The sequence below is a fragment of the Pseudoalteromonas sp. KS88 genome, assembly GCF_004766475.1.
Taxonomy (GTDB): Bacteria; Pseudomonadota; Gammaproteobacteria; order Enterobacterales; family Alteromonadaceae; genus Pseudoalteromonas.
Genome location: NZ_PYHV01000012.1, coordinates 1 through 57,671 on the forward strand (window position 1 = coordinate 1; position 57,671 = coordinate 57,671).

The window sequence follows — 57,671 nt, forward strand, 5'->3', positions numbered from 1 at the left end:
CCGCTAAAAAGCGGCATTTTTATCTAACAATATATATTAGAATTTGAAGTTTGCACCTAGTACAAATCGACGACCATTTTGGTATATTGACAATACACGGTCTTTACTAGTGTTGTACTCAACAACTTTTTCATCAGTTAAGTTAATACCTTCAAATACAACTGAAATATTTTCAGTAATATTTACGTTGGCACTAAAATCAAGCTGACCGTAGTCATCATTCCAAAGCTCTGCACCAGATGAATGTAAACCTTTATACCAAGAAGTACGGTAGTTATACATTGCACGAACTGAGAACAAGTCTTCTTCATAGAATGCTGATGCATTAAACATATTCTCTGAAGCACCCATCACCAAACCTGAGCCAGGTTTCATTACGTCACGCTCAGCATCATTGTTTGCATCAGTGTAAGTGTAGTTAGCAGATAAACCAAAACCATCACCTAAGTCATACTGTAATGATGCTTCAAGACCAGTAGTTGTTCCACCAGGACCATTATCAGGGCGCGTAACCGTAGCTGATACCCAAGTTTCAGTTTCTTGGTCATAGAAATCTTGGCTATATGTACCAGATGTTTCATAGCTTTCTATATCTTTATAGAACAATGTAACTGCAAACAAAGATGCATCATCAAAGTAGAATTCCCAAGCAGCATCGAACTGATTTGCTAACTGCGGGTCTAAGTTAGGGTTACCTGCTTGAGCTGTAGGGTTGTCTTCACCTAAGTCACCAGGTGCTGTAATTGGTGAGATGTCAAAGAAGTTTGGACGAGCCATTGTACGTGCAGCAGATAAACGAACAATTTGATCTTCCGCTAGGTCATATGACAAGTTAAAGTTTGGTAAAATCTCAGTGTAAGTGCGTGATTCAGTTTTCCACTCTAATGTGCTTGGTACTAAATCTGGGTTTAAGCCTGGGTTATCAACTGTTAGTAGGCCCCAAGAATCTGGAGAATACAAGTAACCAGAAGAGTCTTGATCGGTTTGTGCAACACGTACACCTAAGTTACCGCGATAGTCATCACCTGAAAAGTCACCTTGAATGTAGTAAGATGTTTTCTTTTCAACAACTTCAAATATTTCAGCTAAGTTTTTATGAGCTGCGTAAGATGCGTTAGGACCTAAACCTAGCTCAAGCATTTTCGCACTGTTGTGAGTTAACTGCTGAGTAATATCGCCATTAACAACATCAGCACCAACGCTATCTGTGCCTACTGATAGGTCACACTGTGCTAATGTAGGGCAATCGGCCGCTAGAATCTGGTTCATGTAGTTAGCACTTTCACCGTCATTTGCATAACCCCAATGCCAGCTGTATGCTTCTCTATCTTGAGTACGCTTTTGGTCGCGATATTTAACACCTACTTTAATCGCTGTAAATGCACCCATTTCAACTGGGATATCAAAATCAACTTGTGCGTAAGACTCTTCATCAGTCGTTGGTTTATTACCACCCCAAATCCAACCACCGTTGAATTTAGATGGGTCAGTACCGTCAATACCTGCATTTACAGTTGGAGTACTTCCAGTTAAATCAAAGTTATAGTTGCCTTGGCCGCCATATTCCCATGAAGTTTCGTTAAGCGTGCCACCTTCTGCTTCAGTACTACCTAGTTCAACATTCATAGTGAATGAATCAGTAGCAAAATCAATATCTAAATGGATAGAGTTTGTATCAGTACTTGAAATACGGTTAATGTGGTTCCAGCGTACATCTGTACCGGCTGAACCTTTAACAGCATTTGCACCTTCATAGCTAAGTGTAGAGCTACTTGCCGGATTCATAAGAAGGAAGTTAGAGTTTGTATTATTAACATCCATATTTGAGTCTAGAATGTTAAGTGTTGCGCTAAAATCATCAGATGGTGCAAACTGGATTGCACTGAAGAATGTTGTTCTCTCACGGTCTTGGCGGAAAACCGGCACACCCATTGTACGCGGTGTATATGTACCGTCACTGTGTGCATCCCAACCTAGTACTTCAAAACCTTCACGGCGAACAGTACGCTCTGACTTAGAGCCTGAAACCAAGATACCAAATTTTTCGTCTTCATTTTTCCATGAAAACAGACCTTCGATTAATGGATCATGTTTTTCTGATGCTTCTGAATATTGGCTTTGTAGCGTGATGTTGGTCGTACCAGAATCCAAATCTAGAGGCTTACGAGTGTGAAGAATAACGGTACCACCGATTGAGCCTTCATCTAAACGCGCTTCTGGTGATTTATAAACTTCAAGGTTACTTACCAATGATGAAGGTAACATTGTGAAGTTAAAGCTACGTGACGGATTATCAAGAATAAACCAATCCGCTGTACCTACATTTTGACCATTTAGCAAAGTACGGTTTTTAGTAGGATCTGAACCACGAACCGTGATTTTTTCACCTTCACCAAATTCACGGCTAACACCTACACCAGTGATACGTGATAGTGACTCAGCAACGTTTTTATCTGGAAACTTACCGATGTCTTCGGCAGTGATTGAGTCAACAACTGCATTTGCGAAACGCTTGTTGTTAATATCCGCTTTAGCTGATGCGCGAATACCACGAACTTCAATTACTTCAACATCTTCTTGAACTTTATTTTCTTCAGCCGCGAATGCAGCACCAGTGAATCCGGCACTCATTACAAGACCGATATTTACTGCTAATAAGCTTTTTTTAAAATTTTTAGCTAACACAGGATTCCCCTTGAATCATTTTGTTGGTTTTATTTATCACTTCTGCCCAGTGATGATGACAGCGTTGTCATCTAGTAACAAACCATACACCCTAAATTACATTTGTGCTACATTTTTTAGCTAATTTCTGTACGAAAAAAGCTCAAAAAAAAGCAAGCTATTGATTTAAGGTGAAATTAAAAATGTAAATGAATAGTTTGTTACATTTTAACGGCGCAAATATACCATGATTTAATATCAAATGAGAAAAAAGAAATACCTAATAAAGGTAAAAACGGCGGTTCAATCGCAATACTATGTAAACTTATCGCTCCACTTAAGCTTTTTAATGAGCAAAATCTCTGTAAAATCAACATTAGCTGTTTATAAAGATAATGATTTGTTATTGGGCAAATCAAACAAACCAAGGGGAAGTAAATAGTTATCAATATCAATGACAGCGTTGTCATTTTGAATTATAAAGGCCTCATCATCACATGTCTATCTTTATTTAATGTTCATAACAACTCTTCAATTAAAAGGCTAACGTCTAAACAAAAGCTATATGTCCATCTACCCCATAATACAGAACTCAGAATTTTAAAAGGGTTTACTATCAAGACGTTACTTTGCAACAGTGGCAATCCCTTTTAAAAAGTAACAATGATGAGAGTAAGTAACCTGAAACCTGGATAATAAATCTATCTCCAGCGGCTACTTTCAACGCTAACTACGTTGAATTTACTTGCAGTAGACCAGCTATTGACGCAAAGATTCGCCTTGTTATCGCTAAAAGTTGCCGGCTGGAGACTTATAAATGTATTTTTGATTTAATAACAATATATTAGTACATCTCTTAAGCAGAGTTCAGGTTAAGTAACAGCTAAACGCCCAACAACGCTCAGATCTTGAGATGATATGGGTATATGCAAATCTGACAGCATCAATATTCAACATGCTAGTGAGGAGAGGTTCTAAAAAGTAAAGACATTGCCTGACGTTTTAAAGAAAGCGGTTTTTATATTTAATATGAAAATTAGTCGATGTATTAACTAAAGATAAAATTAAATAAACAAGTGTAGAAATGAAAATGCAGACTAAATGTCTGCATTTCTAATACTTGAGACTATGGTGTTAAGGAGCCCAGTAAACTTCTATATTTATCGTTGGGTGATTAAGAACTGCTCGAAGTGGCATATCGTCAACGTCTCCGCCTGCTTTTGCAGCTTTGTAAACAGCTAACTTTTCTTCACCGCTGATAAGTAACTTAACAACTTTAGACTGCGCAATAGCAGACAAGGTTAAAGTCATTCGTTCAGTAATAGTTCCTGTTACATCACTTTCAATCGCATTAATTGCACAAACCAATTGCGAAGTTGTTAAGCCCTGCTCAAGGCCTTGTGCGTGTGGAAACAATGACGCAGTATGACCATCTGGCCCCATGCCTAAAATTGTCACATCAAAAGCTTGCTTTAATTGCTGATAAGCCTTTTCGCACTCTTTACTGCCCTGCTCTGCCGTTTCTGCTGCGTTTTTCATAGTGATAAAGTTTGCAGCCGCACCATGGTTTTGTAACAACGTGCCTTTGATAAACGCTTCGTTACTTTTCTCGTGCTCAACATCTACCCAGCGCTCATCAACCATAGCCACATCGATGTTGTCCCAGTCAAGTTCAAGGTTTGATAGATGCTTATATGCAGGTGCTGGCGATGAACCACCAGATACCATTAATACAGCACGTCCGTCATTCTTGATACCCGAAACCAAGCTTTGCTCAAGACTAGCTGATAGTTCAGCAGTAAGCGCTTCTTTAGAATCAAAAAACTTCTCAGTAATATGTGCCATGCTTATCCCTTTTCGCCAGTGTTAAACCATACATGATTTTTTTCAGCAAGAAGATCATCCGCATCTTCCGGGCCCCAGCTACCAGCACGATACAATGCAGGTTTACCTTTTTCTTGCCAGCGCTCAATGATTGGATCAATCCATTTCCATGCTTGCCTTACTTCATCACGATGTATAAATAGTGACGGATTATTTGCAGCAGCATCAAGCATCAAACGCTTGTATGCGTCAGAATGAAAGCCATTACTATAAGCCTCTGATAACTCAATATTCATAGTGACGGGTTCTAATTGCATTTCAAGATTATCAAGACGTTTTGACATCAAAGTAAGCTGGATAGTTTCTTCCGGTTGCAAACGGATCACAAGGCGATTTGGCTCTATTTTACCTACATTATCACCGTAAACATTGTGCGATACTTTTTTGTACTCAACAACAATCTCAGCACAGCGTTTGGCCATGCGCTTACCGGTACGTAAATAAAATGGAACACCCGCCCAGCGCCAGTTATCAATGTGCGCACGAATAGCGACAAATGTCTCTGTTTTGCTGGCGCCTTCGTTCAACTCTTCTAAGTATCCTGGGACAATTTTACCGTCTAAATCACCTGGTACATATTGACCACGAATAATATTGTCATCAACATCGCCATCGACCAATGGACGTAAAGATTCCAACACTTTTAATTTTTCAGTGCGAATACTATTGGCATTTAACTTATTAGGCGACTCCATTGCAACAAGGCAAAGTAGTTGCAATAGATGGTTTTGTACCATGTCACGTAATGCACCGGCTTTATCGTAAAACCCTGCACGACTCTCCAGACCAACCGTTTCTGATAAACTAATTTGAATGTTATCAATCGATTTAGCATCCCACATATTTTCAAACAATGAGTTTGAAAAACGCAGTGCCATTAAATTTTGAACTGTTTCTTTACCTAAATAATGGTCGATACGGAATATTTGATCTTCTGTAAAGTACTCAGCAATTTTTGCATTGATTTCTTCTGCTGACTGGCCACAGTAACCAATAGGTTTTTCAACCACTACACGAGATGTCGGGGTGATCAGACCTTTGACAGATAATATTTCACAGCAACTACCGTAAACAGCAGGTGGTAATGACAAGTAGAAAACACGTGATTTTTCTGATGAATCTCGATCGAGAATATCTTTTAATGTATCCCAGTCGCTATCCGCTTCGGTTACATTGGTAACAACCGGAACTAAAAAAGCAGAAAATGCTTTCCAATCTTTGCTGTTAAACTCACCTTTACTAAGAAACTGTTTTAACGCTTCATGCGCGGTTTCGATGTATTCTGCACGTTTACTTTCTTCTCGAACGGTCGGCAATATACGCGAACCTTCTGGTAGATTCCCTTCTTGATATGCGCGATACATTGCTGGAAGTAATTTGCGTAAAGCAAGATCACCACCGCCCCCAAAAATAACAATATCAAAAGGATTTAGCATAATTAACTCTCTACGTTAGCATTGCCCAGTTGTCGACTGCTTTTATTGCAGTTCAGGCATACGTTTGTTGTTTAAAGTGATGTCAGCTTTTCGCATCGAGAAAAAGCCTGTTGAATTCGATTTATACGGCTGATTAAATGAGCCTTAGGGGCTCTGCATATCCTCTCACAAATATACAGGCCCTAAGAACTCCAGCGCTACCCGTTCAAAGGTATTTGGTTTGCTATAAGCATTTAATAATGCCAATCGCTAAATTTGTTAAGCGCGGTGCGCTTTGTAGTAGTTCATTAAGCCTTGAGTTGAACTATCGTGGGTATGTTTAACTGTTTCATCAAGTAATTCAGCTTCTATTTTAGACGCTAACCCTTTACCTAACTCAACTCCCCATTGGTCAAAAGAGCATATTTCTAAAATAATACCTTGGCAAAATATTTTATGCTCGTACAGTGCAATTAAACGCCCGACTGCTTTTGCATCAACTACATCCAAAAGAATAGAAGTAGTCGGTCTGTTACCTTTGTGTATTTTATGATTTAACAGTGTTTCAATTTCACTCTCAGATTTACCTTTAGCCGTTAAATCTGCACGTACTTGGTTTTCATCAACACCCATCATCATTGCTTCTGTTTGAGCAAAAAAGTTGGATAGTAATATATCGTGGTGTTGTCCAACACTTACCTGCGGCTTAACTGAGGCTATAAAATCGGCAGGCACAATCACATTACCTTGATGCAAACATTGGTAAAAAGCATGTTGGCCGTTAATGCCCGTCATTCCCCAAATAATAGGAACCGTCGTATAATTAACAGTTTCACCAGCAAAATTGACGTGTTTACCATTACTTTCCATTTCACCTTGCTGTAAATAAGCCGGTAACATGTGCAATGCTTGATCATATGGCAATATAGCTTGCGCATCATAACCAAGAAAACTCGTATTCCACACGCTCAATAGTGCCATCAATAGCGGGATATTTTTATCATTGGGCGCTGATTTAAAATGCTCATCTACTTCAAACGCACCTGCAAGTATATCTTCAAATGCTTCAAACCCTAGGTAAAGCGCTATAGGTAATCCTATCGCACTCCATAATGAAAAACGACCGCCTACCCAATCCCACATTGTGAATACGTTTTCATTTGCAATACCAAAAGCTGCCGTTTTTTCTAAATTGGTGCTCACAGCCACAAAATGTTTGGCGATTGATTTTTCATCATGAGCTGAATTCAAAAACCAATCAACAGCGGTTTTAGCATTCGTCATTGTTTCTGATGTAGTAAATGTTTTAGAAGAAATAACAAACAATGTTGTTTCAGGATCAATTTGTTTTAACACCGATGATATTTGAACACCGTCAGCATTCGATACATAGTGAACATTAAGCGTATCGTCTGCATAACTTTTAAGTGCTTCAGTAGCCATTTGTGGCCCTAGGTTTGAACCACCTACTCCAATACTTACTACAGACTTTACAGGTTTACCTGTATAGCCTAGCCATTCACCTGAACGTACTTTCGCTACAAACTCTTTAATCTTTTCAAGTTCGGCGTTCACAACATTACTAACATTTTCACCATCAACATCTAGGTCGCTGGAATGTCTATTGCGCAAAGCAGTATGCAGTACAGCTCTGTTTTCTGTGAAATTAATTTTTTCACCTGAAAACATTTTATCGCGCCAAGCAGCAACATCACAATCGTCGGCAAGCTTTAGTAATTGGTTTAGTACTTTTTCATCAATAAGTTGCTTAGAGTAATCAAATAATATGCCTGGGGTTTGAGTCGAGAAAAGCTCGAATCGACTGCTATTATTGGCAAATAGATCTTTAAGGTGAACTTCTTTCATCTTATCAGCACTAATGTTCAGTGCTTGCCAACTAGCCAGTTGTGAACGACAACTCATTTTTAAAATCCCCTAATAAACTTGCAACAAACTGATTTATAACTATCTTTATAGAAATATAGTTAAGCGATAGTCTAATAACCTACAAACAAAGTTAACGATAAGTTAAAATGACAACGCTGTCAATGTTCTAATTTTATATTTTACATTCGGGATAATAGCTTAATTTTACTCGTTTGACACCGGTATCATAAAAATTTTATCAATTATTTTACTGCTAATTTTACTTTACATTAGCTACACTAGTCGGCTTGATGAAGATTTTAAAAATTCATCGGTTCGATTTATAACAAATATCGACGCTTGATAAACGTATAAACAACTCGATAATAACAACCTAATAAGTAACTGTATGAAAGTAACCATAAATGATGTAGCTAAGCTTGCTGGCGTTTCAATGAAAACGGTTTCGCGAGTGATAAACAAAGAGCCTTCCGTACGTAAAAAAACCTTTGATGTGGTTATGGAAGCAGTAAACGAACTAAATTATCAACCGAACCTTGCTGCTCGTAATCTAGCTGGAACGTCTTCATTCACTATTGGATTAGTCTATGATAATCCCAATGCTTATTATGTAATCGATATGCAAAACGGTGTGCTCTCGCGTTGCAAAGATGAAGGCTATGAACTCGTTATTCATCCATGCAGTTATTCTGAAGCGAATATGGAGCATGATTTTAAAACAATGATCAAGCGCTCTAGGCTTGCAGGTTTAGTGTTAACCCCTCCTCTATCCGAGCAAAGCAGCATTACTAATTTATTAGATGAATTAAACATCCATTATGTTCGTGTTTTATCTGGTCGCCCAAATGAAGAGGACCAAGATACCTGTATTTATGTTAACGATTTTAAAGCCGCCTATGAGATAACAACCCACCTGCTAAAGCATGGCCACAAAAACATTGGATTTATCTGCGGTGATAAAGAACATAAATCGACAAGTGAACGATTAGAAGGTTATAAAGCCGCGCTGGCAGATCATAATACTCAAACGAACGATGCGTTTATTTATGATGGTAAATATTCATTCGAATCAGGTGTTGAAGGTGCACAAGCGTTACTAGCTGATGACAATAAATTAGCTATCACTGCTATTTTAGGCGGTAACGATGAAATGGCCGCGGGTGCGCTTTTCGCCTCGCGTTTAATGGGAATAAAAATACCCGAACAGCTCTCAATCACTGGTTTCGAAAATTCTCCTTTCTCACGCCAAACATGGCCTAAACTGACAACTGCACATCAAGAAAACGATGTAATCTCTCAACATGCTGCACGTTTGTTATTTACCAAAACAAGAGGGGCTAGAAATCAAGATAAAGATATTATCACTTCATTTACTCCTTCAATTGTCGTAAGAGATAGTTCAGGACCAAAATTGTAAGCAAAGCAAGAAGGCGCTCATGTTAGCGCCTTTTTATTGGGTAACCTCAAAGACGGCTAAAGTAATGCCAACCCACCTTTCAGATTGTAAACACATTCAAAACCAATATGTACTAGGTTATTAGCTGCTTGTTTGGAGCGATTACCACTGCGGCATAATAAAATGTAACGCTGTGTCTTCTCTAACTTCCCAGAAACTAAAGCATATGCCATTCGACTTAGTGGTATATTAATCACCTGGTCTTTCTTCAAATTAAATACTTTATTTAAATCATATGCATCATGTTCGTATGGTTCTCTGGTGTCTATCAAGCATGTATTACTTTCTATCAGCATCGATTTTGCCTCAGTTACATCAACCTGCATTAAGGCAGGTTCGTCAAACGTTGCAGCAAATCCACATAAGCTCGCCGACTGAGTAATTGTGCAAGCGTCATTCTCTTGTTTAGTTTTAACAAATTCAGCATCCGACATTGCACCCGACAATAATTCACTTAGCAATGGGGTTTGTTGAATTTGTGCATGCCAATTAATAGCAAAACACTGTTGGTAATCGTGGCCGGAGCAAATCATCGTGTCATTTTGCACGATTTGATTTAGCTGACGCAACGAGTCGACCATTTCATCTGCATCTCCCCCTGCTAATAAGGTATTTCCAAGCCCCGCAGGCAGAAGTAAATCTCCACAGAAGCAGTATAAAACTCGGCCTGACTTTTTGCTTCTTATTAGATAACTCATACTATCTTTACTATGGCCAGGGGTTTTTATGCGCTCCAGATTAATATGCATCAAATCAAGTATATCTTCGTGTTCAGGCCAGCCTAATTCATCCGTTTTAATATCACTTAAAGCAGTGGAGAAAGCACTATCATAAAGTGGTCTTGCAGAAATACGGTCTTGGTGATCATGAGTATCCAAAATAGCCATTATCTTTAATGATTGCGTGTTAACTATTTTTTCAAGTCGAGGAAGCATTTCAGCAATGGGATCGATAAGAATGGCCTCTTTATTTTCACTTACATAAAGCCAACTACAGGCACCTTGATGCCTATATTGAGTTAACCCTAAAGCACATGTTTCTTGTTGAGGCGACAATGCATCAGATACAACTAAACAGTTGGCTTGTAAAATAGGCTTTAATGCGCGAATTCGCTCACATGCCAAATCAACTTCTAAAGCTGACATAGCAGGGCCAAATGATAAACGTAAAGCATTTTCACTTTGCCAATCTGATGCCCCCATAGCATCAAGTACAAAGCTTCTATTTGCGCCAGAACTACACGCTGAGCCTCCACTTATACGTATACCTGCCGCATCGAATAAATCCATCACCTCTTTGCTACTTAACTCATCCACAGAAAAGTTCAGCGTTGTCGGCACACTGTTGTCAAACCGATGATTAAACGTGATTTTGCCAAATGTATGTGTCAAGGCAGCATATAATTTATCGCGGTACTCGTTCAGTACGCTTATAGGTTTGAACGTCGTATCCGTTTCATCCAGCAACAAACTAAACAGTTTATTTAATCCCGCTATTCCGGGTAAGTTTTCTGTCCCTGAGCGCATACCACTTTCTTGCCCACCTCCTGCAATAAATGGAGTGTATTCACGTCCTTGACGAATATAAAGCATGCCAATCCCTTTTGGTGCATACAGTTTATGACCTGAAAATGGCGCATAATCAATCGTTGTTTGGCTCAAAGCAAGGTGTGTCTTTCCAAGCGCTTGTACGCAGTCAACCATCCAAACTACATCATTATTATTCGCTCGAATAGCCTTTTCAATAGCAGCTAAATCTTGATAAACACCGGTTTCATTATTAACGGCCATAGTACAAATCATTAAGGCGTTTTCGCTATGCTGTGAAATAAAGCCTAAATCAAGGGTTCCGTCATTTAACACTGGGATTGCCAACACATCTGCATGAATACCCAGAACTTTGTTCCAATGTATTAATGTGTTGGGTACTGCTTTGTGCTCGGTTGCACCGTATAGCAATACCGGCTTTTTAATTGAGTGGTCTTTAGCCGCAATTAGTGTTGACACTACAGCTGTTTGGATACCTTCTGTGGCTCCAGATGTAAATAATATATCACCGCATTGCGCCCCGATCACTGTTCGCGCTTGTGCCCGTGTTTGTTCTAATAAGTGTTTTGCCTGAATACCGGTTATGTGTGAAGAAGACGGATTACCAAAACAAGTTTGCATGGTGTGCAAAACAACATCAGCAATACAGGGTAAAACGGGAGTAGTTGCATTTGCATCGAGATAAATTTGTGCGGTTAGATCTGCACAAGGGACATGTTCGGACATTAAAAACGCACCATATTACTAAAAGATATATCTTATAACACATTCTACATAAATTTTATGGTCGGTGTAATAATCAATTCATCTCTATGGTGCGTTATCTATTCTATTTAAGACTAAAGGCTGCTCACCCCTGCGGCTCGGCTAGCTGCTCTTCTTGCTTAGTTGACCACGCATTAATAAGTGCTTTGACCAAAGAAGCTAGCGGAATGGCGAAAAACACCCCCCAAAACCCCCAAAGCCCACCAAAAAACAACACAGCAACAATGATGAAAACGGGGTTTAAATCTACCGCTTCTGAAAACAATAAAGGCACCAAAACATTCCCATCAAGCGCTTGAATAATGCCGTAAACGATCAGTATCGTCCAAAATTGCGTTTCTACACCAAACTGAAACAGTGCAACAGCAGCAACTGGAATAGTCACCAACGCAGCACCAACAAATGGAATTAGCACAGAAAAGCCAACTAATACCCCTAATAATGCAGCGTAACGTAAGTCTAAAATAGTAAAAGCAATAAAGGATACTGAACCCACTATCAAAATCTCAAACACTTTACCGCGAATATAGTTCATGATTTGCTGATTCATTTCATGCCAAACTTGTAAAATTAAACGCCGTTGCTTAGGCACTAACTTCGCAACACTTTGCGTTAGTTCAAGCTTATCTTTTAGCATAAAAAAAACTAATAAAGGCACAAGGATCAAGTAGATCAACCACGCTGCGACATCTTTAAGCGACGTCAAAGATGCAGATAAAGCAATTTGACCAAACTCAATGACTTTACTTTCTACACTCATTACCACCGACTGCACTTGCTCAGCCGTTATCAAACTAGGGTATTGATCCGGTAAATGTAATAAAAAGTACTTCCCCTTTTCAATCATATGAGGTGATTCTTGAAGCAAGTTACTGGCTTGCTGCCAAAGCACTGGGCCCATTCCCACAATTAAAGTAAGCATTAACCCTGTAAAGGCTAACATAACAAAAATAGTTGCCGTGAATCGCCTTAATCCAAGCCGCTCTAAATGTGCAACCGGCCAATCAAGTAGATAAGCAATGACTAAAGCAACCAAAACAGGAACAATCAATGAACCAAAGAAGTAAAATAGCGCCATTAATGCGACTAATAAAAATAACAAAGTAACCGAGTGAGGGTCTGAAAATTTTCTTTCGTACCATGCTTTTACATATTCAAACACGATGTGGCTCCACCATTAACAGCCCGAGCTGTTTTTGTAATTGGTAATGATAATTATGCTTTTGCAAAAAACGTTCAATATCCGATGTTGATTGCTCAAGCGTTAACGTAAACTTAATCGGCTGTTGATTAAAGTTTGCCTGTTTTAAACCCAACTTGAAACGAATAAACTGTTGTGGGCATTTATATACGCGCAAATCTTGTTCTAACATAACTTCTCACTGGACAAAAATAAGCTCAGAATGCGATTATCTCTCACTTACTTCATTGTATTTTAAATCAACTGCAACTTTTTCTTAAAACCCTCTGCACAATGGTTTATCCTTAATAAATATATTGTAGTAAGGAAAGCCCCATGCCAGGCACGAATAATAAAGCGCTACTACCAAGTAATCCAACATTAAAAGATATCAATTGGTATAAAAAACAAATAAATTGGGGAGAGCTGCCGCCTTTTTATCATTTAGTAGCCTCTTCCGTGAGTGAGTCTGAGGGCATATTAGAACATGGTTTTGATAATGCCGTTAAACGTTTAATCGATAAGCGTAACTGGAACCTCGATTTACTCGGCGGCCATGAAGATTCATTGGGGGAAATTCACTGCGAAAATAAACCCCGCATTGCACTGCACCAAATCTTCACAGACAGAGGTTTTGAGTTATGGGCGCTACCTTATGCCAAAGATGTTACGATTGACCAATATATTAAAGATAATCGTTTCATGGAATTTAAAGTATGGGACCCTGTTACCATGCGTAACTTAATTCGCATAAACCAGCTACATAAATTCATTGGCTTTTATTTTGAGCGCGGAGACACTGCCGACAAAGCCTTAATTCTTCATGCACACAAGACCGTGCATAAAATTGTCAATTTTTTACAAAGAGAATTGAACGTTGTAAAGCTTGATGGAGTCACAATAAAAGATTTTTACCAATTATGTGAAAAAGACAGCCGTGCTTGCAGTGACGAAATTGACATAGCAAGAATTATGCTCGGCGATACAACCAGCAAGGAATAAAATGCGAATAAAATCAGCCTTTATCACTTTGGCTCTCGCGCTTATCACCTCAAGCGTTTTGAGCAGTGGGCCATTAAAGGCACAAACTAACTTTAAACTCCCTGATTTAGGCACCTCAGCATTACAAGCTTTACCACTTGAAAAAGAACAAGCAATTGGTGAAGTTATGATGATGCAAATTCGTGGCTCATCACCTGTTGTTAGTGATCCGGTGCTTGATGAATATTTATCGACCTTAGGAAGGAAGTTAGTAGCAAATGCAAGCGATGTCAGATTCCCGTTTTCATTTTTTTGGATTAACAACCCAGAAATAAATGCATTTGCTTTTTATGGTGGTCATGTCGGTGTGCATACCGGCCTGATGGCACAATCGGATAACGAAAGCCAATTTGCATCAGTATTAGGCCATGAAATTGCTCACGTCACGCAGCGCCACTTAGCACGTCGTATTCAGCAGCAACAAGATAACAGTGCCATGACTATTGCTGGCATGGTTGCGGGTATTTTAGCAACGATTGTCGCACCTGATGCTGGTATTGCTATCCTTTCGGCCAGTCAAACTCAAGCTGCATTTAGTCAATTAACCCATAGCCGCTCGGCGGAACAAGAAGCGGACAGAATTGGTATGCAAACCCTCAATAACGCGGGGTTTGACCCTTATGCCTCAAGTGAGTTTTTAACAAAGCTTGCAGCACAAATTCGTTATAAATATAAACCACCGGCATTTTTACTTACTCACCCATTACCAGAGTCAAGAGTATCTGATGTGCGCCTGCGTGCGCAACAATTCGAAAAGCGCCAATACCCACAGAGCCTCGAATTTAACCTCGCTAAAAGCCGTGTTATAGCGCGCTATCACCATAAACCTGTTGATGCAGAAAACCTATTTAGAAAACTGATTAAAGAAAATACCTTCTATAATAGCACCGCACTTAAATACGGCTTAGGTATTAGTTTGTTAGACCAAAAAAAGTATGCAGAAGCGGCCACCATACTTGATGAACTAATGGCTGCTGATCCTAAAAACTTATTTTATATAGATACCCACACTGACTTATTAATAGGCCAGGGGAAAGCTAAAGATGCCGTTAACTTTTTAGAAAGCCTGCATGACAACCGACCTAATAATCAAGTTATTACCTTAAATTATGCTAATGCAGCACTGGAGGCTAAGCAATATGCTTTAGCTGAGCGTTTGCTAAAATCATTTTTACTTGAAAAACCAGAGCATAATTTAGCAAAGCAATTAATTACCGACGTTTATAAAAAGCAAGAAAACCTTGCTGCCTACCATGAAGCAAACGCTGACGTGCTTGCACAATATGGTGCTTACCTAAAAGCGGCAGATGAAGTACAAAAGGCACTAAACTTTGTTGAACCTCAAGAAGTAATAAAACAACAACGTCTTAAGGCTTTGTTAACGCAATATAGGCAAATGCAAAAAGAACTCGCGAGACTTTAAGTCTCGCGCCTCTTACCTTAAAATACCACCACTTTAAATTTTTGGATTTTTACTATGGCTGTTACTATTTATCATAACCCACGCTGCTCTAAATCTCGTGAAACCCTTGCTTTGCTAGAAAAAAATTCTATTGAACCCGAAATAATTGAATATCTAAAAAACCCACTCAACACTGAGCAAATTTCCACACTAGTCAAGTTACTTGAGCTTGATTCTGCACGCGACATGATGCGTACTAAAGAAGATCTCTACAAAACCTTAGCACTTAAAGCGCAGACCAATGAAGAAGAATTAATAAAAGCAATGGCTGAAAACCCTAAGCTTATTGAGCGTCCCATAGTTATTAATGGAAATAAAGCAGCGATCGGTCGCCCACCTGAAAACGTATTAAGTGTACTGTAATGCAGCCAAACATCGTTGTACTTTATCACTCCAGCCATGGCTCTGTTGCAGCCATGGCTCATGAAATTGCTGATGCTATAGAATCACAAGGTGGTGAAGCCCTATTAAGAACATTTGTAGCTAAAAACCCTGAAGATATTGTCATTGATAAAGATGAACTGATTCAGTGCGACGGTTTAGCTTTTGGCACTCCAACTCGTTTTGGCATGATGGCTTCTCAAGCAAAAGCGTTCTGGGAAACCACCAGCGATATATGGCTAAAGGGTCAATTAATAGATAAGCCAGCGTGTGTGTTTTCATCATCCAGTAGTATGCATGGGGGCAATGAAGCGACTTTGTTAAATTTATCACTGCCATTGCTGCATCACGGTATGATGCTTTTAGGTGTTCCATATGAGGTGCCTGAGCTTTTAGCAACACAATCGGGGGGGACTCCTTATGGAGCCTCCCATGTTGCTGGAGCTAGTAATAGTAACCAATTAAGTAAAGACGAAATCAAAATATGCCAAAGTGTTGGCCATAGATTAGTTAAAATTACGAGTAAACTAAAATGACAACAGAAACCGAACACCCTGTCAGCCCAGAAAAGAAAGCGATAACACTGCGCTTTCAGCGGATCGCTTTATTTGGCTACTTTGGACTTTTGATACTTATGCCTATCTGGCTTTACCTAATCGCACCGCGAGAAGGCCACAGCAATGGGTTTATTTTTGTTGTGTACATAGTGCCATTGTTATTGCCATTAAAAGGTATATTACAAGATAAGCCTTATACCTATGCGTGGGCCAACTTTATTGTCATGTTCTATTTTATCCATGGTTTTACTTTAATATGGGTTGCTCAAGAACAAATGATATGGGTGCTGCTAGAGCTATTATTCGCAAGTGCCATGTTTGTCGGCTGTACCTATTACGCCCGCTATCGTGGACAGGAATTGGGACTTAAAATACGTAAACTCAAAGATGATTTAGCTGACGAGAAAGCATCTCACGAGCAAAATCGCTAAAGTGTTTTATGAGTTAAATAAAAACCCGCTATTCAGCGGGTTTTTTGATGAGTTAGTTAAACTAAGTCACTAAGGGTTGTTAAGGCGACAATACTTGCCAAACCTAATTGTGCTATCAAGCTTATAAATGAGAAAAACCGTAATATAAATAACCCCCAAGGGTGCTTCACTGCAGGGTACAATGCACAGCGCTTAAGGCTCAGCGCAAAGAAAAAGCACACAACAGATAACATGGTTAAACCCAGTGTAAGTTCACTTTTAATAGCAAGAGATTCATCAAAAAAGAAAAATAATTGCAATGGCAAAAGAATTGTCACGAGCGCATGCAAACCATGTACTTTTTTAATGCGATCAAACTGCCCTTCAGGCGAAAGTTCTTTAATACCAAAATCTCGCTCTAGGCATTTAACCAGCGAGGTAGCTTTAATGCTTACGGCTAAACGGTAGCAACTTAATCCATCTTTGTTACGTACACGAAAATCAAAACCCGATTTTAGTAAAAGCACCATTAACGGTTCATTCTTTGCTAAAACTGCATAGTGCAATGCGGTGTTACCTAATTCATCACTCAGTTTTTTATCTTGTTTATCGATTAACAGTTGAACTAAATTTACATACCCTTTCTCAACAGCCCACATAAATGCCGTTTTCTGACTTTGATCGCTCAAAGTTCCCGTTGCCCCTTGCTCGATAAAGCGCATCGCCATTGTTTGTTTAGCGCTGCTAGAGCTCAAATGAGCCAGTAATGCTTGCTCGAGTAAGTAAGCAGAATCAACATCAGGCGATACTTGGGTTAATAAGGTAAAGTAATCCTTACCGCTGGCCACTTTTTCGGCCGATAACTCACTTAATAACTCACTATCACTTACTGAAGCTGGAATGAATTGACTAAAACGTTCTCTAAAGTCGACTTCTTTCCAAATTGCTAACGCATCCTCTGCACTAACTTTGCTACCCGCATTGAGCACATGCTCAATAACTGTAAAATAACGCTTTGAAAATAAATGACTCAGTAAAGTCAGAGGCGTATCAACCTGTGCTTGTACTGCAACACTGGCATATTGCTCTAAGCGTTGACACATAAGCAAAACAAGACTCTCAGCCGTGTATTCATTTTCTAGGTAATGGTTCTTTGCTGCTGTGATGTAAACCTGGGCCTGCTCATCGTACTCGCTAATATGTTGAAAAAAGCACTCTTCAAACGGTTCAAGTGGTGAAAACCAAGTAAGGTAATAAATAGGAGGTAATACTGTGGTGCAAACGCCATCATTTTCTTCTGTTGAGCGACATGAAGGCCACGCTTCTAGAGCGTCCAGAATAAATGCCCCGTTTTGCTCAATAAGTCCTTTGACTAACAACGGGTATTCTTTAGGCCAAATGAGTACATTTTCCATTAAATCAACACAACTCCAGTGTTTAAAATGCAGGGTAAAAAAGTGAGTGCATAGTTATAACAAGCGAAAACTGACACTGCGCTTAATATCAATTTTATACTTAAGCATTTATTAAAAGTCAGCTTAAATACGAAGGCTTATTCTATCATACCTTGATCACCGCGCTAGACTAAAGAGTGTGAATTTAAAAGAATATACCCAAACCACCTCAAGGTGCTAGTTTCAGTTGGAATTAAAAACGATTTAGGCAAGGCATTGATTGCAAGTAATAGTGGTTCTATTGTTAAAATCAAAAACGCAGTATAAATCGTTTTTAAACCAACCCTTTGGGCGTTTCACAGGCACTTACTCTCATCGTTGTTCCTTCTTAAAGGGGACTGCCATTGTTGCAAAGCAACGCCTTGATATTAAGCCCTGTGAAACGCTGAATTCTGCACCTTGAGGTGGCTTGGGTATAATAACGACAAGCCACTTTCATCGCTTGTCGTTTTAGGTTGGAGGCTGGTTGTATTTACTTATCACTTAACTCTGTTGTTACTTGTGCAAGTCCCACTTCAGAAATACGCTGAATAACTTCTTTTTGCTTAGCACTTAACAATGATATTCCCTCTGCAACTATGTCATAGACCTTCCAGCTACCATCTTTGGCATGGCGTAATTTAAAATGAAGGTCAATTGTTGGCGCGTTTGGGTCAATTATTTGCGTTTTTACGGTAGCAAAGTCGCCATATGTTGATTTACTGTCATCTTCGAATTTAATTTCTTGCCCTGTATACTTCATCAAGGCACCTGCATATGTGGCGCTCAAATAATGTTCAACAGAATCTATGAACGCTACCGCTTGAGTGCGATCAATATTTTTTATGTGCTTGCCTAACAATTTATAAGAAACAAACTTTACATCCATGTGCGGCATTAAGTGCTTATTTACAACTGCTTTCATCTCAGCTTGGCTTGCTGTGCCTTGGTTATTGACTTTACTTATTTCACTAAATAATTGATCACCTACCTCAGTCAATAACTGAACAGGAGAATGCGTTGATTTAGCTAAAAGCGAACCACTAAATAAGATTAGTATTAATAAAAAATAACGACCAAATGAAATCATTGTAAGTACCCTCAAGATTAACTGAGTGTAATTTACTCGCTTTACATGCCTTAAAAAAGAAACAAAATAGCACATTATTAATGGCGTTTTAGCACCAATGAAATTAATTATTCATAATCAACTAGTTATAACAGTTCTTTAATAAGCCGCAAAATATGCGTGCCTTGTGCAGGTTGAATTCAACCAAGCCATGCCCCTACTTTGTAAATACCTTTACAAAAAGAGATACTGTTCATGTTTTACCGACTAGTTCAACTTTTTATTTTATCTATTATGTTTAGTCCAACCAGTTACGCATCATCTGCTCTTGGATACGCTGTTGACTATATTCAAGGAGAAGGAGACGTAAAGGGTTTGAAAGTGGCATACCAGTTTCATCTTCCATCAGCAGAGTCTCCTTTAGCAAACACGCATATCTACCTTGAGTCGAGCATAAATATTTGGCAATACGGTTCAAAAAAACGCCATCAGACAAACTTTGTGTTTGCGCTATCACCAGTGCTTCAATACCCTGTCGGGTATATTAAAAATGTACCGCTATTTATAGAAGCTGGAATTGGTTTTTCATTAATTAATGACACTTCATTTGCAGGTAAAAAATATGAGTACGCACTATCAGTTTGAAGACAGGCTAGGTGTAGTTGCTAAAGCCAGTGATTTCAGTATCGGCTTGCGTTATTTACATTACTCTAATGCAGGTTTTAAACGTCCTAACCCTAGTCTTGATTTTATATCCCTATCTTTTGCTAAACGCTTTTAACTTTTAAAATTTTTGTTAGACTAACATCATTGTTAGATAAGATAAGTTAATACAATGGAACTTTGGCAAATCCTTATTATATTAATGGTGTTAGCTGTAATTATTGGCAATTTATTGTTACTAAAGCACTCAGCTAAAACAGGCTTTAAAGTGCCCAAAAAAGAGACTGGCAACGAGCATAAAAAGACTAATAATGACTTTTAACTCCCCCTCACTTTGCCCTGCGCAATACTTTTCTCACATTGCAATTTATTGTTGGGAACTGAATAAAATTGATTTACCTGAAAGCAGCGCATGTCTCAACGGCGTTCGCTTAATTTAACCACGCTATCTGCTTGTGCATGACCAAGTAGCTTTTATTACACTTATACTTTTAAAATAAGAGTATTAATTAAAACAGCAGCTTGTATCCTACACATAAAAAAGATAGCTATTATTTAAGATAGATCTCATGATTTATTATTGTAAACCCAAGTACGGCTCTGACAACCCTCCCCGATTACTCTCAGATCAAACTTGAGGTAAATTCATCATTACGAAAAGCACTGTATTAATAATAAACTTGACAGCGCTGTCAATTTTAGTGCTATAGTCATTAGTACAGATATAGATTGAACTTCTATCTAATTTTAGCCATCTAGACGTTGAAGCATCTCAATTAAAGGCGTAATATGTCTAACATCTGTGTAAACCACACTTTTAGCATGAGAATTTTTAAAGATGATTGATGTAAAACACCTAAAGACCATTGCAACTTTGAAAGAGACTGGCTCTTTGGTAAATACGGCCCGTGAACTCTTTTTAACTCAATCTGCTTTATCGCATCAAATCAAAGATCTTGAAAACAAACTCGATTGCCAATTGTTTGAAAGAAAAACACAACCCGTGCGCTTTACACCACAAGGAATGCTGCTATTAGAACTTGCAAATGAAGTGCTACCGCGTGTTGAAGCAACAAAATGCCGTTTAAAAGAGAGTCTCAATCAGCCTATTTCGCAATTGCGCCTGAGTGTTGAATGCCATGCATGTTTTCATTGGTTATTACCGACGATAAAAGAGTTCAATAACTTTTGGCCGGATATAAAAGTTGATTATGAGCGTGGTTTTAGTTACGACGCGATACCTGACCTACTCAATGAAGAGTTAGATTTAGTGCTTACTTCAGATATTCGCGAGCCTGATAAACTAGAATACGCGCACCTATTTGATTTTAAGTTAAAATTAATTGTAGCTCCAGATCATGAGCTGGCAAAAAAAGCATATGTGACAGCGCTTGATCTTAAAAATGAAACGATTATTTCGTATCCTATCCCTCGAGAACGCCAAGATATTTTCAAACATTTTATCCAAAATGCACGTTTTGATGGCACACTAAAAAATGTAGATCAAGGATTACTTATCTTTCAATTAGTTAGTGCAGGAATGGGGGTGGCAGCTTTACCGGATTGGCTTGTTACACCTTATGAAAGCCAAGGATTAATTAAATCTATTCCGCTTGGTGCATTGGGTTTAACACGTCCAATGTACTTAGCAATGAAGAAAAATATGAAAGATAACCCAGTTTATCGACATTTTTTAAATACCTGCAAACTAAATAATGGTCGATAAAATCATTTAATCACAGTAGCATAGAGACTCTTATTTTGATGATGTTACTGTGATGTTTGAACTTAAAAAAATCATTGGCTCTATAATGATGCCCCTCCCATTACTCGGTTTGCTTTGCTTACTTTGCTTTATATTTACATTGCGAAACCATAAGTTGGCATCTATCGTAGGGATTATTTTTGTAGCGGCGCTTCTATTAATAAGCACTCCTTTTATCGCACAAAAATTGATTGATCCCGGCTCACAACTAGACTACGTCTTTAACGTAAAAAAACACCAACAACTCGACAAAATTGTTGTACTTGGATGTGATGTAAACCCAAATCCAAAGCTTACAGCTAATAGCCAATTAGGTAACTGTGCAAAGAGTCGATTAGTCGAAGGGCTTCGGCTGGCACATTATTACCCTAATGCGCGCCTCATTGTGTCTGGCGGTGGTGTTGGGAATGTCACAAATAGCGCCTTAATGGCACAAACTGCAATTAGTTTAGGTGTTAATCCAAAACGTATACAACAAAACCCGGCCGCCATGGATACTGCTGATGAAGCTAAATTCCTAGCATCAGCATTGGTTGACTATAAAGTGGCCCTAGTTACGTCAGCAAGTCATATGAACCGTGCAAAAGACCTTTTTTATGCACAAGGTATAGACGTTATACCAGCAGCAACAGATTTTTATGACTTTTCTGCTTGGCCAAAGCGAAAATTATTCATCCCAAATGTTGAAGTATTAAAAGCGGTAACTTCTACTTGGCATGAAATAATAGGTCGGACTTGGATTAAGCTACGTCGGTGGATAGACCCTGAAGCACTTTAGCTAAGAGGCTACACTGAGTGAAGTGTAGCCTTGGCTGTATTTATACTGGGTTATCAATATCAATGAAGGTCACGTCAAAGCCGTGGTCGTCTGATAACAACTCACCAAGGGCCTTAACTCCATAACGCTCTGTCGCATGATGTCCTGCAGCAAAAAAGTCTATGCCTTGCTCTCGAGAGCTATGAATTGTTTGCTCTGATGCTTCGCCCGTTAAATAAGCGTCAACACCTTGGCTTGCGGCTAAATCTATATAGCCTTGTCCGCCGCCTGTACACCAAGCTATCGTTTCTATTGGTTCATCACGTACTAGACTTGTTAACGGCTCACGATTAAGAACCTTGGCAATTTTTTCCCCAAACTGCTCACCCGTCATCGGTGTTTTTAAACGCCCTTTAACAGCAACACTATTATTAACCGGTTCAAGGCCTGTTTCCCACTGGATATCAAGAAGATCTGCAAGCTGCGCGTTATTGCCAATCACGGGGTGCACATCAAGTGGAAGGTGATAAGCAAACAAATTAATATCATGTGCTAATAACGCACCAATACGACGCTTTTTCATTCCTGTAATAGGTTGTGATTCACCTTTCCAAAAATAACCATGATGCACTAAAATCGTATCGGCTCCATGAGCAATCGCTGCATCAATAAGTGCTTGGCTTGCAGTGACACCCGTCACAATCTTTTTAATCTCTTCCTGCCCTTCAACTTGAAGCCCATTTGGGCAAAAGTCTTTAATTGAATCAGGTTTTAAGATCTCATTTAATAATTGGTTGAATTCTCTACGTTGCATAATACTTTGCTACCTCTGCATTATATTTTGTGCAAATTTTGGCGTTTATAACGCCAAAATGGAAGGAAAATCGCAAAAAATTGAAAAGTTCGCCAAAACTAGGTATAAATGAGTATTCTTTATCTGTGTTTACAACGTATAGGGTCTCTGATGAGCAAACTAGACAAAACAGAAGTGTTAAATGCCTTTGAAGCAGCATATGAAGCAGCCAATGGCAAGAAACCTGAAATTACCACTAAACCTGGTTGGTACAGCATCGACGGCGGTAAAAATTTACGCCTTGCTGATGTAGCTGAGTTAACTGAACAGCTTACTTCTGGTAAAACGGCTGAGCAACCTGCTGTAAAAGCGCCAGCTAAAAAAACTAAAACTAAAACTGCCGCGCCAGCAAAACCAGCTGAGAAAAAAGCACCATTTGCTGTCGTAACAGCTAACGAAGACGGCTACACAGCCGAAGAGTTATGGATTGTTTACCTAGCTGAAAAAGATCATGACTGTCGCCTACCACGCGGTGTTGTGTAATTTAAAGTGGTATACTTTAAATAAAAAAAACCGCTGTTAAGCGGTTTTTTTGTGTTTAAATAAATATGCTTTTAGCAACCACTGAGATAAGTAGCCACATAAAACGATGAATATCGTTCCCATTAGTACAGGCGTAATTAAAAACGTCCAACTTTGCCCCGTTACCATTATCAAAATAGGATTTGCTCCCGCAGCAGGATGAACAGTGTTCGTCAACATCATTATACTTATAGCAAGTCCTGTCGCTACTGCAATGCTGGCTGTATCTACACCGATATAATTAACAAAAACAACCCCTATTAAAGCCGTTAAAAAGTGTCCTCCAATTACATTTTTAGCCTTAGCCAAAGGACTTGACGGTACGCCAAACACTAACACGGCAGTGGCACCAAAAGGCGCCATTAACCAAATACCATAACTTCCTAGGTTATCTAACCAAGCCAATACACTTAAAGTTATTGCGGAAAATAACCCTGCACTTATTGCTTTTAAAGCATCGTTATTCATAGTGGCCTCCAAAAAGTAGACCGAACTGTCTACCTGCACATAGTAGACAAACTGGTCTCCCCGTGTCAAGCTTACTTTTTTAAAGGAGCCGATATGGAAAAACGCACGCAAATTGTAAACACCGCTTTAGTGCTTTTTTACAATAAAGGTATTCATGCCGTAGGCATTAATGAAGTTATACAGGCTGCTAAAGTCGCTAAAAAGACACTGTATAATCACTTTAGTAGTAAAGATGAGCTCATTTGTGCGTGTTTAGTAGTTCGCGATGAACGCTTTAACAGGTGGTTAAAAGCACAACTTATTTATGCTAAAACACCATTTGAAGTGGCTGATGCACTGTTTAATGCATTGTCGCTATGGATCAACAATAAAGTAGATGAGCTTGGCAATTTTAATGGCTGCTTTTTTATAAATACAGCCGCTGAATTTCCACTGGAGACAGATCCCATTGCTCGATTATGTTCTAAGCACAAACAGACTGTACTTAAAATTATTTATGATGCGCTTACACTTACAACGCAACTTAAAGAATCCCCCGCAGAGGCAGAACAATTAAGTAAATTACTTATGACATTAAAAGAGGGTATTATTTGCCAAGCAAGAGTCAGTAAACAGCCTCAAACACTGCTGCTCGATAAAACTATTATTAAGAAACTTATTGCTTAAAGATTATGCCCAAAAAAGTAAAAAAGCGGCTAATGCCGCTTTTAGTCATAATCACCTATTCGATGTTTAATTTTTTTACTTCTGCTCAAAGTAAAGTTTATCTCGCTGTTTCTCACCTACTTCATTCATTGTGGCTGCGTTGAATAAACGGCCATTGATCATGGTGTAGTCAACTTTGTCAGTATCACGAATATTCTTCAGCGGATTACCATCAATCACAACTAAATCGGCAAGTTTCCCTACCTCAAGTGAACCAATGTTTTTATCAAGGCCAATGTATTTAGCAGGGTCGAGTGTTGCGGCGCGTAGCGCTTCAAGTGGCGTCATGCCGCCTTGTGCAAACATCCAAATTTCCCAGTGAGCAGCTAAACCTTCACGTTGTCCATGCGCACCTAGATTCACTAATACACCTAAATCTTGCAGCTCTTTCGCTACGCGTGCATTATTAAAGTGATTATAGTGATGATCGGGCGCTTTAACGCGGCGCATAGAGCGCGGTAACAATTGGTTTTTCGGCACAAACTTACTTAAACGTGGATGGTTCCACACATCGGTTTTATCATACCAATAGTTTTCACCCCAAATACCACCGTAAGCAACACCTAGCGTCGGTGTATAACCAACGTCACTTTGCGACCAAAGCTGTTTGATATCATCATAAATATTCGCCACTGGAATTGAATGCTCAATCCCTGTGTGGCCATCCACAACCATGGTTAAGTTATGCTGTAATAATGAGCCACCTTCTGGCACCACCATCATTTCAAGCTCACGGCCAGCTTCAATCACTTGTTGACGTTGCTCACGTCGCGGTTGATTGTATGATTTAACACTAAACGCACCCACTTTCTTTAAGCGCTCTAAATGGAACTTAGCATCCTCTAACGAGTCAATGTGCGAAGTGTAACCTGGCATATTTGCCCCATATAAAATGGTCCCCGTTGAGAAAATACGTGGTCCAACAATGGTGCCTGCTTTTTGCATTTCGCTGGCAGCAAATATTTCGGTGGTGTCGTTAGATGGATCGTGAATAGTGGTCACACCCAATGATAAACCAGCTAGGTTTTTCCAGTTTTGCTCAGGAATAATCTCATTACTGCCTTGCGAGCCATGGGCATGGGCATCCACAATACCTGGCATAATGGTTTTACCCGCCACGTCAATGACTTGTGCACCTTTAGGAATTGATACGCTTTGCGCTGTACCTACTGCTTTTATATGTTTACCATCAGTCAGTAGCACACCATTTTCTATTACTTTATCACCTTGCATAGTAATGATACGCGCACCTGTTAGTGCAAACATGCCTTCTGGCTCAGCCATTTTTTTGCTAAAGCTGATGTTGTCACCGCTTTTTACTTTAAAATCGGCATCATCGGCTTGGTTAATATCAAAAATACCCGCTAAACTGGCATGATAAAGCTCTGGGCCTAAAGTCCAATAAAGTTTATCACTGTTTGCGCTCCAGCTGATGCTTTCACCAGCACGAACAGACAATTGTTCAATTGGGAATTGGCTGTCTTTCGGGCCAATATTAATGCTTTTGCCATTTTCAACAAGTGGCGTTACAAACACTTTAAAGCGCTCTGCAAACGCTAAGTATTTGCCATTAGGTGATACCCTAAACTCTGTCGCATGTTTTGATTCATATAGCTTTTGTACTTTTTTAGAATCCAGCTCAACCACGCTTAAGCTTGGTTTTGGCCACGGGCTCATAACAAAAATACGGTCACTGGTCGCACCAAATTGCGGCTGATAGCCACTTTTAGTAATTAATTCAGCCTCACCGCCTTTAGCACTCACCGCGTAAATACCAGGGTGTAATGACCAGTCTGGATTTAAAATACCACCGCCTGACGCTTTACGATAAACCACGGTTTTACCGTCTGGGCTAAATGTTGGCTCAACATATTTGCCCGGCTCTTGCGTTATGCTCTCGCCGCGACCACTTCGTGCTGATACCACACGAACACTGCCCTGCTCATTATCGTCCCAGGTAACATATACAATTTTTTTACCGTCACGAGAATACTGTGGGAATAACTCAAAGTGATCATCTTGGCGCGTTAAACGCTTCACCTTGCCTGACTCTAAATCGCGTTTATAAATATGCCCAAGCGCTTCAAAAATAGCCGTTTCGCCATCGGGAGACACTTGCACATTACGCAGCATTTTTATATCGAAATCTTCACTATCAATATCTTGTGTAAAACGCACAGCGGTTTGAACTTTTTTACTTGTGTCTACATTAAAGGCGATGTTCTCGACTGATTTGTCTTCAACATCGAGTTTATTAATTTTACCACCAGCCCAAAATACCAGCTCGTCATTATCCGGTGTCCATGCAATCGTTGGGTAAACACCATGTATCGCCCACGTTTCTTGCATATCACGTTCAAGCTTGTCGTAAAGTTTAGTGTGCTTGCCAGAGGTTAAGTCATAAACGTATAAACTGGTTTGAAAATCATCCCGCTTGATATACGCAAGCTTTTTACCATCTGGTGACGGTGTTGGCCTAATAGCGCCACCCATACCGCTGATGATGGTTTCAATTTCACCCGTTTGACGGTCAAAACGCTTAATTTTATAAATACCGGCAACAGAATCCTTTGAGTAATGGAAAGTTTTACCCGGCGTTGCATCATGGGAAAAATAGACATAACGGCCATCAGGTGAAAACATCGGTTCACCTAAATCTTTTTGGTCATCAGCACGCTTCGTTAGTTGAACACCTTTGCCGCCGGCTTTATGGTAAAGCCATACTTCACCAGCACCTAATGAGCGTGTTGCAGTAATGTGCTTGCGTGCCACGATATAATCGCCATCAGGACTCCAAGCTGGACTATTGAGCAATCTAAAGGTTTCGTCGGTAACAGCCGTTTGGTTTTCACCATTAACATCCATTAGCCAAATATTGTCACCGCCGCCTTGATCTGAGGTAAACGCAATGTGTTTCCCATCAGGGCTAAAACGAGGTTGCATTTGCCAAGCAATATCAGAGGTAAGCTGAGTCGCTTTTCCACCGCTGATGGGCATAGTGTAAATGTCGCCCAGTAAATCAAATACAATGGTTTCGCCATCTGGGCTCACATCAACGTTCATCCAAGTGCCTTGATCAACGCTTATTGCAGCGTCAATAAACTGGCCTTGTGGGGCGTCAACTTGCCATTTTTGCTCATCGGCTTTGTCAGCAGCTTGCACATTTGTACTAATTGCTAGCGACACTGATACAGCCAGCGCTGTTTGAAGCAGTTTTTTCATCGAATTCTCGCTTGTTCTTGTTGTTTATTAATACGATTGCAACAAAAAGCGCAGCAACTTACCAGCGATATTTGATGAAGTGTGTTTATTTAGCGGTTAATGCCATTTAATTGGATCAAACTGGTAGTAATCCACCAGCATAGTGTAAATTTCTGGGTCGTAATGGCGCAGCTCTGCGGGCTTTTCTAAAAAGGTTTCAGTGATCACTGCAAAAAACTCCGCTTCGTTTGTCGCACCATAACTATGGATAACATGCGGCATGCTGTAGGCTACATGTGTTTTGAGTTGATTATAAGCACGACTAAATACCCTTGCCCAGTTTTTGTAATCAGCGGATTTTGTTAAAACAGGCGTGCCCGTTGTTTTCCCCGTTTCTTGATCAAGTTGATGCGCAAACTCATGAAACACTAAGTTATGCCCATCACTAGGGAGACGATTTCCTTCAAGCACATCATGCCAACTTAAAACTAATGTGCCGCCAGGCCAAGACTCCCCTTGGCGCACTGTATTGTGATAACTAACAAGACCTGCATTATCGGTTGAGGTTTGAGGTGCGTAATATGCACTCGGGTAAAGTAGTATCTCTTTTACGTTCTTATAAAGTGGCCATGGTTTATTTAATACGAGTAAACATGCATCGGCGGCAACAATTAGTTTCATTGCATCATTTAGTTTTAAACCATCACAACCAATAAACCGTTTTTCATTTAAAAACCAAATAATATGGCGTTCAAGCTTTTCACGGTCTGCATCAGTCATATTCCGATAAATTGGCATGTATTTTATTAATAGTGCTTTTTGCTGCTCGTTTAGAGAGCTGTCATGGTATTTATTAAGCCAAAATCGCTGTTGAAATTTGGGCCAATACCAGTAAACAGATACAAACATAACAAGTGCGAAAAGTAATAAAGCATTAACCATTTTAAAGCTCAATAATGAATTCTTACCGTATTAATATGCCCGCACGGTTCATAATTCAATCTATATGCAATTAAAAAGTAACAATTAGGGTCTGTTTATCTTTGCGGATTAAAATTTGTTCAAGCTAAGGGCGGTTTAATCGCGGCGCGAGGTTTATAACCTAGTGGGCTAAGTAAAAACCAAGCTACAAAGAGTAAATCGCCCCTAGGCAGAGACCCGAAGCGCTGCGCCTGTTTGGCATTTATACCGCGTTATCACCTATTTATGGGGAATAACCACACTACATAGGCGCTGCCTTGCCTGAATATCAAACAGACTGCTGCAAATTTAACCTTGCAAGGTAAACAGATCCTAGCACCTCATTTGTTTAATTCAGTGCTTCAATTCGGTTTCTACCGTTTTCTTTTGCTTGATATAACGCTTTATCAGCCTTTGCAAGGAGTCGATCGTATTCATCAACAGAACGTGAATCAGCCACACCAAAGCTTGCTGTAATCTTTAAATTTGTAGCAATACTTGAAAAGTCATAATTCGCAATCTGTTCACGTAATTGTTCGCAATCCTTTTGTGCTTGCTCTATGGATTTGTTTGGCATAAGCAGCGTAAACTCTTCCCCGCCCCACCGCGACACTTGGTATTGATTATCGTCACAGCACTGCTGAAGAATATTAGCCACCACGCAAATCACTCTATCGCCAACAATATGAGACCAGTTGTCGTTTATACGCTTAAAATAATCAATATCAACAATTACTAACGCTAAAGGTTTATCTGTTTGTTTGAAGTCATTAAAGTTTTCTGCAAGCCAATCATCAAATGCCCGCCGATTAGGTATGCCCGTTAGTTGATCATGCGTAGCTTGGTGAGCAAATGCCTCATTTTGAGCTTGCAGCGCGTACGTTTGCTCATCGACCCTTTCGGTTAGTCGTTTTTCAATCTTTTTGTAGTGGTACAATCTATATTTATAAAGGCCATAACAAAGTAGTAATATCGTTATAAATACCGCTAATTTAAAGCTCACTTTTTGCCAAAAGTAAGGCTTTATCACAAAAGTGATTGCCTTTAGATTATCTTGCCAAGGTGAGTTGGGGTAACTTGAGCGCACCATAAAAGTATATTTACCCGGCGCAAGGTTTGTATATTCGGTGATATTGAGTTTATGACGATCAACCCATTTATCATTATAGCCTAACAGTTTAGTTTGAAACTTAAGCCTCTGCGACATAATAAAGCTCAAACCCGCATAGTGAAATGAGACCCTATCAGAACCTGCTGGCAACTCAATTAAGTCATCTTGGTTACTAATATTCATCGTTTTACCATCAACGACAAGCAACTCAATAATCGTAGGCAATGCGAGCTGAGAAGCACGTTTTAAACGCTCTGGCATAACACTCGCTGCACCATTTGCAGTGGCAAACCAAACACTGCCATCATGATGTAAAGTGGCAGCAGGACTCGAGCCACCATTTGCTTGGGCACTGAGCATCCCATCGCCTTCATCATAAAGTTGATATTGTAATAGGTTCGAATTTTTATTATCTAAAAAGTCATCGACTTCCTGTTGTTTAATTTGAATTATGCCACGGTTACTGGAAAGCCAAAATAAATCCCCTTGGGCAACGAGTTGAAATAACTTGTCTACGGGTAGCCCCTGCTCCCTACCGAGCATATCAATTTGACCTGTTTCAATATTAAAGCGGATCAGCCCTCGGTCTGTCGTCATCCACATATTATTGTTTTGGCTATAAAAACCGAATGCGTATTCTGCATTAAATTTTCGCGGAAATTGTTGCCCTTTAAATTTACCAAGAGAGTCATTAAACATAGCAACCCCGACCCCTGTGCCAACCCAAATATTGCCATTAGCGTCTTGCGATAATGCCATAATAAAGTCACCAGGAAGCCCTTCATCGGTGGTAAATTGAGTGATGGAGCCATCCGTTTCTATTCGTGTTAAACCCGATGCAGTACCGGCCCATAAACGTTGCTTATGATCAAACAGTAACGCTCTGACTTCATTACTTGCAAGCCCACCATCACGATTTAAAATAGGGTAAATTTTGTCGTCCACAACACGCAAAATCCCTGAGGTATATGTGCCTATCCACACGCCACCAGAGTCATCTTCTACCAAACTTAATACAGATAATGGCCTAGTTTGATCAGTTACTGAGTAACTTTGAACTTTATCGTCTTTTATGCGATTTAAGCCTGAGCTACTACCGACCCATATACTGCCATCAGAATGAGAAAGTATCGCCCGAATATAGTTACCACTTAAGCCACGCTTTTTTGTCCACACTGAGAAAGGGGCTTCACGTAAACGAAATAGTCCGCCATTTGTTCCAACCCAAATGCTTCCTTCTCTATCTTGCAACAGCGATAAAATTCTATTAGCGGGTAATCCAGCCTCAGAGTCAAGTTGCTCTAATCCCAAAGAGCTCAATCTAAATAAGCCTTTGTTAATTGTTCCTAACCAAAGGTCATTATTACTGTCTTCTAATAGGCTTGAAACTGACTCACCATTAAAGTCTGCATGGACTGACTCAAACCTATTGTCGACTAAACGCCATGCGCCTTTTTCTCCACCTACAATGAGTTGGCCTTGACGAGTCAATAACAGCGTATAAATAGAGCTTGTGGGTAAACCTTGAGCTGGCGTAATAAGTTGCGGTTCTTTATCCTCAATCCGGTATAAGCCTTCACTGGTAGCAGCCCAAATTACTGAGTTACTGTCTTGTATTAAACGATAGACACTTAAGTTTATTAATAAGTGGGATTCATGATTAGTTGTTTTGTCGCGAAGTACTAACCCCTTACCTTCAAGACCAAGCCATACTTCGGAAGGTGTAGGATTTAAAATATGATTAACCATCGCCTGAGCATTGGCTGATGTTTTCCATTGTCCACTCTTTAAATGGCTAATGCCACCACGAGCCCCTACAATGTACAAACTTCCATCGGGTTCAGCTGAAAGGCTACGCAAACCTGAGTCGGGTAACCCTTTAATCTCGGAGCGTGTAAACAACTTAAAATCACGGCCGTTAAAACGAGCGAGCCCTTCCCATGTTGCAATCCAAATATAACCGTCTGACGTTTGTGCAACGCTATTAATACTGTTATGAGGTAGGCCAGTACGCGTGTTCCATGTCTCTGAAAAATAATCATTGAGTGGGAGTCGTGTATTTTCGGCTGCAATACAGGTAAATTGAACTATACAGAAAAAGAATAAACTGATCCGCTTCATCATATAAACGCCTTTAGAGCACACCAAGCCAAGTATTTAGCCTTAAAAAGAAACTGTCGTTCATTCTTTATTATGACTAAATTGTCATTATTATTGTCTACTTAGCATTAATACTAGCATAGTATTAATTTTATTTTCATTACCAAAATAGTATCGGTTATTTTTTCTGCATCGTTTTACAATACTGATCAATACAATTTTGAAAATATTCAATAAAACGTGCCACGTGTAAACCATCCATCAATGCATGATGCACATCAATCGATAGCGGCATTTTACCTGTGTCTTTGTTGTATTTACCAAACACTAACTTAGGTATACCCAGGCTTTTTCCATGAGAATATGCATGTGAAAAACTAGTGAAATCCAGCCAAGGTAATACAGAAATATGGATTAAATCAGCTTGCCCTTCGGTATGGGCAAACGCATCTGAAAATAAGGGGGCTGCTTTGGTCTGACTACCAACTTGTTGCACATGTTTACTAAATTCATCAAACTGCTGCGTGAGTGAAAAATAGCTGAACCGAAAAGTCTCATCAGCCGCCAATTCAACAACACTTGCTCGAGCATCGTCAAGTTGCCATGGAGCGTCATTTATTATTCGCTGTAACATAGGTGGGTATTGATGGCAGGCACGTAACACTAAAAAAATATAACTTTGAAAAAATGACTGTTGACTAGATTTACAACAATTAAATAATTGCTTTGCGTCAATATGAACGCACACACTAAAATAAGGCTGGCTAAAATCTTTAAAAAGCGAGAAATGTTGGCTACGAGGCCACGTATCTAAATTTATGGCTGTCATTAAGGGTCACACGTTGTGATATTTATCGCTAGCGTAACTAAGTTAAAAGACAAAGCAAAGGTGTAAATGCACACCTTTGCTTTAATACAAAATTAAAGACCGTTGGTAATGATCTCTTGTGCTAGTTCATCCGCAATTATATGCGTTGATTTTTGTTCTTTTTCGCTGCGAGCAAAAATTTCAGTCAAGGTAGTAAAAATACCTTCAACATGCTTATTCGATGCTTCAACTGAGTAGCCTTCTGGTGCAGTTTCATAATACACATTAATAATACCACCCGCATTTATTACGTAATCAGGAGCATATAAAATCCCCTTCTCACGAATAATCTCCCCATGGCGAGACTCAGCTAGTTGATTATTCGCACACCCCGCAATTATTGTCGCTTTTAGGCGTGGGATAGTAATATCATTAACGGTTGCACCTAGTGCACACGGCGCATACACATCAACATCTAAGTCATAGATGTCATCAATACCCACGGCTGTAGCAGCAAAATCATTCACAACTCTATCAATTGCAACTTGATTTATATCAGTCACGAATAACTTCGCGCCGGCTTCATGTAAATGCTTACACAAACCGTAAGCAACTGCGCCTAAACCTTGCACTGCAACTTTGATCCCGCTCAAGTCTTGATGGCCACGTTGATGTTGTAAGGCTGCTTTAATACCTAAAAATGTACCATATGCTGTAAAGGGTGATGGATTACCGCTTTTACCTTCAAGACCAAGAACATAGTTTGTTTCTTTGTTCATGATAGCGACATCAGCACAAGTAATATTCACATCTTCTGCAGAGTAATAACTTCCATTTAAACGCTCTAATTGACGACCAAATGCACGAAAGAGTTGCTCTGATTTAATTTCCTTTGCATTACCAATTATAACTGACTTACCACCACCAAATGGAAGGCGTGCTACTGCATTTTTATATGTCATGCCTTTAGATAAACGAAGCGCATCAACTACTGCATCGTCATCATTGGCATAATCCCACATTCTACAACCACCAACAGCTGGACCTAAATTAGTATTGTGAACAGCAATAATGGCACGAAGGCCTGATTCTTTATCTGAACAAAAAACCACCTGTTCGTGGTTATCAAAGTCAACTTGATTAAACACAGCCACTTTATGTTACTCCGAAATTTATAACCCGTGAGAGGGTATGCGCGCTGAAATTGTCGAGACTTTATCACTTAGCAATGACCCTGACCACTATATAAGATGATAAAACCTATCAAAATCACTGAGCATCATAAAATCACTGTGCAAAGCGAAATGCAAAGATAGAAAATGCAAATTAACATTAATTATTAAATATATTATGCACTATAAATGTAATATAAGCCTTATCGCTTTACGTTAACGTAAAAGACAAAATCATTGTAAAGTAATTATTACAACTTAGTAATGAGCAATACTTCTTTAGTAATAAGGAGTTGGGGGATTTATTAAGCGAGGATAAAAACTGGTCAGATGTGATAGCGGTCTATGGTAACCCACATAGACCGCTATCACCGTGGCAAATTACTTTAATTTACCGTCAAGCTCTTCAATTTTAGCTTTCCAAATTGCAGGGCCTTGCGTATGCGCATTTGCACCTTCGCTATCTACGGCAACCGTGACTGGCATATCTTCAACTTCAAATTCGTAAATAGCTTCCATACCTAAATCTTCAAATGCGACCACACGAGCTTTCTTGATTGCTTTAGACACAAGGTAAGCAGCGCCACCAACAGCCATTAAATACACAGATTTGTTTTGCTTAATTGACTCTACTGTCGCAGGACCACGCTCAGCTTTACCTATCATGCCAATTATGCCAGTTTTCTCTAACATCATGTCGGTAAATTTATCCATGCGCGTAGCCGTCGTTGGGCCTGCAGGGCCTACAGCTTCATCACCGACAGCATCAACTGGGCCAACGTAGTAAATAAACTTATTATCAAAGTCCACACCTTCAGGTAAACCTTCTCCTGAGTTGATCATATCCTGCAAGCGTTTATGAGCAGCATCACGACCAGTCAAAATGGTGCCTGATAACAACACAGTTTCACCCATTTTCCATTCTTGGGTGTCTTCTTTTGTTAGCGTATTTAAATCAACGCGACGAGTACCTTCACCCACTTCAAACGTGACTTCTGGCCAATCTTCAAGCTTAGGCGCTTTTAAATTAGCAGGGCCTGAACCATCAAGGGTAAAGTGTACGTGGCGTGTTGCTGCGCAGTTAGGGATCATCACAACAGGTTTTGATGCTGCATGAGTAGGTGCGGTTTTAATTTTTACATCAACAACCGTAGTTAAACCACCTAAGCCTTGTGCACCAATGCCTAATTTATTAGCACGTTCAAAAATGTCTAAACGCATTTTTTCTTCTGTTGTTTGTGCACCACGTTCCATCAACTCATGGATATCAACAGGATCCATCAATGATTCTTTTGCCAACACTGCCGCTTTTTCAGCGGTACCACCAATACCTATTCCAAGCATACCCGGCGGACACCAGCCAGCACCCATAGTCGGTAATGTTTTTTCAACCCATGCGGCCACATCATCAGATGGGTTTAACATCACCATCTTAGTTTTATTCTCTGAACCACCGCCTTTTGCAGCAACCATTACTTCAACTTCGCCACCAGGTACTAAATCTATATGAACAACAGACGGTGTATTATCTTTCGTGTTTTTACGTGTGCCGGCAGGATCGGCAACAATTGATGCGCGTAGTGGGTTATCAGGATTTAAATAAGCACGACGAGTACCTTCATCAACCATTTGCTGCACGGTCAAATCTGTTTTGTCCCATTTAACATCCATACCTACTTTAACAAAACACGTAATGATACCTGTGTCTTGACAAAGCGGGCGCTTACCTTCAGCCGACATGCGAGAGTTAATTAGAATTTGCGCAATGGCATCTTTAGCTGCTTTACTTTGTTCTTTGTTGTAAGCTTTTTCTAATGCTTGAACAAAATCAAGAGGATGATAAAACGAAATATATTGCAACGCATCTTCAATGCTATCAATAAAGTCTTGCTGACGAATTGTACTCATAGGGGTTCCTTAAGTTACCTTTACGCGATTAACACGTAACTTAGACCAAACCGGTGACGGTGGTTTGCAAAGCGCTTTGACAACATCACTAAATGCTGCCAAAAAATTTTAACTTATGATACCCTCCCAGCCCGTTTCGAGCCAGTCATTCAGGGTAAAAAATAGATGATAAAACAACATAAAACCTGTATTCAATTAGACATATCGCCCAACTGCGTAGAGATTTTTAGTCATTTAGCTCATTTGCCTTATGCAATGCTGCTTGATTCAGCAAATAGCGATCACGTAAATAGCCGATACGATATTATTGCCATCGCGCCAACTAGACGCTTGGAAGTTAAAAACAATCAAACGTACCTTGATGATGAAATTATTACTGGTGACTGTTTTACGATTCTTCAGCAAGAGCTTGATAAATTTGACACTACTAAAGTGACGCCTGAATTGCCTTTTAGTGGTGGCTGGCTGGGCTATTTTGGTTACGATTTAGGTCGCGTTATTGAGCGTATTTCAGTTCAAGCAAAAAATGATATTGATATGCCACAGCTTGCTGTGGGGCTATATCCTGACGCGCTTATTTATGACAAGCAACAGCATAATTGGTTTTATGTAGCTCAACCTAACATCGACAGGCTTGCTCTGTACCTAAGTGCTTTAAAAGAAGAAAAGCAACAAAGACAACCGTTTAAAATAACCGAAAATTGGCTATCAAATATGACAGCAGAGCAATACACTGACAAATTTGAAAAGATTCAAGCCTATTTGAAAAGTGGTGATTGCTATCAAATAAATCTCGCACAACGCTTTTCTGCGCAGTACCAAGGAGCGCCTTGGCAAGCATACTGCACTTTAAGAGAAGCCAATAAAGCACCTTTTTCAAGTTTTATTAATCACCCTGACGGTGCAATCATTTCTATTTCACCCGAACGTTTTATCTCAGTAAATAACGGTCATGTTGAAACTAAACCAATTAAAGGGACTCTTCCGCGTTGTGAAAACTTCATAGAGGACCAACAGCAAGCCACTCGTTTACAAAGGTCTGAGAAAGATCGCGCTGAAAATGTCATGATTGTGGACTTACTTCGTAACGACCTTGGTAAAGTAGCAAAGCCGGGGAGCGTAAAAGTCCCCTCTTTGTTTGCTATCGAAAGTTTTCCAGCTGTTCATCATCTTGTAAGTACGGTCACAGCACAATTAGCGGATGACAAAACTGCAGTCGACCAATTAAAAGCTGCGTTTCCAGGTGGTTCCATTACTGGCGCACCCAAAATTCGTGCGATGGAAATAATAGAAGAGCTAGAACCCCATCGCCGCAGTGTTTATTGTGGGTCAATCGGGTATTTAAGTTCATGTGGAAATATGGACACCAGTATCACAATCAGAACTTTAGTGTGCCACCAACAGCGCATACATTGCTGGGCTGGCGGTGGTATTGTTGCAGACTCACACGCTGACTTGGAATACCAAGAGACATACGATAAAGTGAATAAAATCCTCCCATTACTTAAGTAATTTGCTGTGAACAGTCATCAAATTCTTGCGCGATTTCAAATAAGCGCAGCAATGAGGGAGCAACCTTTTGTTGCTCCTGTCCATCAATCGCGCCGCGCCAGTGCCGTGATGTTGCCTATAATTGATATTCAGGACTGTGCACATATTTTGCTTTGCAAGCGCCCAAATTACCTAAAGCACCACCCGGGAGAAATTTGCTTGCCCGGTGGAAAGAATGAAAAAAAAGACTTAAGTTTACGCCACACTGCCCTGCGTGAATTGTATGAAGAGCTTAATATTAAGCCCGCTCAAATTAGAGTAGCGGGTAAATTACCAAATTACTCAACTTTGACAGGCTTTACCATCACTCCTTTCGTCGGATTCCTTGATAGTAAAACCCAATGGGCTGCCGATCCCAGTGAAGTTGCGGCTAGCTTCTTAGTGCCAATTCATACATTGGCAGATGCGAGTAACTGGGAGCCGATACCTTTTCAACGCTTTGGTCAACAACGAACCCTGGAAGGGTTCCGAACGCCGCATGGATTGTTATGGGGCGCCACTGCAAGCATAATTAAAAACTTTACCGCGCAACTAGCCATACCAGTTTAAAACCGTGCTGCAAATGGTTACAAGCACTCAATTACACGTTATTATGTTCGCCCGTTCAAAGGCAGCAGTCGTGCTGAGTAAAAAGTAGAGAAAATATATGATCAGTGCATTTGATATGTTCAGTATTGGCATCGGCCCGTCGTCGTCTCACACCGTCGGACCTATGCGTGCGTCACGTTTATTTGTTAATGAATTACAAGAACAAAACCTATTAACAGATATTACAAGTGTCAAAGTAGAGTTATACGGCTCACTGGGTCAAACAGGCATTGGCCATGGCTCTGGTAAAGCGGTTATTTTAGGGTTAGCAGGCTATGATCCTGAAACAATTGATGCCGACCAAGTCGATGACATTCTTGCTAAAATTGAGAATGAGCAAGTCATATACTTAAACCAAGTACATAAAGCCGCATTCCCTAAACAAGGTGCTATTGTATTTCACCGCCGTAAAACGTTACCTAAGCATTCAAATGCAATGGAAATTGTCGCTTTCAATGGCAACGAGAAAGTAGCGAGCAAAGTCTACTACTCTATTGGTGGTGGCTTTATTGTCACTGACGAAGAGTTTGATAACGAAAAACAAGCAGCATTAGATATTCGCGAACAAAACCCAGCACCTTATCCGTTTGAAACAGCCAAAGATCTGCTCGAAATGTGTAAAGAGTCGGGCTATAGCGTTTCAACTTTGATGATGAAAAATGAAAAGACGCTTCGCAATGAAGACGATATAAAAGACGAGCTATTCAATATTTGGCAAGTAATGAAAGCCTGCATTGAACGTGGTATGCGCACTGAAGGTATTTTACCTGGTGGCTTAAAAGTAAAACGCCGCGCTCCGAGTCTTCACCTAAAACTAAATGTAGAGGTAAGTAACGATCCATTAAGAGCCATGGATTGGGTTGATTTATTTGCCCTAGCAGTGAACGAAGAAAACGCAGCTGGCGGGCGTGTAGTAACAGCTCCAACAAACGGCGCAGCAGGAATATTACCAGCAGTATTAATGTATTATCACACGTTCATTAAAGAAGTTGACCGTGATATTGCTACTCGCTATCTATTAACGGCAGCCGCAATTGGTATTTTATATAAAAAGAACGCCTCAATTTCAGGTGCTGAAGTGGGTTGCCAAGGTGAAGTAGGCGTTGCCTGCTCAATGGCCGCCGGCGCATTAACAGAAATTGTAGGTGGTAATGTCGTTCATGTTGAAAACGCGGCCGAAATTGGCATGGAGCATAACCTAGGTTTAACCTGTGACCCAGTAGGCGGACTTGTTCAAGTTCCGTGTATTGAGCGCAATGCTATGGGGGCGATTAAAGCCATTAATGCTTCACGCCTTGCAATTCGTGGTAGTGGCGAACAAAAAGTCTCTTTGGATAAAGTGATCAAAACCATGCTTGATACCGGTAATGACATGAAAACCAAATACAAAGAAACTGCTCGCGGCGGATTAGCTGTAAATATTATCGAGTGTTAAATTTTAGCCATAAAAAAGCCGCAAGTTGCGGCTTTTTTATTACAATAAGTGCGTTACTTTACAGGTAACTCAATATCTGCAAATAGTTTATCTACATCTTCTTGATTGCGTAACAAACTCGCTCGCTCTACTCGCTCTTTTGTTAAATGCGGAGCAAAGCGCTCAATAAAGTCATACATATAACTGCGTAAGAAACTGCCTTTTCTAAAACCTATTTTAGTGGTGCTCGCTTCAAACAAATGACTAGCATCGATGCATACTAAGTCTGTATCAGTGATTTCGTCTATTGCCATTGAGGCAACAACCCCAACACCAAGCCCTAAACGAACATACGTTTTGATTACATCGGCATCTGTTGCAGTAAATACAATATGCGGTTCTAACCCTTGAGCATTAAACGCTTTATCAAGTTCTGAACGGCCAGTAAAACCAAAAACATAAGTGATCAATGGAAATTGTGCAATATCAGCAACAGTCAACGAGTTTGCTTTTTGTGCAAGCGGATGATCTTTCGCAACCACGATACTGCGGTTCCAATGATAACAAGGCAACATCACTAAATCAGAGTATAAGTGGAGCGCCTCGGTTGCGATAGCAAAGTCAGCATCGCCACGGGCTGCCGCATCTGAAATCTGCTGCGGCGTACCTTGGTGCATATGTAATGAAACCGCAGGGTACTTTTTCATAAAACCTTGAATAACACTGGGCAACGCATAACGAGCTTGGGTATGTGTTGTTGCGATGTTCAATTTACCTTGGTCAGGAAGCGTATGCTCATTCGCAACCGCTTTAATACCTTCTACTTTAGAAAGAATTTCGCGAGAAATATTAATGATTTCATTACCTGCACTGGTAACGTGCGTTAAATGCTTACCGCTTCGACCAAAAATTTGTACACCCAGCTCATCTTCTAGCATGCGAACTTGCTTAGAGATACCTGGTTGGGAAGTGAATAAGCTTTCAGCTGTCGCTGACACATTCAGTTTATGGTTTTGGACTTCGACGATGTATCTGAGTTGTTGTAGTTTCATGGCTGCATTTTTAGTGTAGTTATACTGCTTATTTATAAATGTAGATGCATGCCAAGCCAAGTGTTTTTTCTTAAAAGTCGAAATTAACAGGCTAAACTGCAGGTTATTTATAACGTTTATCGTACTAGGCTAGCACAAACGTCCGCTATGAGGTAGCCATCTTTTGATTAGATAAGCGCCAACCCTTAATCAAATCTAATTTGTAGTTAAACCCAAACCACCTCAATATGCAGAATTCAGCGTTTCACAGGGGCTTAATATCAAGGCGTTACTTTGCAAGAATGGTCATCCCTTTTAAGAAGTAACAACGATGAGAGTAAGCTACTGCGAAACGCCCAGCGGGTTGGTTTAAAAGCGATTTATACTGCGTTATTGATTTTAACAATAGAACCACTATTACTTGCAATCAATGCCTTGCCTAAATCGCTTTTAATTCCAACTGAAAACTCGCATCTTGAGGTGGCTTGGGTATATGAAAACACTTTTTCTTTTCGATATCCCGCGCAAAACTACCCCCTTAGCATATAATTGAGGTAAGATAAAAATTATTAGCTTTGAAACCAGAGACCTGAACCATGATCGTTTCTATTATTATTGTGTTGATAGTTGCACTAATCGTCATTGCCTTATGGGTGAGTGCCGTACAACAACATAAAGAGAAACAAGAAACAGAGCGTCGCAAAGAGCTCACAAAACAAAAAAAGATCATAGAAGAATCTGAAGACGTACTTCTCAACAGTGCTAACATTCCTATGTCTGAAGGGGTGCTGCGTGTAATTCAACGTCGTATTTATGATGCGCTTACTGAGATGGTTCAGTTATCCCCCTCTTCAAAAGAACTTAAAAACCGTTTGAATGAGTCCAAAACGCGATTGTCCAATCAAGTTGATTCAAATGAATCTGAAAATCTGGCATTACCTGATAACGACAAACAACTCATTGCGCTTATTCAAGGTATAAAGAAGTTAAGAGCCCTTTTACGCTCTGAGCACGGGAAAGGTAAAGTGGATAGCCAAACATTTGTTGCTGAAGACAAACGAATGGAGAAGCTACAATTAAAAATAAACATAGAGAGTCAGATTAAACGCGGTTTATCTGCTCGTTCAGCTAATATGGTTGGTTCAGCTCGGCAATATTTTGAAAAAGCATACGCAACTATCTCCGCAGTTCCTTACTCTGATGATTATGTTAATAACAAAAGGCAAGAACTTGAGGGGTATTTAGAAGCCATAAGTACTGAACTAAAAGCTTCTAATGCAACAGCACTGAAAAAGAAAACTGAGGAAGAGCAAGACGATTTAGATGTCTTATTTGCACCAAAGAAAAAGTGGTAACCCACTTTTTCTTTGTTTACAGGCTACGATAAAAACGCAAACTTAATTACAAACATCACCGTTAAAATCCACACACTGACACTAACTTCATCACGTTTACCGCAAAGCACTTTCACCGCAGTATAAGAAATAAAGCCCAGAGCAATACCATGAGCAATTGAAAAAGTAAGCGGCGTCATCAGTAAAACAACACTGACAGGTATAGCATCTGTCATATCATCCCAGTTCACAAGCTTAAGGTTTTGTAACATCAACACTGCTACATATAAAATAGCGCCTGCAGTAGCGTATGCGGGGACCATTTGTGCAAGTGGTGCAAAAAACATCATCAATAAAAAACAGATACCAACTACAACTGCCGTAAGACCTGTGCGCCCTCCTACAGACACACCTGCCACAGATTCAATATAAGACGTTGTTGTTGAGGTGCCTAACATAGAGCCAGCTATCGTTGCCGTACTATCAGCACTCAATGCACGACCAAGGCGGGGCATATTTCCTTTCTCATCTGCAAGCCCTGCTTTTTGAGTCACCGCAACTAACGTGCCCGAGGTATCGAATAAATCAACAAACAAAAATGCAAATATCACGCTCAACATCGATAGTTCAAGTGCAGCTGCGAAGTCTAATTGCATAAAGGTAGGAACAATCGAAGGCGGCATTGACACAACACCTTGATACTCAACTAAGCCAAAGCCAAGCGCAATTAAAGTCACTGCTAATATGCTAATCAGCACACCACTTTTAAAGTCTCTATAAAGCAACGCTGCTATGATGAAAAAACTAAAAATTGCGAGTAAAGGTCCTGCTTCGGTGATATCACCTAATTGAACAAATGTCGCCGGGCTTGCAACAATAATTCCTGCATTTTTTAGTGCAATAAGCGCTAAAAATGCACCAATTCCCGTCGCAATAGCTTGTTTGAGCACCAACGGAATCGCATTAATAATCCACTCTCTGACCTTAAACAAACTCAATAGTAAAAAGATACACCCCGACATAAACACCGCACCAAGCGCAGCTTGCCATGTATACCCCATACCTAAAACGACTCCATAGGTAAAAAATGCATTTAACCCCATTCCTGGTGCTAATGCTAATGGGTAATTTGCCCAAAACCCCATAATAAAACACCCTATCGCTGCAGCGATACAGGTCGCAACAAACGCCGCGCCTTGATCCATTCCAGCTTCAGCAAGCATAGCGGGGTTCACAAAAACAATATACACCATGGTGATAAAGGTAGTTACACCGGCAATACATTCGCGCCGAATGGATGAATTTTGCGCTCTTATTTTAAAAATGGCTTCAAGCATAAGTATTTTTTCATTAAACGAGTGAATAATTGCGTAATTTTACCATAGATTTATGGAATAACAGGACAAATTACCTTTGATTAGACTAAACTTAGGCTGTGAATGAAAACAATAATATGCGTGGTATTATGACAGATACATCTCCAAGTGGACTTGACCTTGAGCAGCAATTAGATAATGTATTGGCGTTTATTACTCAACCGAGTAAAACAGAGCACAATGAAGGCAATACTGAAACGCCTGACAATGTAGTTACAAAAGCACTGTATTATTTAAAAAACGATCAACCTCCGCTTGCAGCAAAATGGATGAGACTGGCCGCTATGGCAGGTAACCAACGTGCACAGTTTTATTTAGGCTTGTTCTTCATAAAAGGCCAAGGCGTACCGCAAAGCGTATTCCATGGCGCTGTATGGCTCAGTCTCGCAAGTAGCCAAGGTTATGAACCAGCCACTACCGCATTAGCTGATTTAAGAAAGCATTTATCAACTAAACGCTATCAAGATGCTAAATGTTATGCCGCAACACTGTATGAGCAAATACATCAACAGCAGTTTAATCATTTGATCCCCTCTACTCCCTAATCGGCTCCAGCGAACAGGCTAATTTCAACAGAAACATAAACCACTGTTTTTAAACAATTTAAAATTTTAATTTTAGAAAGTAGGTAATTTAAAGCTAACAATCGTTCAAAAAATAACAAATAATGCTTGCACACAACAACTGTATAAACTACTGTATACAAATACTGTATAAACAACCAGTGAGTGACCGTTATGTTACAGCCAATTACCTTAAGAACTGTTAAAAGCTACCAACAAGATAACCTCAGTTCATCTGTCAATGTAATCCAGATTGAAGACGAAATTTCAGCAACCTTCGAATTATTGAAAGTGCTTCATCATTACAATAGTCAAAATGCATGGACACTATTAATTGCACCCGACCACGTGCCGAGTAAAGCATTATTAGATTCATGCTCAATCGACACATCTAAACTGCTTGTGATCAGGCAAAAACACTTGGTGAATTTGGAGTATGTGCTTAACTCTGCTCTTCATAACGGTAACTTTGCAGCTGTGATAACTTGGACAGATATCGTAAAAGGCAATCAGTTGGCTGATTTATCACTTAACTTAGAACATGCTTCAGCCAAGCTATATTGCTTTACAAACAATGAGTCATCAGAAGAGTTAGCGTTGTCGCAATAAACTGTTATGCTACCCATTTTAGACTGGGTAAATAACATGGCCTCACTCTCAGACCTTCCGTGTTTATGTAATAGTAAAAAGAGTTATGCCCAATGCTGTGAAAAATTGCACTTGGGTACAGCTTATGCAACAACGCCTGAACAACTTATGCGATCTCGCTATACTGCTTATGCCATTAAAAATGCTGAGTACATATACCAAACCTATGCAAATGAAAAGCAACAAGAAAATCCACTTAATGACATTGCTGAATTTGCAATTAGTTCTCGGTTTATTAATCTTGAGATCGTGATGTCTGATCACAATGAATATAACGGCATAGTAGAGTTTTGTGCGAGCTATTTTTATAAAGACCTATTTTGCAAGCTACATGAAAAATCGCGATTTATAAAAGAAGAAAATGTCTGGAAATATTTGGATGGAGAAATATTTCCAACCACTGAAACGCATATTGGCCGGAACGATACTTGCCCATGTGGCAGCGGCAAAAAATATAAAAAATGCCACATGAATGCTTAAAAAGTACCTTAACGGTTGAGCAATACAAAGCGCCTGGAGCAATCATCTGCTCCTCTATACCCAAGTCACCTCAAAATAAAAATTTAGTGTCGCACAAAGGTTCAATATCAAGGCGTTACTTTGCAACAAGGGCAGTCCCTTTTGAGATGTAACAACACTGATAGTAAGTGCCTGTAAACGCCCTACGGGTTAGTTTAAAAGCGGATTATACTGCGTATTGATTCTAACAATAAAACCACTATTATTTGCAATCTATGCCTTGCCTAAATCACTTTTAATTCCAACGACGCTCTTACCTTGAAGTGACTTGGCTGTATTCTCTATGTAATTTCGATTATAGTCGCTGGATCATCATATCTTTAATTTTCTGCGCTTTAACGAAGTGATCTAATTGATGCGTTTCAATCCACCAAGTAGCAACTTGCATTAATAACTCTGGTTCATTGTTTTTATTGGCAAAGAAGGCATAAAAAGACAAGCCAACATTGTACCCTTTTGCATCTATTTTTTTATCACAAACGCGAATTATACGTTCCCTAATTGCATCATCCATGTTTAAAACTCTTCTCGCGCATTTAAAAGCTCCCTTAACAAAAGTTAAACTATTACTGTTAAAATATTTATAAATATTGACCCATTTGAGCTATCAGTTTTGGTAATTGCTCTTCAATAAGTTCCAACTGCTTATCAACGTTCAATTGCTTATCTTTAGCTTGTACTTCTATTTCTGCAAAATGTTGTCTTAAGCTTTTCGCCCCTACTTCACCAGATAGCCCCTTGAGGGAATGAGCACACAGGCGAACCTCTTCATAGTTTTTATCACTGATAAACTTCTTGAGGTCTACGAACTTTTCAGGCGCTGTCACTATAAACATATTGCAAATTTTATTCAGCAACACTTCTTTATTTAAAAGCCTTGCAAGGGTCGCTTCTCTATCCCATAACTCACTAGCCTCAGACTCTGTTTGAACACTTAATTGTGCATCGTTTTCATAATTAGATAGAATCCATTTTATAAGTGTATCTTGTAGCACTTGCGTTTTAAAAGGCTTACTTACATAGTCATTCATACCCGCAGATAAGCACTTTCCCTTTTCATCAATCGAAGCATTAGCTGTCATTGCTATAATAGGTATTTCCTTAAATAATGTACCTGCTTGACCAGAGCGAATCTTAAGGCATGTTTGGTAGCCATCAAGTATTGGCATTTCACAATCTATCAAAATACAACTAATTGGGTGTTCTGTTGATTCGCTTGCTTTAAGCGCTTCAAGAGCCTCCACACCATTTTCTGCTGTTTTTATAATTAGCGGCAACCCTTCAAGTACTCCACAAGCAACATCTATATTTATAGCATTATCGTCAACAATTAAAATGCTACAACCATCTATTTGTTGGATCACATTCTGTGATATCTCATTAGGCCCACTTGCCGCATCGTGAGGTTCTTTGTCCATTGGTTGCGAATAACCAATCGCTTTAAGTAAGTTTCTGTAGGTTAAAGGTTTGCTTATTGCGATAACTTTGGCTTTAATCGCTTTAGGTATTGGTTCACTTGGTTTATACAATAATGCAATTTTTATATCAGGGATCTTCAGCGTTAGTTGTTCTATAATTGAGCTTAATTGATTTGTGCTATCATCTCTCATATCCAAAAACACGAGATCATAGTGATTACGTTTAGCCCGATCCAGTTCGTTACATTGCAAAAGCTCTGCATGGCCACCTTCACTTTCAATTAGTTCACCAATAAACTCTCTTGAATGTTTATTATTATTCACCACCAGCGTATTTGTCGATTCGTAGGCCTTTTTGTCTTGCGATGAGTGCTGACTTTGACCCTCAATATAGACATGAAAGCTAAATACACTGCCTTTATTCAAGGTTGAACTAACCTCTATGTCTCCTCCCATCATTTGGCAGAGCTGTTTACAAATCGACAAACCGACCCCAGTACCTATGCTGGCTGCTTCTATTGAGTTATCAGCTTGATTAAAAAGCTTTGAAAGGCTATTGAGGCTGTGTCTGTCAAGGCCAACTCCTGAGTCTTCAATGCACACCGTTAATTTTATTTGTTTGTCATTAACATCTTCTGAACTAGCGCTTACTTTTACAAAACCTTGGTCTGTAAATTTTATTGCATTACTTATTAAGTTATTTACGATTTGTGCAAGCCTCAATGTATCCGCACTTGCACTTTTACACCTTAAGTTTCTGGTATCTAAATAAACATCAAGACCTTTATCAAAGGCACTAACAGCAGATGTTTCAACTAGTCGCTCTATCAATGTTTGTGGATTAAACGCAATTAAATTAAATTCTAACTGCCCTGATTCAATCTTTGATAAGTCTAAAATATCGTGAATTAAAAGGTTTAGGTTTGCAATACTCTGATCCGTTGTGGTTAACAAGTTTTGCGATTTCTCCGGTAACTCTTCTTGCTGCAATATACTTAAAGTTCTAGTTACATAATTTAGTGATGTTTTCAATTCATGGCTTATATTAGATATAAATGCACTTTTAACATCACTATTTTTAACAGCTTGGTCTTTAGCATGAGCCAGTGCATGTGTTCTTTTTCTAACTTTTGCTTCTAATTCAGAATTTAACCGCTTAACTTTAATGTCCGCTTCTTTCTCTTTACTAATATCTCTCACTATTAATGCAAGGCCACTTAGCTGGTGCTCTTCAGTAAAAACCGGGCTCACTGCAATAGCAAAATGGTACGCTTTAGCAAAAATTTCGACCGCTCGCTCATCTTTAATTTGTGGTTTATTATTTTTTAAATCATTAATATAGCTATCAATCGGCAACTTATCTAATAGTGCTATCTCAGAACTATCTCGACCTATTGATGTTCCTCTAGAAATAGATAACAACCGCTCTGCGGTAAAATTCAGGCTAGTTAATTGCCCTGATAAATTTAAACCAATAATGGCATCAATTGAACCATCCACAATTGCAGATGACTCTTTCCTTGCATCAGCTAACATTTGACTTCTTATCGCATTGCGATAAAAAATATAAAGTAAGATTGACATGAAAGTCACAATAATTAGCAGGAAGCTGTATGTTGAAAGTCGTTTTTGATTTATTAAGCTATCAACATGTTTCTTCGAAGTAAGTAAACTAATGTCTATATAATTGTATTTTGTACTTGTTCTAGTTTGCACTTTTTTTGACTTTACATAGTATTGCTCACCCTTGTCGTCTTTTTCACTTAAAGGATACAAATTCAAATATTCTGGCGGTTGAGAGTAAACATTCTGCCAGGTTATATTGGGCGCCAAATCCCTCGAAAAACGATATTTTTCAATAGGATGGTATATAAAGTTGCCTTTTGAATCACTTATAATTAATTGTGAGTTATTAAATAGCGCTTGCTTTAAGCTTTCGATAAGTGCATTGGCATTTAAATTCATAATTAAGAAGGCAAAACGCTTACCTTGCTCACTATAGATTGGCAGTACAAAACGTAACTGTGGCCTATATGGAAATGTTAGCTCACCAAACTCTCGGTTTAACGACAGTGGAGCTAGATATATTTGACCATTAGCCAGCTGCGAACTTGGCAAAAAATAAGCCGCGTCACCTTTTGGTTGTAAAGAAAAGTCAGGTACGGCTTCAACTGCGGCCCCTCTTCGCTGAACACGAACTAATTCATTTCCTTGGGCTGTTACCTCAATAATTCTGAGCTGCTCTATTGCTAAATTGTTTTCTATAAAACCGATAAAAATTGTTTCTATGCGCTCTTTCCATTGTTTATATGTTGTTCCATCATATGGGTCAACGCCTTCATTATAAAAAGCCCGAGGCATGCCCGATATTGGGGGAGTCGCGTGCAGAAAACGAATATCCGCTTTTGCGCCCGAAATTGTTGAGTTAACGATTTGCTCTAAACGTTGACTCGTTTCTGTAAATTCATAATCCACCTGAGAAATCACGTCTTTTTCTATTTGTGACTCAAACAACAACACTGCAACTAAAAGTAAAGCCACAACAAAACCGGTTCCCCAACGAAAAAAACGCTTTGACTTTATTGAACTCCTTTCTCTGTTTGCTAGAAAAACCATCTTTGTTCCTTCTTTACGTTTTGTTGTTAAAACGAGCACACCATCTCAATAACATGGCTTTTAAGCATTCGTAGTCGATTGGTTTAGCTAAAAAGTCGTTCATTCCAGCATCAAAACACTGTTGTTTGTCTTTTGCTAAAACATTCGCCGTCAAAGCTATAATGGGTGTGTCATAATAATTTGGTATTTTTCTTATTTCCTTGGTAGCCTGAGGCCCGTCGAGAACAGGCATTTGCATGTCCATTAAAATAAGATCATAGTCATATAATTCACACTGCTCAATTGCTTGCTTGCCGTCTCCTGCGAGAGTAATGGCAGTGATAGTAAGCTCATTCAACAGTGCCTCAATAACAATTTGATTAATTTTGTTATCTTCAACAACTAAAACATGTAAGTGAGAAAAGTCTATTTCTTGCTCAAGGCTTTTGTCTTTAAATGTATTTACTGGTGCAGCTAACTCCTCACCCAAATATGTATTTAATTCAAAATAAAACCGAGAGCCTTTACCCAGTTCACTCTCAACTTGTAAAGGCGCTTGCATGATTCCTAGCAATTTACTGGTAATGGCAAGCCCTAGACCCGTGCCGCCAAACCTGCGTGTAATAGATGTATCTGCTTGGGAAAATGCCTCAAACAAGGTGTCTATATTTTCTTTATCTATCCCGATGCCCGTATCTGAAACATCAAAAAGCAATTTAACTCTGCCTTCATTGCCTAACTGAACACTAACATTTAGAGCAACACTCCCTCTTTCAGTAAACTTAACTGCATTGCCTGTTAAATTAATCAGTACCTGTTTAAGCCGGGTTTCATCCCCTAAAAAAATGGTATTTTCTTCTTCAGTGTTAGATGACACAAATAAACTTACATTTTTGGTCATGACTTGATCACTAAATAAATGCCTCATTTCATCTAACAATTTATTCAAGTTGATAGGTTTACTTTCTAGCACTATTTTTTCTGCATCAATTTTACTTAAATCTAAAATATCATTAATAATGACAAGTAAGCTGCTACCAGATGATTGAATGATTTCGAGCATTCTGGCCTGTTTATCCGTCAAAGTGGTATTACTTAATTGCCTAGCCATCCCCAGAATACCGTTCATTGGGGTTCTGATTTCATGGCTCATATTTGCCAAAAATTCTGATTTGACTTTAGAAGTATGCTCTGCAGCTTGTTTGGCACTTTCTAAGTCTTTGCTTAGTACTCTGAAACGATTAGCCGCCTGTGCTAATACACCTAGCTCATCATGACGTGATAGATCATTAATCGGTTCAGATAAATCGCCATTAAGAAAACATTGGAAACTTTTTGTAAGTCGTTTAATTGCATGAGCGATATGGAAATGAAAAAACATGGTCAAAATAATCACATAAAAAATAATGCCAATACCAAGCAGCTGCAAAACACGCTCAGACCTAACGATCGTTGTTTCACCAAGTTCTTTGATTTGACTTAGACGTTGCAATAATTGCTCTCTGAGTGCATCTGCTAACGTGCTAAATTCTATCGCATCCCCTGCCATTACCACATTTACTAAGCTTAAGTAGTTGCGATTTGCCTGAACACTTTTATTAAATGTCTTTTGATAACTTTTTGCTAATTGTTTATTTGATTCCAGCTGGGTACTTAGAGCTGACATAGAAGAAATCTTAAAAGTAGATAGTTGCTTAAGGGAGCGCATGACACTTTGGCGTTTTGAGTAATCCTTTTTAGTCAAAAAAAGCTGTGCGTCATTGTGTAAAGCATGCCAAGTGTTTATCCTATTCAATATAACGAGCTTGGCATTTGTATTTGTAGCCTGTGCCTCTAGTTTTTTTAAATCAGCAATCGCATTAAAATAAATACGAGGTAACTCCACAGACATTAACAACGTTTTTTGATCATACCGTTTCACTAAAACATTTAAATTATCACCGTACCTCAGTACCAGCTCAGACAAGCTATCAATATACAACTGCTCGTTCGGGCCATAGTCATTCTTCTCTATCTTTTTTAAGCGTTGTTGAATACTTTGAAAGTTATCTTCTATTTTAGCAAATACAGCGCTACTGCCAGATGAACCATATACAGAAATATCTCGCTGCATTTCAACAATATCTTTATTAATTCGTAATATACTAATGGCGTGATTACTTATATTAGTAACCCCATCCATTGAGCTTTGAATTGTATTTAAGCGCCTATCCATTACAACATAGCTTATGCTCAACACAATAAAAACCAGTGCAAACGCAAACGCCATTTTGGCAGCAATAGATCGTGAAACTAATTGCAACACGAGCTCTCCTTAAGCGTTCAACAGTTCATACCATTTGTCTAAACTGTAATCGTAGTTTTGCATCACAGTATTCCACACTGCAACATTAGAAAAACGCTTTTGATAACTGCCTCCATCGCGAAAATTCCCAGCTAAAACAGAGACCCTATCATCGGTTCCTTTAAGATCGATGGTAGCTTCTTTTCCTTCATACCAAAAATCCCACTCCGGTTTCGACATTAATGGCTGACTCCGTTCAGGGTTTGATATGTAATAGCCTTGGCGTGCAATAAATGCCCCTGGGTAACCTGACAGCCACCAGTTCATATATTTATATGCCGCTTCTTTCACTTCCTCTGTAACACTGGACGATAAACACATGACACCATGCCAAGCTCTATATCCTTCTTTAGGTGAGGCAAACACAACAGGGATCCCTTGCCCCCTGCAAGCACTGACGCCTGGCGAAAACATACTCTGAATGTTAACTCGACCTGTTTTCATAAAATCGACTGATTGTGGTACTGATGTCCAAAAGCCTGAAAAGTGGCCCTGTCTTTTTTTAGACAATAGAATTTCAAACAGCTTATCTAATTCTGTAATGGTCATATTACCGATGTCTTTAAACGTCATTAGTCCCTTTGCTTGCACAGCCAGTGCAGCATCAAATATGCCGATTGTTGGTGCATTGATCAATCCAACTTTGCCTTTGTTTGCATCATCTAATAACCATGCCCATGACTCTGAATCGTAAGGTGTTCCCTGCTCAATAAAGCGTGTGTTGTAGCCAAACGAATCCACATTATGGACATAAGGCATAAAACTTATTTGTTTTGAAGGCGTACTTCCTAAAGAGTCATCATTTTGCACATAAAGAATTTTATTGGGGGCATCGCCTGCACCTAATTTAGCGGTAGGGTTAATTTTTCCTGTTTTTGTTAAATCATTCACCTCATCCCAATAAACAAGCCGCTCTGTTTCTATTGGCTGAATGGCCCCCGCTTGCCATAAAATATTAATTGAGTCAGACCATTGTTCATAAAGATCAAACGAATCAGGATCAGCTGCCGCTTTTTGCAAAACAGCCGCACTGCCCATAGGAATAAACTCGATATTAATGCCCAACTCGCGCATTGCTCGCTGGCGAAGTTCTTCTTGCAACGTAACGTGGGTACCCATAACCCTGAGTGTGATCATTTTTTTTGCAAATACGAATGGCGCTTTAAAAGCAAGGGTCGACACCGCGGCTCCGGCACCGATAGTACGAAGAAAGTGTCTTCGGTTAGAAGTGTGACTCATAATCGTTCGTCCATAAATTTTCCTATGAGGTTAAGTGTAGCCTAAATAAACAAAAGTCTAGTAAATATAACTACATATCTGACACTTTTTTATAAAGTATAGACCGATTACGACCGGACCTCTTTGCCTCATACAAATGCTCATCTGCTGCTGATATCAATGCCCGTAAGTTCATTGCTGATGGTGGATAACGAGTTATTCCTCCTATGCTTAATGTAACATGCTCATACACTGATTCACTGTGCGCTATATTCAAATCACAAAGTTGCGACATTATGTGCTCACTAATATGTTTCATTCCTGCGTAATCAGTGTCGGGCAAAACCACTAGAAACTCTTCTCCACCAAAGCGCACGGCCATATCTTGCGGCCGTTTAATTACGTTTAATAATACTGTTGCAATTTCCTTAATACATTTGTCACCTTGGAGGTGCCCATACTTATCGTTGTAGAGCTTGAAAAAGTCAATATCTATCATCAATATGCTAAAAGGCGTTTTGTCGCGATCAGACAACCTTAGTGAATTCGCTACTTCTTGTTCTAAGTAATGGCGATTGTAGAGCCCGGTAAGAGAGTCTTTGTATGTTAACTCGGTCAGTTTTTCTAAGCGAAGCTTATTTTCTATATGATTTCTAGTACGGTGAATGAGTGTTGATGCTATGACGGGTTTGCTAATAAAGTCAGTCCCCCCCGCTTCCCAGCATGCATTTTGCGAATCAACATCACTGCTGGATGTTATGAATATAATTGGGATATTCGCATAATCTGCACTTTGTCTTAATTTTTTACATATTTCTAAGCCATTTACTTGCGGCAAATTTACATCAAGAATAATAAGATCAGGTTTACTTAATCGACAAAAGTCATCTATTTCTAGCCCATTAGTTAACGTATCTACTTTAAAGTATTCCTCTAAAACAGCCTCCAGCGTGACACGAATAATTTCATCATCATCGACGATTAGTACCCTACATTGTGAAAGTGGCTTTAAATTTAAAGGCATTAATTTTTGCTGCTATGTAAAGACGATAGTTGTTGAGTGATTTTATCAAAGGGCATTGGTTTCCCCATTAAAAAGCCTTGCCCTATCGCACATCCAAGCTCTTCCAGTTTACTTTTTTGCTCTGGAGTCTCAATACCCTCAGCCACAATATCGAGCTTGAGTGAATTCGCTAAATCTACAATCGCGGTAACTATATCCAGTGACTGAGAATCACTGAGCATATCGCGCACAAATGATTGATCTATTTTAAGCACATCAAGTGGAAATAATCGTAAATATGAAAGACTCGAATAACCAGTTCCAAAATCGTCCAAAGCGAGTGAAACGCCCATATCAGCAATTAACTTTAATTGGGTAATAGTTTGGTCATAGCTGTCAATCAGGGCAGACTCCGTGACTTCTAGTTCTAGGTACCGACTCGGTAGACTTGTTTTTTCTAATATTGATGCCACTGTATCCACTAACGTAGTGCTCATAAACTGTTTAGCAGAAACATTAACTGCTACTTTTTTGGGGTAACCGCTGTCTAACCATTTTTTTGCAGCGATACAGCTTTTTTCAAGTACTTGCTCACCTAAAAGATATATAAGCCCAGACTCTTCAGCATACTCAATAAAATGAACCGGAGAAATAAACTCATCATCAGCTCCTTTTAACCTCACTAACGCTTCAGCACCAATAATATCATCGGTTTTCAAATCATATTTGGGTTGGTAGTGAACTTGCAAATCATTTGTTTCAAGTGCCTTGCGTAAATAATTCCCCACTTCTAAGCGTTTATTCATTTCTTCTTGCAAGTCATGGCTGAAGTAACAATAACTATTTGCTGCAATTTGCTTTGCTTTATACATAGCTGAATCAGCGTGGCGAAGAATCTCTTCTACGCTATTAGCATCATCTGGAAAAACACTGATCCCTACGCTGGCTGAGAGAACGTGTTCTTCCCCTGCAACTCTAAAGGGCTTACCTATTACCTCTAATACTTGGCTTATTAATGCTTCTATACTCGTAATATGTATACCGTGCGGAACAACTAATGCAAACTCATCTCCACCGACTCTGGCTACGGTAATGTCGTTGCAGGTAAATTTATCTAAGCTGTGCCCAATGTGGGCAATAATTTCATCACCTACATGGTGACCCATCGCATCATTAATGTATTTAAACTTATCGAGATCCAATAATAATAAACTAACTTTACTTTTATTAAAGTTTGCCCTTGCCATGCTCTGTGTTAAACGATCATGAAGTAACACACGATTAGGCAAAGCGGTTAGCTGATCATGGTGTGACAAATATGTCATTTGTACCGACATTGCTAAAGTTTCGCTGACATCCTGAAACACCATTACTGCACCACACTGTTTATTATTTTTATCCAGTATTGGGGCTGCACTATCCTCAACACGGTGCTCAATTCCTTGCTTGCTCACAAGTTGGGTATTTATTGCCATTGCAACAGTTCTATTTTCTCTAAGGGCTACTGTGAGAGGGTTTATGGATTTATTCTTTGTGGTTGCATCTTGAAGTACCATCACATCTTCAATATGACGACCTTTCGCTGATATTTGAGACCAACCCGTTAAACGTTGTGCAACAGGGTTCAAGTAGGTAATACAGGCGTTCTCATCCGTTGAAATAACACCATCAGCAATCGAGTCAATCGTAATCCTTAATTGTTCTTTTTCTGCTGCGAGTGCAGCTTTTGTAGCGCGAATAGCTTTATTTTGCACTAACAGATTAATGTGATTTTCAACCCTCATTCGACATAATGTCAAATTTAAAGGTTTAGAAATAAAGTCTATTGCGCCTAGTGACAATGCTTCTTCTTCAATTGCAGGGTCGCTATGCGAAGTAATAACAATAGTACGTATATCACAAAATTTGGGCAACTCTTTGATCAGCCGTAATATATCGAAGCCACTTACCACCGGCATCTCTAAATCAAGTAAAAGTATATCAGGCTCAATATCCTTAATTAGTTCGAGTGCCTTTTCGCTGTTATTGCAAGCGTGTATTACACCCGCTAAAGCTAATGCCTCTTCTAACAATACAGTGTTTATAGGTTCATCATCTATTATTAGTATTTTACATTGCCGTTCCATTTATAGCTCCATCTACTATTATCAAAACAATAGGTTACTGTGCAAGTAAAACGAATAAACAAACCTATTTTTTAACACGTTACCCATTTAAATTTAGGTCATTTTTACAGAAGGTCAATGTAAATGTCCACGTTTCTTAAACATCAAGAGACTATTAAATATGCGAAGTTATAAGCTAGGGTCTGTTTACCTTTTAAGGTTAAGTTTGCAGCAGTCTATTTGGTATTTAGGCAAGGCAGCGCTTATATGGCGTGGTTATTCCCCATTAAAAGGCAATAAAGCGGCATCAATGCTAAACAGGTAGATTTATTTTTTTGGCTAGCAAATTTACGCAGGTTTTTAACACGGGAGTGTTTGAGTTTTCTTCTGTACATATGAGTCAACCATCTGACCACTTGGTTTAAAACTAGACTATGCCACTTTACACTTCAATTTTAAGCAATCTTTAAGTACAAATATGTCAACTTGGCTTTATTGACTCGCGGCGGCGCAAGTGAAGTGTAACTTGGCATAATATTGAAGCATATAATGGCATAAAGTTACCTAACGCACACTTTAAAAAGCTAACCCCATACGAATACAGCTTACTTTAGTAGGCTGCTATGTATCATATATAACCATTCAAAAAAGATGGTAAAGGCGAAACACAATCCAATCTTCCTACTGAGTTTTCGTCGAAGTTAATTGTTCTAGATACACGAGTTTACATTTTTAGAAATAATACTATTTAACAAACCAAGGAAATTTATTAGCGTTCCATAGAGTATTTTCGAAGTTAGGCCCACATATACCAGCAAATGGCTCTCCAAGTGAGTAATAATCTGTTTCCCATACTTCAAAATGCAGATGCGGCTCGGTTGAACGGCCAGCACTTCCAACTTCTGCTATTTTTTGCCCTCTGGAAACAAAATCCCCTTTTTCTACCAAAACAGATCCACTTTTTAGATGGTCATAACGAGTAGCAAAAACCTCACCTTCATGCTTAATTACGACAACATTTTTTCCATCAAAACACCAATAACACTGATCAATACCACCTGCACAATAATTCCCAAAATCAGTACAAACTGCGTACCCACTCGAAACGTTAGGGCCTCGTGGTTCAGAAGGAGCATTACATTCAGCGACCTCGCTATTTTCAGTACATTTATCAAAAGCATTTTCATGATCAAAAGCCCATAGCACTACCCCTTCCTGTGCGGCTAATACACTTACCCCATTATCCATCTGCTCCCACTTTGTCATGTTGGGTTTATCAATTAAATGTATATCCATACCTTCGTGTCCTTGGTAGCTAGGTGATTCGCAGTTAAATGATACTCCATCTCCATCTATATCTGCATGACCGATACCACAATCTATTTCTGGTTCGCATTCAATTGGCCACATTAATTTTGAGAGAACATCTGCAGGAGTCGGAACTACAATCACCCTAATAGTATCTTCACTGTGTAACCCATCATTATCTGTAACTGTTAGCTGTAAAACTAGTTCATGCTCATAATTAGTCTCTGGAGCATCAAATGAAGCTTTTGCTTTATCTGAGTGATTAATAGTAACAATATCAATACCGTCTGATGGTAGTTGGAGCCACTCATAGGAAACTATGCGGCCATCACTATCTGATGCTTCACCTTCAAGGCTGACTTCACTCCCTTCTACAACTGTTTGGTCATTACCTGCATTCACGGAAGGAGGCGTGTTAATCGGGGGAGTAGGTTGAATTTTAATTATTGTAGAGTCAATACCTTGAGCACCATCATCGTCGGTTACTGTTAGTTGAAAAGTAATTTCAACTT

46 protein-coding genes (1 of these 46 running past the window's edge) are annotated in these 57,671 nt (G+C 39.4%); 20 read left to right on the forward strand and 26 right to left on the reverse strand.

All coding sequences use genetic code 11. The annotated features are described in order from the left end of the window. Positions 1–36: 36 nt before the first annotated feature. From C7Y70_RS07455 to pgi, 4 genes are all read right to left on the reverse strand, one after another. On the reverse strand, positions 37–2,685 hold the full coding sequence (locus C7Y70_RS07455; RefSeq protein WP_135474081.1) for a TonB-dependent receptor: 2,649 nt from the start codon (positions 2,683–2,685) through the stop codon (positions 37–39). A 1,113-nt stretch (positions 2,686–3,798) separates the two neighbouring features. Next, a complete protein-coding gene (gene pgl / locus C7Y70_RS07460; protein WP_135474083.1) occupies positions 3,799–4,509 on the reverse strand; it encodes a 6-phosphogluconolactonase in 711 nt (236 codons plus the stop codon). Between the two features lie 2 nt (positions 4,510–4,511). Continuing rightward, positions 4,512–5,984, reverse strand: coding sequence for a glucose-6-phosphate dehydrogenase (zwf, locus tag C7Y70_RS07465; protein ID WP_135474085.1), 1,473 nt, complete (start codon positions 5,982–5,984; stop codon positions 4,512–4,514). A 258-nt stretch (positions 5,985–6,242) separates the two neighbouring features. Next, positions 6,243–7,886: a glucose-6-phosphate isomerase gene (gene pgi / locus C7Y70_RS07470; protein WP_135474087.1), complete on the reverse strand. Its 1,644-nt coding sequence runs from the start codon at positions 7,884–7,886 to the stop codon at positions 6,243–6,245. Positions 7,887–8,238: 352 nt separating this feature from the next. Here pgi and C7Y70_RS07475 point away from each other — a divergent pair, with 352 nt between their 5' ends. Next, positions 8,239–9,267, forward strand: a complete 1,029-nt coding sequence (locus C7Y70_RS07475; RefSeq protein ID WP_099295889.1) for a LacI family DNA-binding transcriptional regulator — start codon at positions 8,239–8,241, stop codon at positions 9,265–9,267. 56 nt (positions 9,268–9,323) lie between these two features. Here C7Y70_RS07475 and C7Y70_RS07480 read toward each other — a convergent pair whose 3' ends face one another. The 3 genes from C7Y70_RS07480 to C7Y70_RS07490 all read right to left on the reverse strand — a co-directional run bounded on the left by C7Y70_RS07480 (position 9,324) and on the right by C7Y70_RS07490 (position 12,991). Then, entirely contained in the window at positions 9,324–11,579 is a 2,256-nt protein-coding gene (locus C7Y70_RS07480) for an aminotransferase class V-fold PLP-dependent enzyme (RefSeq protein ID WP_135474089.1), read from the reverse strand. A 124-nt stretch (positions 11,580–11,703) separates the two neighbouring features. Then, positions 11,704–12,780, reverse strand: coding sequence for an AI-2E family transporter (locus C7Y70_RS07485; RefSeq protein ID WP_099295891.1), 1,077 nt, complete (start codon positions 12,778–12,780; stop codon positions 11,704–11,706). Further along, a complete protein-coding gene (locus C7Y70_RS07490; RefSeq protein WP_135474091.1) occupies positions 12,773–12,991 on the reverse strand; it encodes a hypothetical protein in 219 nt (72 codons plus the stop codon). The genes C7Y70_RS07485 and C7Y70_RS07490 overlap by 8 nt, the downstream gene beginning before the upstream one ends. 143 nt (positions 12,992–13,134) lie before the next feature. Here C7Y70_RS07490 and C7Y70_RS07495 point away from each other — a divergent pair, with 143 nt between their 5' ends. From C7Y70_RS07495 to C7Y70_RS07515, 5 genes are read left to right on the forward strand one after another with little or no spacing between them, the layout of a single operon-like run. Then, positions 13,135–13,800: a hypothetical protein gene (locus C7Y70_RS07495; protein WP_099295893.1), complete on the forward strand. Its 666-nt coding sequence runs from the start codon at positions 13,135–13,137 to the stop codon at positions 13,798–13,800. A 1-nt stretch (position 13,801) separates the two neighbouring features. Next, positions 13,802–15,262 (forward strand): M48 family metalloprotease, encoded by a 1,461-nt coding sequence (locus C7Y70_RS07500; protein WP_135474093.1) that lies wholly within the window; start codon positions 13,802–13,804, stop codon positions 15,260–15,262. Positions 15,263–15,316: 54 nt separating this feature from the next. Then, entirely contained in the window at positions 15,317–15,664 is a 348-nt protein-coding gene (gene arsC, locus C7Y70_RS07505) for an arsenate reductase (glutaredoxin) (RefSeq protein ID WP_099295895.1), read from the forward strand. Continuing rightward, positions 15,664–16,218, forward strand: coding sequence for an NAD(P)H:quinone oxidoreductase (wrbA, locus tag C7Y70_RS07510; RefSeq protein ID WP_099295896.1), 555 nt, complete (start codon positions 15,664–15,666; stop codon positions 16,216–16,218). The genes arsC and wrbA overlap by 1 nt, the downstream gene beginning before the upstream one ends. Then, positions 16,215–16,670 carry a DUF2069 domain-containing protein gene (locus C7Y70_RS07515; RefSeq protein ID WP_135474095.1) on the forward strand — a complete coding sequence of 152 codons (456 nt, stop codon included), beginning with the start codon at positions 16,215–16,217 and terminating at the stop codon, positions 16,668–16,670. Before wrbA ends, C7Y70_RS07515 begins: the two co-directional genes overlap by 4 nt. Before the next feature lie 56 nt (positions 16,671–16,726). Here the strand turns inward: C7Y70_RS07515 and C7Y70_RS07520 are convergent, their stop codons facing one another. Together C7Y70_RS07520 and C7Y70_RS07525 are read right to left on the reverse strand one after the other, a co-directional pair. Then, positions 16,727–18,064 (reverse strand): ankyrin repeat domain-containing protein, encoded by a 1,338-nt coding sequence (locus C7Y70_RS07520; RefSeq protein WP_135474097.1) that lies wholly within the window; start codon positions 18,062–18,064, stop codon positions 16,727–16,729. A 511-nt stretch (positions 18,065–18,575) separates the two neighbouring features. Continuing rightward, the gene (locus tag C7Y70_RS07525; protein ID WP_099295899.1) at positions 18,576–19,172 is read right to left on the reverse strand and encodes an ABC transporter substrate-binding protein; all 597 of its coding nucleotides are present in this window, start codon (positions 19,170–19,172) and stop codon (positions 18,576–18,578) included. 234 nt (positions 19,173–19,406) lie between these two features. On the opposite strand from C7Y70_RS07525, the gene C7Y70_RS07530 reads away from it, so the two are divergent. The 5 genes from C7Y70_RS07530 to C7Y70_RS07545 all read left to right on the forward strand — a co-directional run bounded on the left by C7Y70_RS07530 (position 19,407) and on the right by C7Y70_RS07545 (position 22,357). Next, complete coding sequence (locus C7Y70_RS07530; RefSeq protein ID WP_245321411.1) at positions 19,407–19,796, forward strand: acyloxyacyl hydrolase; 390 nt, start codon at positions 19,407–19,409, stop codon at positions 19,794–19,796. After that, positions 19,774–19,932 carry an acyloxyacyl hydrolase gene (locus tag C7Y70_RS20625; protein WP_245321413.1) on the forward strand — a complete coding sequence of 53 codons (159 nt, stop codon included), beginning with the start codon at positions 19,774–19,776 and terminating at the stop codon, positions 19,930–19,932. The genes C7Y70_RS07530 and C7Y70_RS20625 overlap by 23 nt, the downstream gene beginning before the upstream one ends. 54 nt (positions 19,933–19,986) lie before the next feature. Continuing rightward, on the forward strand, positions 19,987–20,136 hold the full coding sequence (locus C7Y70_RS07535) for a DUF2897 family protein (protein ID WP_135474099.1): 150 nt from the start codon (positions 19,987–19,989) through the stop codon (positions 20,134–20,136). A gap of 516 nt (positions 20,137–20,652) precedes the next feature. Beyond that, positions 20,653–21,540 (forward strand): LysR substrate-binding domain-containing protein, encoded by an 888-nt coding sequence (locus C7Y70_RS07540; RefSeq protein ID WP_058558405.1) that lies wholly within the window; start codon positions 20,653–20,655, stop codon positions 21,538–21,540. Between the two features lie 52 nt (positions 21,541–21,592). Beyond that, positions 21,593–22,357, forward strand: coding sequence for a YdcF family protein (locus C7Y70_RS07545; protein ID WP_135474101.1), 765 nt, complete (start codon positions 21,593–21,595; stop codon positions 22,355–22,357). A 40-nt stretch (positions 22,358–22,397) separates the two neighbouring features. Here C7Y70_RS07545 and C7Y70_RS07550 read toward each other — a convergent pair whose 3' ends face one another. Next, complete coding sequence (locus C7Y70_RS07550; protein WP_135474103.1) at positions 22,398–23,150, reverse strand: Nif3-like dinuclear metal center hexameric protein; 753 nt, start codon at positions 23,148–23,150, stop codon at positions 22,398–22,400. A 150-nt stretch (positions 23,151–23,300) separates the two neighbouring features. Here C7Y70_RS07550 and C7Y70_RS07555 point away from each other — a divergent pair, with 150 nt between their 5' ends. Continuing rightward, entirely contained in the window at positions 23,301–23,672 is a 372-nt protein-coding gene (locus C7Y70_RS07555; protein ID WP_099295903.1) for a hypothetical protein, read from the forward strand. Between the two features lie 36 nt (positions 23,673–23,708). Here C7Y70_RS07555 and C7Y70_RS07560 read toward each other — a convergent pair whose 3' ends face one another. Beyond that, a complete protein-coding gene (locus C7Y70_RS07560; protein ID WP_135474105.1) occupies positions 23,709–24,179 on the reverse strand; it encodes an HPP family protein in 471 nt (156 codons plus the stop codon). A gap of 93 nt (positions 24,180–24,272) precedes the next feature. Between C7Y70_RS07560 and C7Y70_RS07565 the strand changes: the two genes are divergently transcribed. Beyond that, positions 24,273–24,845, forward strand: a complete 573-nt coding sequence (locus tag C7Y70_RS07565; RefSeq protein WP_135474107.1) for a TetR/AcrR family transcriptional regulator — start codon at positions 24,273–24,275, stop codon at positions 24,843–24,845. 75 nt (positions 24,846–24,920) lie between these two features. Here the strand turns inward: C7Y70_RS07565 and C7Y70_RS07570 are convergent, their stop codons facing one another. From C7Y70_RS07570 to C7Y70_RS07595, 6 genes are all read right to left on the reverse strand, one after another. Continuing rightward, positions 24,921–28,106, reverse strand: coding sequence for an amidohydrolase family protein (locus tag C7Y70_RS07570; RefSeq protein WP_135474109.1), 3,186 nt, complete (start codon positions 28,104–28,106; stop codon positions 24,921–24,923). 96 nt (positions 28,107–28,202) lie between these two features. Continuing rightward, positions 28,203–29,027 carry a M90 family metallopeptidase gene (locus C7Y70_RS07575; RefSeq protein ID WP_135474111.1) on the reverse strand — a complete coding sequence of 275 codons (825 nt, stop codon included), beginning with the start codon at positions 29,025–29,027 and terminating at the stop codon, positions 28,203–28,205. A 367-nt stretch (positions 29,028–29,394) separates the two neighbouring features. Then, the gene (locus C7Y70_RS07580) at positions 29,395–32,280 is read right to left on the reverse strand and encodes a two-component regulator propeller domain-containing protein (RefSeq protein ID WP_348631085.1); all 2,886 of its coding nucleotides are present in this window, start codon (positions 32,278–32,280) and stop codon (positions 29,395–29,397) included. Between the two features lie 154 nt (positions 32,281–32,434). Continuing rightward, positions 32,435–33,085, reverse strand: coding sequence for a CatA-like O-acetyltransferase (locus C7Y70_RS07585; RefSeq protein ID WP_135474113.1), 651 nt, complete (start codon positions 33,083–33,085; stop codon positions 32,435–32,437). Positions 33,086–33,177: 92 nt separating this feature from the next. Further along, positions 33,178–34,218, reverse strand: a complete 1,041-nt coding sequence (locus C7Y70_RS07590) for a Glu/Leu/Phe/Val dehydrogenase (RefSeq protein WP_135474115.1) — start codon at positions 34,216–34,218, stop codon at positions 33,178–33,180. A gap of 399 nt (positions 34,219–34,617) precedes the next feature. Beyond that, positions 34,618–36,144 (reverse strand): fumarate hydratase, encoded by a 1,527-nt coding sequence (locus tag C7Y70_RS07595; protein ID WP_135474117.1) that lies wholly within the window; start codon positions 36,142–36,144, stop codon positions 34,618–34,620. 165 nt (positions 36,145–36,309) lie between these two features. On the opposite strand from C7Y70_RS07595, the gene pabB reads away from it, so the two are divergent. The 3 genes from pabB to C7Y70_RS07610 all read left to right on the forward strand — a co-directional run bounded on the left by pabB (position 36,310) and on the right by C7Y70_RS07610 (position 39,718). Continuing rightward, a complete protein-coding gene (gene pabB, locus C7Y70_RS07600; RefSeq protein ID WP_135474119.1) occupies positions 36,310–37,656 on the forward strand; it encodes an aminodeoxychorismate synthase component I in 1,347 nt (448 codons plus the stop codon). Positions 37,657–37,707: 51 nt separating this feature from the next. Further along, a complete protein-coding gene (locus C7Y70_RS07605; RefSeq protein WP_135474209.1) occupies positions 37,708–38,244 on the forward strand; it encodes a CoA pyrophosphatase in 537 nt (178 codons plus the stop codon). A 97-nt stretch (positions 38,245–38,341) separates the two neighbouring features. Beyond that, entirely contained in the window at positions 38,342–39,718 is a 1,377-nt protein-coding gene (locus C7Y70_RS07610) for an L-serine ammonia-lyase (protein ID WP_099295912.1), read from the forward strand. 53 nt (positions 39,719–39,771) lie between these two features. Here C7Y70_RS07610 and cysB read toward each other — a convergent pair whose 3' ends face one another. Next, positions 39,772–40,749: an HTH-type transcriptional regulator CysB gene (gene cysB, locus C7Y70_RS07615; RefSeq protein ID WP_099295918.1), complete on the reverse strand. Its 978-nt coding sequence runs from the start codon at positions 40,747–40,749 to the stop codon at positions 39,772–39,774. Between the two features lie 575 nt (positions 40,750–41,324). Here cysB and C7Y70_RS07625 point away from each other — a divergent pair. Beyond that, the gene (locus C7Y70_RS07625; RefSeq protein ID WP_135474121.1) at positions 41,325–42,083 is read left to right on the forward strand and encodes a hypothetical protein; all 759 of its coding nucleotides are present in this window, start codon (positions 41,325–41,327) and stop codon (positions 42,081–42,083) included. 23 nt (positions 42,084–42,106) lie between these two features. On the opposite strand, the gene C7Y70_RS07630 is transcribed toward C7Y70_RS07625, so the two are convergent. Next, positions 42,107–43,399 carry an NCS2 family permease gene (locus C7Y70_RS07630; protein ID WP_099297292.1) on the reverse strand — a complete coding sequence of 431 codons (1,293 nt, stop codon included), beginning with the start codon at positions 43,397–43,399 and terminating at the stop codon, positions 42,107–42,109. 128 nt (positions 43,400–43,527) lie between these two features. On the opposite strand from C7Y70_RS07630, the gene C7Y70_RS07635 reads away from it, so the two are divergent. The 3 genes from C7Y70_RS07635 to C7Y70_RS07645 all read left to right on the forward strand — a co-directional run bounded on the left by C7Y70_RS07635 (position 43,528) and on the right by C7Y70_RS07645 (position 45,129). Continuing rightward, entirely contained in the window at positions 43,528–43,983 is a 456-nt protein-coding gene (locus tag C7Y70_RS07635; RefSeq protein ID WP_099297321.1) for an SEL1-like repeat protein, read from the forward strand. A gap of 192 nt (positions 43,984–44,175) precedes the next feature. Then, a complete protein-coding gene (locus C7Y70_RS07640) occupies positions 44,176–44,610 on the forward strand; it encodes a SulA-like leucine-rich domain-containing protein (protein ID WP_135474123.1) in 435 nt (144 codons plus the stop codon). A gap of 36 nt (positions 44,611–44,646) precedes the next feature. Continuing rightward, entirely contained in the window at positions 44,647–45,129 is a 483-nt protein-coding gene (locus C7Y70_RS07645) for a YchJ family protein (RefSeq protein WP_099297325.1), read from the forward strand. Positions 45,130–45,463: 334 nt separating this feature from the next. On the opposite strand, the gene C7Y70_RS07650 is transcribed toward C7Y70_RS07645, so the two are convergent. From C7Y70_RS07650 to C7Y70_RS07685, 7 genes are all read right to left on the reverse strand, one after another. Next, the gene (locus C7Y70_RS07650; RefSeq protein WP_135474125.1) at positions 45,464–45,682 is read right to left on the reverse strand and encodes a DUF6500 family protein; all 219 of its coding nucleotides are present in this window, start codon (positions 45,680–45,682) and stop codon (positions 45,464–45,466) included. A gap of 67 nt (positions 45,683–45,749) precedes the next feature. Beyond that, complete coding sequence (locus C7Y70_RS07655) at positions 45,750–49,127, reverse strand: response regulator (protein ID WP_167850801.1); 3,378 nt, start codon at positions 49,125–49,127, stop codon at positions 45,750–45,752. Between the two features lie 88 nt (positions 49,128–49,215). Continuing rightward, a complete protein-coding gene (locus C7Y70_RS07660; protein WP_135474129.1) occupies positions 49,216–51,486 on the reverse strand; it encodes a response regulator in 2,271 nt (756 codons plus the stop codon). Between the two features lie 9 nt (positions 51,487–51,495). Continuing rightward, positions 51,496–52,764, reverse strand: coding sequence for an extracellular solute-binding protein (locus C7Y70_RS07665; RefSeq protein ID WP_135474131.1), 1,269 nt, complete (start codon positions 52,762–52,764; stop codon positions 51,496–51,498). A 70-nt stretch (positions 52,765–52,834) separates the two neighbouring features. Then, positions 52,835–53,767 carry a diguanylate cyclase gene (locus C7Y70_RS07670; protein WP_135474133.1) on the reverse strand — a complete coding sequence of 311 codons (933 nt, stop codon included), beginning with the start codon at positions 53,765–53,767 and terminating at the stop codon, positions 52,835–52,837. Then, positions 53,767–55,872: an EAL domain-containing protein gene (locus tag C7Y70_RS07675; protein ID WP_135474135.1), complete on the reverse strand. Its 2,106-nt coding sequence runs from the start codon at positions 55,870–55,872 to the stop codon at positions 53,767–53,769. Before C7Y70_RS07675 ends, C7Y70_RS07670 begins: the two co-directional genes overlap by 1 nt. 723 nt (positions 55,873–56,595) lie before the next feature. Continuing rightward, positions 56,596–57,671 carry the 3' portion of a M23 family metallopeptidase gene (locus C7Y70_RS07685; protein WP_135474137.1) on the reverse strand. The gene runs 586 nt beyond the window's last position, so the window shows 1,076 of its 1,662 coding nt (coding positions 587–1,662); the start codon falls outside the window, past its right edge — the gene reads right to left on this strand; the stop codon is at positions 56,596–56,598.

Excerpts from the sequence above, each read along its gene's own strand:
- pgl (WP_135474083.1), bottom strand. The coding sequence starts at position 4,509 with ATGGCACATATTACTGAGAAGTTTTTTGATTCTAAAGAAGCGCTTACT.
- zwf (WP_135474085.1), bottom strand. The coding sequence starts at position 5,984 with ATGCTAAATCCTTTTGATATTGTTATTTTTGGGGGCGGTGGTGATCTT.
- pgi (WP_135474087.1), bottom strand. The coding sequence starts at position 7,886 with ATGAGTTGTCGTTCACAACTGGCTAGTTGGCAAGCACTGAACATTAGT.
- C7Y70_RS07475 (WP_099295889.1), top strand. The coding sequence starts at position 8,239 with ATGAAAGTAACCATAAATGATGTAGCTAAGCTTGCTGGCGTTTCAATG.
- C7Y70_RS07480 (WP_135474089.1), bottom strand. The coding sequence starts at position 11,579 with ATGTCCGAACATGTCCCTTGTGCAGATCTAACCGCACAAATTTATCTC.
- C7Y70_RS07490 (WP_135474091.1), bottom strand. The coding sequence starts at position 12,991 with ATGTTAGAACAAGATTTGCGCGTATATAAATGCCCACAACAGTTTATT.
- C7Y70_RS07495 (WP_099295893.1), top strand. The coding sequence starts at position 13,135 with ATGCCAGGCACGAATAATAAAGCGCTACTACCAAGTAATCCAACATTA.
- C7Y70_RS07500 (WP_135474093.1), top strand. The coding sequence starts at position 13,802 with ATGCGAATAAAATCAGCCTTTATCACTTTGGCTCTCGCGCTTATCACC.
- arsC (WP_099295895.1), top strand. The coding sequence starts at position 15,317 with ATGGCTGTTACTATTTATCATAACCCACGCTGCTCTAAATCTCGTGAA.
- wrbA (WP_099295896.1), top strand. The coding sequence starts at position 15,664 with ATGCAGCCAAACATCGTTGTACTTTATCACTCCAGCCATGGCTCTGTT.
- C7Y70_RS07515 (WP_135474095.1), top strand. The coding sequence starts at position 16,215 with ATGACAACAGAAACCGAACACCCTGTCAGCCCAGAAAAGAAAGCGATA.
- C7Y70_RS07520 (WP_135474097.1), bottom strand. The coding sequence starts at position 18,064 with ATGGAAAATGTACTCATTTGGCCTAAAGAATACCCGTTGTTAGTCAAA.
- C7Y70_RS07525 (WP_099295899.1), bottom strand. The coding sequence starts at position 19,172 with ATGATTTCATTTGGTCGTTATTTTTTATTAATACTAATCTTATTTAGT.
- C7Y70_RS07530 (WP_245321411.1), top strand. The coding sequence starts at position 19,407 with ATGTTTTACCGACTAGTTCAACTTTTTATTTTATCTATTATGTTTAGT.
- C7Y70_RS20625 (WP_245321413.1), top strand. The coding sequence starts at position 19,774 with ATGAGTACGCACTATCAGTTTGAAGACAGGCTAGGTGTAGTTGCTAAA.
- C7Y70_RS07535 (WP_135474099.1), top strand. The coding sequence starts at position 19,987 with ATGGAACTTTGGCAAATCCTTATTATATTAATGGTGTTAGCTGTAATT.
- C7Y70_RS07540 (WP_058558405.1), top strand. The coding sequence starts at position 20,653 with ATGATTGATGTAAAACACCTAAAGACCATTGCAACTTTGAAAGAGACT.
- C7Y70_RS07545 (WP_135474101.1), top strand. The coding sequence starts at position 21,593 with ATGTTTGAACTTAAAAAAATCATTGGCTCTATAATGATGCCCCTCCCA.
- C7Y70_RS07550 (WP_135474103.1), bottom strand. The coding sequence starts at position 23,150 with ATGCAACGTAGAGAATTCAACCAATTATTAAATGAGATCTTAAAACCT.
- C7Y70_RS07555 (WP_099295903.1), top strand. The coding sequence starts at position 23,301 with ATGAGCAAACTAGACAAAACAGAAGTGTTAAATGCCTTTGAAGCAGCA.
- C7Y70_RS07560 (WP_135474105.1), bottom strand. The coding sequence starts at position 24,179 with ATGAATAACGATGCTTTAAAAGCAATAAGTGCAGGGTTATTTTCCGCA.
- C7Y70_RS07565 (WP_135474107.1), top strand. The coding sequence starts at position 24,273 with ATGGAAAAACGCACGCAAATTGTAAACACCGCTTTAGTGCTTTTTTAC.
- C7Y70_RS07570 (WP_135474109.1), bottom strand. The coding sequence starts at position 28,106 with ATGAAAAAACTGCTTCAAACAGCGCTGGCTGTATCAGTGTCGCTAGCA.
- C7Y70_RS07575 (WP_135474111.1), bottom strand. The coding sequence starts at position 29,027 with ATGGTTAATGCTTTATTACTTTTCGCACTTGTTATGTTTGTATCTGTT.
- C7Y70_RS07580 (WP_348631085.1), bottom strand. The coding sequence starts at position 32,280 with ATGATGAAGCGGATCAGTTTATTCTTTTTCTGTATAGTTCAATTTACC.
- C7Y70_RS07585 (WP_135474113.1), bottom strand. The coding sequence starts at position 33,085 with ATGACAGCCATAAATTTAGATACGTGGCCTCGTAGCCAACATTTCTCG.
- C7Y70_RS07595 (WP_135474117.1), bottom strand. The coding sequence starts at position 36,144 with ATGAGTACAATTCGTCAGCAAGACTTTATTGATAGCATTGAAGATGCG.
- pabB (WP_135474119.1), top strand. The coding sequence starts at position 36,310 with ATGATAAAACAACATAAAACCTGTATTCAATTAGACATATCGCCCAAC.
- C7Y70_RS07605 (WP_135474209.1), top strand. The coding sequence starts at position 37,708 with ATGAGGGAGCAACCTTTTGTTGCTCCTGTCCATCAATCGCGCCGCGCC.
- C7Y70_RS07610 (WP_099295912.1), top strand. The coding sequence starts at position 38,342 with ATGATCAGTGCATTTGATATGTTCAGTATTGGCATCGGCCCGTCGTCG.
- cysB (WP_099295918.1), bottom strand. The coding sequence starts at position 40,749 with ATGAAACTACAACAACTCAGATACATCGTCGAAGTCCAAAACCATAAA.
- C7Y70_RS07625 (WP_135474121.1), top strand. The coding sequence starts at position 41,325 with ATGATCGTTTCTATTATTATTGTGTTGATAGTTGCACTAATCGTCATT.
- C7Y70_RS07630 (WP_099297292.1), bottom strand. The coding sequence starts at position 43,399 with ATGCTTGAAGCCATTTTTAAAATAAGAGCGCAAAATTCATCCATTCGG.
- C7Y70_RS07635 (WP_099297321.1), top strand. The coding sequence starts at position 43,528 with ATGACAGATACATCTCCAAGTGGACTTGACCTTGAGCAGCAATTAGAT.
- C7Y70_RS07640 (WP_135474123.1), top strand. The coding sequence starts at position 44,176 with ATGTTACAGCCAATTACCTTAAGAACTGTTAAAAGCTACCAACAAGAT.
- C7Y70_RS07645 (WP_099297325.1), top strand. The coding sequence starts at position 44,647 with ATGGCCTCACTCTCAGACCTTCCGTGTTTATGTAATAGTAAAAAGAGT.
- C7Y70_RS07650 (WP_135474125.1), bottom strand. The coding sequence starts at position 45,682 with ATGGATGATGCAATTAGGGAACGTATAATTCGCGTTTGTGATAAAAAA.
- C7Y70_RS07665 (WP_135474131.1), bottom strand. The coding sequence starts at position 52,764 with ATGAGTCACACTTCTAACCGAAGACACTTTCTTCGTACTATCGGTGCC.
- C7Y70_RS07670 (WP_135474133.1), bottom strand. The coding sequence starts at position 53,767 with ATGCCTTTAAATTTAAAGCCACTTTCACAATGTAGGGTACTAATCGTC.
- C7Y70_RS07675 (WP_135474135.1), bottom strand. The coding sequence starts at position 55,872 with ATGGAACGGCAATGTAAAATACTAATAATAGATGATGAACCTATAAAC.